The 53,853-nt window shown below is 61.3% G+C and carries 55 protein-coding genes and 4 pseudogenes; 29 read left to right on the forward strand and 30 right to left on the reverse strand.

The window, feature by feature from the left end:
• On the forward strand, nt 1–397 hold a 397-nt coding region (locus tag ACVWYO_RS24400; RefSeq protein WP_457355651.1), incomplete at its 5' end, for a recombinase family protein.
• A gap of 49 nt (nt 398–446) precedes the next feature.
• Here the strand turns inward: ACVWYO_RS24400 and ACVWYO_RS24405 are convergent.
• On the reverse strand, nt 447–617 hold the full coding sequence (locus ACVWYO_RS24405; RefSeq protein WP_457355653.1) for a hypothetical protein: 171 nt from the start codon (nt 615–617) through the stop codon (nt 447–449).
• Nucleotides 618–894: 277 nt separating this feature from the next.
• Here ACVWYO_RS24405 and ACVWYO_RS24410 point away from each other — a divergent pair, with 277 nt between their 5' ends.
• From ACVWYO_RS24410 to ACVWYO_RS24420, 3 genes are all read left to right on the forward strand, one after another.
• The gene (locus tag ACVWYO_RS24410) at nt 895–2,334 is read left to right on the forward strand and encodes an IS1182 family transposase (protein WP_457355655.1); all 1,440 of its coding nucleotides are present in this window, start codon (nt 895–897) and stop codon (nt 2,332–2,334) included.
• Between the two features lie 247 nt (nt 2,335–2,581).
• The gene (locus ACVWYO_RS24415) at nt 2,582–2,989 is read left to right on the forward strand and encodes a BLUF domain-containing protein (protein WP_457355657.1); all 408 of its coding nucleotides are present in this window, start codon (nt 2,582–2,584) and stop codon (nt 2,987–2,989) included.
• A gap of 210 nt (nt 2,990–3,199) precedes the next feature.
• Complete coding sequence (locus ACVWYO_RS24420) at nt 3,200–3,346, forward strand: lmo0937 family membrane protein (protein ID WP_133190578.1); 147 nt, start codon at nt 3,200–3,202, stop codon at nt 3,344–3,346.
• A 189-nt stretch (nt 3,347–3,535) separates the two neighbouring features.
• Here ACVWYO_RS24420 and ACVWYO_RS24425 read toward each other — a convergent pair whose 3' ends face one another.
• A complete protein-coding gene (locus ACVWYO_RS24425; RefSeq protein ID WP_457355660.1) occupies nt 3,536–3,715 on the reverse strand; it encodes a hypothetical protein in 180 nt (59 codons plus the stop codon).
• Between the two features lie 141 nt (nt 3,716–3,856).
• On the opposite strand from ACVWYO_RS24425, the gene ACVWYO_RS24430 reads away from it, so the two are divergent.
• From ACVWYO_RS24430 to ACVWYO_RS24445, 4 genes are all read left to right on the forward strand, one after another.
• Nucleotides 3,857–4,645, forward strand: a complete 789-nt coding sequence (locus ACVWYO_RS24430; RefSeq protein WP_457355662.1) for a DeoR/GlpR family DNA-binding transcription regulator — start codon at nt 3,857–3,859, stop codon at nt 4,643–4,645.
• 16 nt (nt 4,646–4,661) lie between these two features.
• Nucleotides 4,662–5,804, forward strand: coding sequence for an MFS transporter (locus tag ACVWYO_RS24435; protein ID WP_457355664.1), 1,143 nt, complete (start codon nt 4,662–4,664; stop codon nt 5,802–5,804).
• Nucleotides 5,801–6,577, forward strand: a complete 777-nt coding sequence (gene hisN / locus ACVWYO_RS24440) for a histidinol-phosphatase (RefSeq protein ID WP_457355666.1) — start codon at nt 5,801–5,803, stop codon at nt 6,575–6,577. Before ACVWYO_RS24435 ends, hisN begins: the two co-directional genes overlap by 4 nt.
• Before the next feature lie 575 nt (nt 6,578–7,152).
• Nucleotides 7,153–8,049 carry an alpha/beta hydrolase family protein gene (locus tag ACVWYO_RS24445; protein WP_457355668.1) on the forward strand — a complete coding sequence of 299 codons (897 nt, stop codon included), beginning with the start codon at nt 7,153–7,155 and terminating at the stop codon, nt 8,047–8,049.
• A 520-nt stretch (nt 8,050–8,569) separates the two neighbouring features.
• On the opposite strand, the gene ACVWYO_RS24450 is transcribed toward ACVWYO_RS24445, so the two are convergent.
• Nucleotides 8,570–9,262, reverse strand: coding sequence for a pentapeptide repeat-containing protein (locus ACVWYO_RS24450; protein ID WP_457355670.1), 693 nt, complete (start codon nt 9,260–9,262; stop codon nt 8,570–8,572).
• 1,167 nt (nt 9,263–10,429) lie between these two features.
• Between ACVWYO_RS24450 and ACVWYO_RS24455 the strand changes: the two genes are divergently transcribed.
• Nucleotides 10,430–11,548, forward strand: coding sequence for a diguanylate cyclase domain-containing protein (locus ACVWYO_RS24455; RefSeq protein ID WP_457355672.1), 1,119 nt, complete (start codon nt 10,430–10,432; stop codon nt 11,546–11,548).
• 355 nt (nt 11,549–11,903) lie between these two features.
• Here ACVWYO_RS24455 and ACVWYO_RS24460 read toward each other — a convergent pair whose 3' ends face one another.
• The gene (locus ACVWYO_RS24460) at nt 11,904–12,101 is read right to left on the reverse strand and encodes a hypothetical protein (protein WP_457355674.1); all 198 of its coding nucleotides are present in this window, start codon (nt 12,099–12,101) and stop codon (nt 11,904–11,906) included.
• A 249-nt stretch (nt 12,102–12,350) separates the two neighbouring features.
• Nucleotides 12,351–12,575, reverse strand: a complete 225-nt coding sequence (locus ACVWYO_RS24465) for a hypothetical protein (protein ID WP_457355676.1) — start codon at nt 12,573–12,575, stop codon at nt 12,351–12,353.
• Nucleotides 12,576–12,931: 356 nt separating this feature from the next.
• On the opposite strand from ACVWYO_RS24465, the gene ACVWYO_RS24470 reads away from it, so the two are divergent.
• From ACVWYO_RS24470 to ACVWYO_RS24490, 5 genes are all read left to right on the forward strand, one after another.
• Nucleotides 12,932–14,061 (forward strand): IS3 family transposase gene (locus tag ACVWYO_RS24470; RefSeq protein ID WP_457349017.1). Its coding sequence is split into 2 segments (ribosomal slippage): nt 12,932–13,193 and nt 13,193–14,061, totalling 1,131 coding nucleotides; the frame shifts between segments, so codons are not numbered across the junction.
• Between the two features lie 65 nt (nt 14,062–14,126).
• A protein-coding gene (locus ACVWYO_RS24475) for an IS3 family transposase (RefSeq protein WP_457355678.1) occupies nt 14,127–15,262 on the forward strand; the annotation gives its coding sequence in 2 pieces (ribosomal slippage) (nt 14,127–14,393 and nt 14,396–15,262; 1,134 coding nt in all).
• Nucleotides 15,263–15,376: 114 nt separating this feature from the next.
• Complete coding sequence (locus tag ACVWYO_RS24480) at nt 15,377–15,937, forward strand: recombinase family protein (protein WP_457355680.1); 561 nt, start codon at nt 15,377–15,379, stop codon at nt 15,935–15,937.
• A 578-nt stretch (nt 15,938–16,515) separates the two neighbouring features.
• Nucleotides 16,516–16,803 carry a BrnT family toxin gene (locus ACVWYO_RS24485; RefSeq protein ID WP_457355682.1) on the forward strand — a complete coding sequence of 96 codons (288 nt, stop codon included), beginning with the start codon at nt 16,516–16,518 and terminating at the stop codon, nt 16,801–16,803.
• Entirely contained in the window at nt 16,784–17,062 is a 279-nt protein-coding gene (locus ACVWYO_RS24490) for a BrnA antitoxin family protein (RefSeq protein WP_457355684.1), read from the forward strand. Before ACVWYO_RS24485 ends, ACVWYO_RS24490 begins: the two co-directional genes overlap by 20 nt.
• Nucleotides 17,063–17,166: 104 nt before the next feature.
• Here ACVWYO_RS24490 and ACVWYO_RS24495 read toward each other — a convergent pair whose 3' ends face one another.
• Nucleotides 17,167–17,796, reverse strand: a complete 630-nt coding sequence (locus tag ACVWYO_RS24495) for a plasmid pRiA4b ORF-3 family protein (protein ID WP_457355686.1) — start codon at nt 17,794–17,796, stop codon at nt 17,167–17,169.
• Between the two features lie 201 nt (nt 17,797–17,997).
• On the opposite strand from ACVWYO_RS24495, the gene ACVWYO_RS24500 reads away from it, so the two are divergent.
• On the forward strand, nt 17,998–18,597 hold the full coding sequence (locus tag ACVWYO_RS24500; protein ID WP_457355688.1) for a hypothetical protein: 600 nt from the start codon (nt 17,998–18,000) through the stop codon (nt 18,595–18,597).
• A gap of 329 nt (nt 18,598–18,926) precedes the next feature.
• The gene (locus ACVWYO_RS24505) at nt 18,927–19,424 is read left to right on the forward strand and encodes a MucR family transcriptional regulator (protein ID WP_457355690.1); all 498 of its coding nucleotides are present in this window, start codon (nt 18,927–18,929) and stop codon (nt 19,422–19,424) included.
• A 93-nt stretch (nt 19,425–19,517) separates the two neighbouring features.
• Here the strand turns inward: ACVWYO_RS24505 and ACVWYO_RS24510 are convergent, their stop codons facing one another.
• From ACVWYO_RS24510 to ACVWYO_RS24520, 3 genes are all read right to left on the reverse strand, one after another.
• Nucleotides 19,518–20,480: a tyrosine-type recombinase/integrase gene (locus tag ACVWYO_RS24510; protein WP_457355692.1), complete on the reverse strand. Its 963-nt coding sequence runs from the start codon at nt 20,478–20,480 to the stop codon at nt 19,518–19,520.
• Nucleotides 20,477–20,686 (reverse strand): hypothetical protein, encoded by a 210-nt coding sequence (locus ACVWYO_RS24515; protein ID WP_457355694.1) that lies wholly within the window; start codon nt 20,684–20,686, stop codon nt 20,477–20,479. The genes ACVWYO_RS24510 and ACVWYO_RS24515 overlap by 4 nt, the downstream gene beginning before the upstream one ends.
• Nucleotides 20,687–20,841: 155 nt before the next feature.
• A complete protein-coding gene (locus ACVWYO_RS24520) occupies nt 20,842–21,045 on the reverse strand; it encodes a hypothetical protein (protein WP_457355696.1) in 204 nt (67 codons plus the stop codon).
• 356 nt (nt 21,046–21,401) lie between these two features.
• Between ACVWYO_RS24520 and ACVWYO_RS24525 the strand changes: the two genes are divergently transcribed.
• Nucleotides 21,402–23,180: an AsmA family protein gene (locus tag ACVWYO_RS24525; RefSeq protein ID WP_457355698.1), complete on the forward strand. Its 1,779-nt coding sequence runs from the start codon at nt 21,402–21,404 to the stop codon at nt 23,178–23,180.
• A gap of 363 nt (nt 23,181–23,543) precedes the next feature.
• Here the strand turns inward: ACVWYO_RS24525 and ACVWYO_RS24530 are convergent, their stop codons facing one another.
• The 3 genes from ACVWYO_RS24530 to ACVWYO_RS24540 all read right to left on the reverse strand — a co-directional run bounded on the left by ACVWYO_RS24530 (nt 23,544) and on the right by ACVWYO_RS24540 (nt 29,052).
• Entirely contained in the window at nt 23,544–23,786 is a 243-nt protein-coding gene (locus ACVWYO_RS24530; protein WP_457355700.1) for a hypothetical protein, read from the reverse strand.
• Nucleotides 23,787–23,862: 76 nt separating this feature from the next.
• Nucleotides 23,863–24,576, reverse strand: coding sequence for a sigma-70 family RNA polymerase sigma factor (locus ACVWYO_RS24535; RefSeq protein WP_457355702.1), 714 nt, complete (start codon nt 24,574–24,576; stop codon nt 23,863–23,865).
• A gap of 111 nt (nt 24,577–24,687) precedes the next feature.
• Nucleotides 24,688–29,052: a CheR family methyltransferase gene (locus ACVWYO_RS24540; protein WP_457355704.1), complete on the reverse strand. Its 4,365-nt coding sequence runs from the start codon at nt 29,050–29,052 to the stop codon at nt 24,688–24,690.
• Between the two features lie 129 nt (nt 29,053–29,181).
• Here ACVWYO_RS24540 and ACVWYO_RS24545 point away from each other — a divergent pair, with 129 nt between their 5' ends.
• Nucleotides 29,182–29,541 (forward strand): response regulator, encoded by a 360-nt coding sequence (locus tag ACVWYO_RS24545; protein ID WP_457355706.1) that lies wholly within the window; start codon nt 29,182–29,184, stop codon nt 29,539–29,541.
• Here ACVWYO_RS24545 and ACVWYO_RS24550 read toward each other — a convergent pair.
• The 8 genes and pseudogenes from ACVWYO_RS24550 to ACVWYO_RS24585 form a co-directional block, all read right to left on the reverse strand.
• Nucleotides 29,534–29,785 carry a DUF6118 family protein gene (locus ACVWYO_RS24550; RefSeq protein WP_457355708.1) on the reverse strand — a complete coding sequence of 84 codons (252 nt, stop codon included), beginning with the start codon at nt 29,783–29,785 and terminating at the stop codon, nt 29,534–29,536. The genes ACVWYO_RS24545 and ACVWYO_RS24550 overlap by 8 nt on opposite strands.
• A gap of 129 nt (nt 29,786–29,914) precedes the next feature.
• Nucleotides 29,915–30,127 (reverse strand): annotated as a pseudogene (locus ACVWYO_RS24555) (transposase); the annotation flags it as partial.
• Between the two features lie 215 nt (nt 30,128–30,342).
• Complete coding sequence (locus ACVWYO_RS24560; RefSeq protein ID WP_457355710.1) at nt 30,343–30,915, reverse strand: c-type cytochrome; 573 nt, start codon at nt 30,913–30,915, stop codon at nt 30,343–30,345.
• 27 nt (nt 30,916–30,942) lie between these two features.
• On the reverse strand, nt 30,943–32,115 hold the full coding sequence (locus ACVWYO_RS24565; RefSeq protein ID WP_457355712.1) for a copper resistance protein B: 1,173 nt from the start codon (nt 32,113–32,115) through the stop codon (nt 30,943–30,945).
• Nucleotides 32,112–34,058, reverse strand: coding sequence for a copper resistance system multicopper oxidase (locus tag ACVWYO_RS24570; RefSeq protein ID WP_457355714.1), 1,947 nt, complete (start codon nt 34,056–34,058; stop codon nt 32,112–32,114). Before ACVWYO_RS24570 ends, ACVWYO_RS24565 begins: the two co-directional genes overlap by 4 nt.
• Nucleotides 34,059–34,125: 67 nt before the next feature.
• The gene (locus tag ACVWYO_RS24575; protein ID WP_457355716.1) at nt 34,126–34,695 is read right to left on the reverse strand and encodes an RNA polymerase sigma factor; all 570 of its coding nucleotides are present in this window, start codon (nt 34,693–34,695) and stop codon (nt 34,126–34,128) included.
• Nucleotides 34,692–35,132, reverse strand: coding sequence for a periplasmic heavy metal sensor (locus tag ACVWYO_RS24580; protein ID WP_457355718.1), 441 nt, complete (start codon nt 35,130–35,132; stop codon nt 34,692–34,694). Before ACVWYO_RS24580 ends, ACVWYO_RS24575 begins: the two co-directional genes overlap by 4 nt.
• Entirely contained in the window at nt 35,129–35,404 is a 276-nt protein-coding gene (locus ACVWYO_RS24585) for a hypothetical protein (protein ID WP_457355720.1), read from the reverse strand. The genes ACVWYO_RS24580 and ACVWYO_RS24585 overlap by 4 nt, the downstream gene beginning before the upstream one ends.
• Nucleotides 35,405–35,743: 339 nt before the next feature.
• Here ACVWYO_RS24585 and ACVWYO_RS24590 point away from each other — a divergent pair, with 339 nt between their 5' ends.
• Nucleotides 35,744–38,095, forward strand: coding sequence for a heavy metal translocating P-type ATPase (locus tag ACVWYO_RS24590; RefSeq protein WP_457355722.1), 2,352 nt, complete (start codon nt 35,744–35,746; stop codon nt 38,093–38,095).
• Nucleotides 38,092–38,475 carry a Cu(I)-responsive transcriptional regulator gene (gene cueR / locus ACVWYO_RS24595; RefSeq protein ID WP_457355724.1) on the forward strand — a complete coding sequence of 128 codons (384 nt, stop codon included), beginning with the start codon at nt 38,092–38,094 and terminating at the stop codon, nt 38,473–38,475. The genes ACVWYO_RS24590 and cueR overlap by 4 nt, the downstream gene beginning before the upstream one ends.
• Nucleotides 38,476–38,525: 50 nt before the next feature.
• On the opposite strand, the gene ACVWYO_RS24600 is transcribed toward cueR, so the two are convergent.
• Entirely contained in the window at nt 38,526–39,257 is a 732-nt protein-coding gene (locus ACVWYO_RS24600; RefSeq protein WP_457355726.1) for a DUF6118 family protein, read from the reverse strand.
• Nucleotides 39,258–39,266: 9 nt separating this feature from the next.
• Nucleotides 39,267–42,186 (reverse strand): annotated as a pseudogene (gene traA / locus ACVWYO_RS24605) (Ti-type conjugative transfer relaxase TraA).
• Between the two features lie 205 nt (nt 42,187–42,391).
• Here traA and ACVWYO_RS24610 point away from each other — a divergent pair.
• Genes ACVWYO_RS24610 through ACVWYO_RS24620 form a run of 3 tightly spaced genes read left to right on the forward strand, consistent with a single transcriptional unit; the run spans nt 42,392 to nt 43,623 of the window.
• Nucleotides 42,392–43,024, forward strand: coding sequence for a transferase (locus ACVWYO_RS24610; protein WP_457355728.1), 633 nt, complete (start codon nt 42,392–42,394; stop codon nt 43,022–43,024).
• A 31-nt stretch (nt 43,025–43,055) separates the two neighbouring features.
• Nucleotides 43,056–43,379 (forward strand): conjugal transfer protein TraD, encoded by a 324-nt coding sequence (locus ACVWYO_RS24615; RefSeq protein ID WP_457355730.1) that lies wholly within the window; start codon nt 43,056–43,058, stop codon nt 43,377–43,379.
• Nucleotides 43,380–43,398: 19 nt separating this feature from the next.
• The gene (locus ACVWYO_RS24620; protein ID WP_457355732.1) at nt 43,399–43,623 is read left to right on the forward strand and encodes a conjugal transfer protein TraD; all 225 of its coding nucleotides are present in this window, start codon (nt 43,399–43,401) and stop codon (nt 43,621–43,623) included.
• 410 nt (nt 43,624–44,033) lie between these two features.
• Here the strand turns inward: ACVWYO_RS24620 and ACVWYO_RS24625 are convergent, their stop codons facing one another.
• The 3 genes from ACVWYO_RS24625 to ACVWYO_RS24635 form a co-directional block, all read right to left on the reverse strand.
• Nucleotides 44,034–44,267, reverse strand: coding sequence for a hypothetical protein (locus tag ACVWYO_RS24625; protein WP_457355734.1), 234 nt, complete (start codon nt 44,265–44,267; stop codon nt 44,034–44,036).
• A gap of 1 nt (nt 44,268) precedes the next feature.
• Nucleotides 44,269–44,538, reverse strand: coding sequence for an HU family DNA-binding protein (locus ACVWYO_RS24630; protein ID WP_457355754.1), 270 nt, complete (start codon nt 44,536–44,538; stop codon nt 44,269–44,271).
• Nucleotides 44,539–44,625: 87 nt separating this feature from the next.
• A complete protein-coding gene (locus ACVWYO_RS24635) occupies nt 44,626–45,243 on the reverse strand; it encodes an RNA polymerase sigma factor (RefSeq protein ID WP_457355736.1) in 618 nt (205 codons plus the stop codon).
• Nucleotides 45,244–45,591: 348 nt separating this feature from the next.
• On the opposite strand from ACVWYO_RS24635, the gene ACVWYO_RS24640 reads away from it, so the two are divergent.
• The 5 genes and pseudogenes from ACVWYO_RS24640 to ACVWYO_RS24660 all read left to right on the forward strand — a co-directional run.
• Nucleotides 45,592–45,813: a conjugal transfer protein TraD gene (locus ACVWYO_RS24640; protein WP_457355738.1), complete on the forward strand. Its 222-nt coding sequence runs from the start codon at nt 45,592–45,594 to the stop codon at nt 45,811–45,813.
• Nucleotides 45,810–46,223 carry a GNAT family N-acetyltransferase gene (locus ACVWYO_RS24645; RefSeq protein WP_457355740.1) on the forward strand — a complete coding sequence of 138 codons (414 nt, stop codon included), beginning with the start codon at nt 45,810–45,812 and terminating at the stop codon, nt 46,221–46,223. Before ACVWYO_RS24640 ends, ACVWYO_RS24645 begins: the two co-directional genes overlap by 4 nt.
• Before the next feature lie 2 nt (nt 46,224–46,225).
• Nucleotides 46,226–46,483 carry an antitoxin VbhA family protein gene (locus ACVWYO_RS24650; RefSeq protein WP_457355742.1) on the forward strand — a complete coding sequence of 86 codons (258 nt, stop codon included), beginning with the start codon at nt 46,226–46,228 and terminating at the stop codon, nt 46,481–46,483.
• Nucleotides 46,484–46,540: 57 nt separating this feature from the next.
• Nucleotides 46,541–47,290: pseudogene (locus ACVWYO_RS24655) on the forward strand (type IV secretory system conjugative DNA transfer family protein); the annotation flags it as partial.
• A 75-nt stretch (nt 47,291–47,365) separates the two neighbouring features.
• A pseudogene (locus tag ACVWYO_RS24660) lies at nt 47,366–48,024 on the forward strand (IS5 family transposase); the annotation flags it as partial.
• A gap of 75 nt (nt 48,025–48,099) precedes the next feature.
• On the opposite strand, the gene ACVWYO_RS24665 reads toward ACVWYO_RS24660, so the two are convergent.
• From ACVWYO_RS24665 to ACVWYO_RS24685, 5 genes are all read right to left on the reverse strand, one after another.
• Nucleotides 48,100–48,573 (reverse strand): RES family NAD+ phosphorylase, encoded by a 474-nt coding sequence (locus ACVWYO_RS24665; RefSeq protein WP_457355744.1) that lies wholly within the window; start codon nt 48,571–48,573, stop codon nt 48,100–48,102.
• A gap of 85 nt (nt 48,574–48,658) precedes the next feature.
• The gene (locus ACVWYO_RS24670) at nt 48,659–49,009 is read right to left on the reverse strand and encodes a hypothetical protein (protein ID WP_457355746.1); all 351 of its coding nucleotides are present in this window, start codon (nt 49,007–49,009) and stop codon (nt 48,659–48,661) included.
• Between the two features lie 456 nt (nt 49,010–49,465).
• Complete coding sequence (locus ACVWYO_RS24675; protein WP_457355748.1) at nt 49,466–50,674, reverse strand: replication initiator protein A; 1,209 nt, start codon at nt 50,672–50,674, stop codon at nt 49,466–49,468.
• A 103-nt stretch (nt 50,675–50,777) separates the two neighbouring features.
• Nucleotides 50,778–51,815, reverse strand: a complete 1,038-nt coding sequence (locus ACVWYO_RS24680; RefSeq protein WP_457355750.1) for a ParB/RepB/Spo0J family partition protein — start codon at nt 51,813–51,815, stop codon at nt 50,778–50,780.
• 53 nt (nt 51,816–51,868) lie between these two features.
• Nucleotides 51,869–53,065, reverse strand: a complete 1,197-nt coding sequence (locus ACVWYO_RS24685) for an AAA family ATPase (protein ID WP_457355752.1) — start codon at nt 53,063–53,065, stop codon at nt 51,869–51,871.
• A 637-nt stretch (nt 53,066–53,702) separates the two neighbouring features.
• Between ACVWYO_RS24685 and ACVWYO_RS24690 the strand changes: the two genes are divergently transcribed.
• Nucleotides 53,703–53,853 (forward strand): recombinase family protein (locus ACVWYO_RS24690; RefSeq protein ID WP_457355756.1); only part of this gene is annotated, 151 nt, incomplete at its 3' end.

Below are 53,853 nucleotides of genomic sequence, written 5' to 3' on the forward strand. Positions count from 1 at the left end.
TGCTGGCGACGTGCTGATGGTGACAGCAACAGACCGTCTCGCCCGCAACACCCGTGACCTGTTGAACATCCTTCATGCGGTGAAGGAGGCCGGCGCTGGCTTCCGCTCGATCGCAGAGCCGATGGTGGACACCACCTCGCAATTTGCCGAGGTTATCATCGCCGTGCTGGGCGTTGCGGCGAGCTACGAGCGCCACCGGATTACCGAACGCACCGCTGCCGGTAGGGTCCAAGCCAAAGCCCGTGGCGTGAAGTTCGGCCGGCGTGCTGCCCTTACCCCTCACCAGCAGGCAGAAGCGCTACAGCGGCTCGCCGCTGGCGATACGCAGCGCACGGTTGCCGCCCTATTCGATGTCGATCAGTCAACGATATCGCGACTGTACCGAAGTGGGGCCTAATGCCAGTTATAGTGGAGTGCTGATTGGCGGCACAGTTTCGCAAAACCGGTTATTCCAGAGACCGTTCCTTGCGCGCGCGACCAAACATCAACCGGTGTTGGTATTCGGCCATCATGTTGAGATGAACGAGCGCCACGGTCGGGTCTGCGGCAAGCTCGGCGCGCTTCTGTTCTTCTGAAATCCGCTTTTCAAAATAAGCTGAATCGTCACGTTGCCCCACGTTCGTCCTCCAAATCGAAGAGTCCGTAATTCCACGAGCACGAGGAGTAGATTCCTGCGCGTGTTTGGAGTCAAGATGTCCAGCGGCGGCACAGACCGACAATAGAGATACGGCGCTAACGCATCGCAAAAAACGAAGGTGATGACCGTCCTTGGGCGTTTCCTACCGTTGTAAAAGGGAACCATTTCGCAACAACCGGGACGGCAGAAAGCGACCGAGGCTGTGTAAAAACGCGAGAATATGCTATGGTTTTCCCGAAATTGCGGGAGGCTTTGAGATGGGCCGTTTCGTTGAAGGGGAAGACCGCCGGCAGGATTTTCTGCTGCCTGCATCGCTTGATGATTACGTGTCTGAGGACAATCCGGTGCGGGTGGTCGAGGCCTTTATCGACGAACTCGATTTCCACGTGTTGGGTTTTGCCGGAGCGACGCCCGCTGAGACCGGGCGCCCGGCCTACCATCCTTCGACGATGCTCAAGATCTACCTCTACGGCTATCTGAACCGGATTCAGTCGAGCCGTCGGCTCGAGCGTGAAGCGCAGCGCAATATTGAGCTGATGTGGCTGACCGGACGTCTCGCACCCGACTTCAAGACCATCGCGAACTTTCGCTCCGACAATGGCCTGGCGCTTCGGGCGGTGTGCCGGCAATTCGTTATGCTGTGCCGATCCTTGGGGCTGTTCAGTCAGGCGGTGGTCGCCATCGACGGCAGCAAGTTCAAGGCGGTCAACAATCGGGACCGCAACTTCACGGCGAACAAGGTCGCCAGGCGCATCGAACAGGTGGACGCCAGCATCGAGCGCTACCTGGCGGCACTCGACCGGGCTGACCGTGAGCCCGGCGATGTCGCCGAAGCCAGGACAGATCGGATCAAGGAGAAGCTTGCGGGTCTGCGCCGCCACATGCAGTTTCTGGAGGAGATGGAGCGCCGGATCGAAGCGGCCCCCGACCATCAGGTCTCGCTCACCGACCCGGATGCGCGCTCGATGAACAGTAGCGGCCGTGGGACGGGTATCGTTGGCTATAACCTGCAGGCTGCCGTCGACACCAAGCACCATCTGATCGTCGCTCACGAGGTCGTTACCGAGGGCAACGATCGCGTTCAGCTCGTGCCGATGGGCCTTGATGCCAAGCACGCCATGGGGGTCGACGAGATCACCGTCATTGCCGATCGCGGCTATTACAACGGCGATCAGGTGCTGGCCTGCGAGGGGACCGGCGTGCTGCCGTGCATTCCCAAGTCGCATACCGCGATCGGCATCAAGACCGGCATGTTTAGCCGCCACGACTTCGTCTACGACGCCGAGCAAGATCATTACACATGCCCTGCGGGCGCGACGTTGACCAAGGCGACAGCCCGCTCCGATCGGCGCGACGACATGGATCAATATCGCAATCTTGCCGCATGCCACACGTGCGCGCTCAGGCCACGCTGCACGCCTGAAAAGGTAAAGCGCGTCATGCGCTGGAAGCATGAAGGCGTGCTCGATGTCATGCAGGCGCGGCTCGACCATATGCCCGATGCGATGATCCAGCGCCGAAAAACCGTCGAGCACGTGTTTGGTACGCTCAAATCATGGTCGAGTAGCGCGCATCTTTTGACAAAAACGCTCGAAAAGGTTCGAACCGAAATGAGCCTCTCGGTTCTCGCCTACAACATCAAGCGAATGATCCGCCTGTTCGGCGTTTGGTTCCTCATCTTGGCGATCCGCACCTGATCAATCGACTTCCAGCGGCCCCGACGCGGCTCGGACGATGCTCTGATCATGCCGTGCCGAAGCGTTTTTACACAGCCTCGACCAACTGCGGACCTCTGGGATGCACTGGGCCTTAGCCACGCCTAATTTGCGATTTACCATTGGTTCTGGCGGAACAGCGGAGCGGGCGGAACCCAATCGACTTGTGGAATAGACGTTTCTCTTATTGCGCTGCTGCCGTACGTAGCGAGCTGGCGTCGCGGGGGCGGTGCCAGAGAACTGGAGCCGTCAGTTGCGCCTGTGGAAGCTATCTTACGTGAGCGTGGCCACGGCTCCGAATGGAATGCTGGATGCAGACGTGCGAACAATCTGCGCACTGTCCCAACCTCATAACTTGCATGCCGAAATCACTGGAATTTTAACGTATCAGAATGGGCGCTTCGCACAATTGCTGGAGGGGCCAAAAACCGAGTTGCACGCGCTTATGAGCCGGATCGCCGTCGATACAAGGCACCATAGCCTAAAAATAATGGCGGATGGTCCAACCCACATTCGACGTTATGCAGACTGGTCGATGGCCTATCTTTATCCCCAGGATTTTGCGCGAAACCAGCTGGATGACTTTTTAGCTCAGACAGCAGATGTTACGGGTGCGTTTCGAAATTGGAGGGTGTAGACTCCGCAGTCTTTGGCCGGGGATCCGCGCGTGGATTTCCTTCCGGAAGAACCGGCATGCTTATTATGACCGCAACGCGCTTGAGAGCGGGAGTATACGATCCTCCGCACAGGATGGGAGGACTTGAGTGCCAAGGAACACTTTCTGTTACGGTAGCGTTTTGGCTTCAGAAGGATGCTATTGTGGCATCCGCCGATCGGAGGCTTTCCCATGCTTTGGACCATTGCCGTAATTCTCCTAATTCTCTGGGTCCTTGGGTTCGCTGTCCATATCGGGGGCGGCTTGATCCATCTTCTGCTGGTCGCCGCGGTGGTCGTGGTAATCTTCAACCTGGTGAGCGGCCGTCGCGCGGTATAGGTGGTCGCTTGATCTTACGTGTTTAGCAGCGCGGCGTCGGAGGGACGACCAATCCCTCTCTCGCCGTGCCGCTATCGCCTGTCAGCAATAGGCGTCAGCCGAACGAACGCTTTGCGCTGTTACGTTGATGCAGAACTTTTGATTTTTGCATCGCGGACGGCCAAAAGTGGGTGGGAAGCAGACGGACGGCTATTTAGCGACAGCAGCCTCGACGCGAAGCCGCTCGTTCGCCTTGGCGGGCGTTGCCCCGGTCTCTTTCCGGAACATACGGCCGAACTGGCGCGGACTTAGCCGCGCGGCCTCCCCCATCCGTTCGATCGGCAGCGGCTTCGACAGGTGCGCGCGCGTGAAGGCGAGCGCGATCCACATCTGGTCTGACTTGGGCCAGGACAAAAGAGCCGCTGGTTCATGCGTGAGGCTAATCCCGTCCTCTCGGAACCTATTGGATGCACGTTCTTACACGTTATTTTCGTTATAAATCTTGATTGTGCACGTTTTCTGGACTAAGTGATGCGCATGCCAAATGATATTCCGTCAAGCCGGCGCGATACGATTCTTGCCCGCCTCTCCTCTGGCCAACCGGTTCGTTCCGGCGCGCTTGCTGAAGAGTTCGGACTTTCTGAAGATGCCATTCGGCGAGACCTGCGCAGCCTAGCCGCAGAGGGCCTATGTCGCCGCGTCTATGGCGGTGCGTTGCCTGTCGTCGGGGGGGCTACGCCAATGGCAGAGCGTGTCGGCGCGGACGTGCACCGCAAGCAGGCGCTGGCCGACGCTGCCCTTGAGTTCGTAGAACCGGGCAGCTTCGTTTTCGTAGACAACGGAAGTTGTAACTTTGCCCTCGTCGACAAACTTCCGCCGTACCTCAATCTTACCATTGCAACGAGTTCGATCACGATCGCTGCTGCGCTCCAACATCGCGACGATATCGATCTCCTTGTGGTGGGCGGCATCATCGATCGCATGGTTGGCGGCGCTGTGGATGGAACGGCGCTCGACGCGATCTCGCGCCTCAACATCGACCTGTGCTTCCTCGGCGCGTGCGCTGCGTCCGTTGAAGGGGGCGTCAGTGCGTATGACCTCGCCGACGCCACCTTCAAACGCGAGCTGATAGCCCGTAGTCGCAGGACGATCGTCCTTGCAACGAACGACAAGCTCGGCCGACAAGCGCCGCACCGCGTCTGTAGCGTCGATGCCCTTACGTATATTGTGGTCGAGCACGACGCTGATGCCGACGTTGTACGCGACCTGACGGAGAGCCGCGCGACGATTGCGCATGCCGCCCCGCAAGCCCAGCCCTGATCCGAGGATATTATCCGTGACAAATCCCAGTTCCGGTGCGCGCCTCGCGACGCGTCTGGCCTTTCTCGTGTCGGGCTTCGGGCTTGCCTGCTGGGCTCCCCTTGTTCCACTTGCCAAGGACCGGCTGGCGATCGGAGACGCATCGCTCGGGCTGCTGCTCCTGTGTCTCGGTCTTGGCTCCGTCGGCGCGATGCAGTTCGCCGGGCCGCTGACATCGAAGCTCGGCGCACGACCGGCGATCCTTGTCGGCGGAATCGGGCAGGCGATCATGCTGCCCTTCCTCGCCTTCGCGCCAACGGTGCCCACCATGGCGGCCGCGCTCCTGTTGTTCGGCGCGTTCCTCGGCGTAATTGAAGTCGGCATGAACGTGCATGCGGTCGAAGTGGAGAAGCAAGCAAGCAAGCCGCTGATGTCCGGGTTCCACGGATTGTTCAGCGTCGGGGGCTTCGTCGGATCGGCGCTGCTGACCGCTGTCTTGTCGATGAAGATCAGTCCGATCGCCGGGGTCGTCACGGCATCGCTCCTGATGGTCGCGACGCTGGTAGTGGCCGCGCCCGGGCTTATTCCAACGCCTAAAAGCGAGGAGGCCCCGCTGATCGTGATCCCGCGCGGGATAGTGGTCTTGCTCGCGGCGCTCGCTGCCATCACCTTCCTAACCGAAGGCGCGATGCTCGACTGGGGTGGGTTGCTGCTGAGTAGCAAGGGCCTGCTGCCGGTCACCCAGGCAGGGCTGGGCTATAGCGTCTTCGCGGTGGCGATGACCGCAGGTCGCCTGACCGGCGACGCGATCGTCGCCAAGCTTGGAGATCGGCGTACTATGCTATGGGGCGGACTGCTCTCGCTTGTCGGCTATGGCGTCATGCTGCTGGCACCGGTCGCTTCGGTCGCACTCCTTGGGTTCCTGCTGATCGGTCTAGGCGCTTCGAACGTCGTGCCCATCCTATTCCGCCAAGCGGGCGCGCAAAACGTCATGCCGGCGGGCCTTGCGATCGCCTCGATCACGACCATCGGTTACGCCGGCATCCTCGCAGGTCCTGCCGGGATCGGCTTTATCGCGCAAATCATCGGCCTCCCCGCCACTTTCTGGCTGCTCACCGCGCTTCTGTGTCTCGTGCCGCTCTGCGCAAAGGCTGCGACCTCTGGCGGGCGCACGTCATGATCCTTCCCGACGCCGGTTTCCTTCATCGCCTCGCCGATCTTGCGGATGCCGAGACGATGCCTCGCTACAGCACCGACATCGCAGTCGATACCAAGGTGAAGGAGGGTTACACCTTCGACCCCGTGACCGATGCGGACCGTGCGGCGGAGGTCGCGATCCGCGCCGAAATTGGTGCGTGCTTTCCCGATCATGGCATTCTCGGCGAGGAACTCGGACTGACGGGAAGCGGGCGCTTTCAATGGGTGCTCGATCCGGTCGACGGCACACGCCCGTTCATTTGCGGTCTACCCGTCTGGGGGACGTTGATCGGGCTGACGGTCGACGGACGTGCCGAGCTGGGGATGATGAGCCAGCCCTTTTCGCGCGAACGCTTCTGGGCGGATCGCGACGGTGCCTGGACCGAGCGTGACGGTGTGCGCCGCCCGCTGGCAACGCGCGACGTCGGTAGCCTGAATTGCGCGATCCTGCACACCACCTCGCCCGAGCATTTCGGCGATGACCTCGCGCCCGGTTTCGCACGGTTGAAAGCGGCGGTGCGGATGATCCGCTATGGCGGCGAATGCTACGCGATGGCGATGATCGCCGCAGGCCGTATCGACCTGGCGATCGAACCCTCGCTCCAGCCATATGACATCGTTGCGCTGATCCCGATCATCGAGCGCGCGGGTGGTGTCGTCACACGCCTCGACGGAGGCCGGGCCGAGAAGGGCGGCGCAGTGTTAGTTGCCGCTACTTCGGCACTTCATGCCGAAGCACTGCGCATTTTATCATAGCGAATGTGCCGCAGATGAACCCTGTGAGAAGGCATCGGCGTTCTCGAAATCGAACAGATTTTGGGAAAGCTAAACCCGCAGGCGTCCGTCAGCGCGATCGAGGCGGCGAGGTTCCCGCCAGACGCTCCTTTGCGGGAAGGGTCGGCGTCTATCTGTCGTCCTTCGCAGCTGACCCATACGACCAGCTTCAAGGCCGGCGCGTAAATGCTTGCCTTGCCTCGCGCGTCCGGTCATGGTCGGAGCCGGGGTCAATAAAGCAACGGCTTGGTCGTAAGTCTCGAACCACGCTTCCAGCGATTGCCCGTGTGGCGTAGGAAACCGGGGCCGTACCACCTCGATTCCTGAGCGCTTAAGCTCGGCATCGAGCCACGGAAACCAATTCGTGTCAGGCCCTCCATACGCGCCGTGCAGCACGATAACGCGCGATACTACTTGCCCATGGTTCATTATCGTTCCTCGAAAACGGTGGGTATCGCCCATATCCTAAAGGCCGATATTGTTGCGCGCACCGCATGTAGCGCGGGACCTCGAAAGCGAATAGGCTGGTTTGCTCAGGCGCAAGCGGGGGCAATGCGATGCGGACGATTTCGATTCTGGCGCTGGGCGCGTCGCTAATGTTAGCAACGCCGCTCGCAGCACAACAGATCGCACCCGCCGTGGTCTCCGATCCCACGCCCGACCCCGCCCATCCTGCGGCGATCGCCGCGTTCGTCATCCCGTCGCACGGCGCGGGAATGAACGCGGTGCTGTACACCGCCACCGGGGCCGGCGCGCACCCGACGCTGGTGTTGCTCCATGGCTTCCCGGGCAACGAGCAGAATCTTGATCTCGCCCAGGCTGCACGTCGCTCTGGCTGGAACGTTCTGACCTTCCACTATCGCGGATCCTGGGGTTCAGGCGGAGCGTTTTCGTTCCTGCATTGTGAGGAGGACGCCGCGGCAGCCGTCGACTTTCTGCGCGCTCCCGCCACGGTAGCGAAATACGGCATCGACTCCGGCCATATCGCCGTCGCCGGCCATAGCCTCGGCGGGATGGTCGCGGCGCGCACAGTCGCTGACGATCCGACGCTCCTCGGTGCCTTCCTGATCGACCCTGTCGATTTCGCAGCGATCGGCCGCTCGTTCGTCGACCCGCGCGCAAAAGCGGCCTTCCTCGAAGGCGAAATCCGTGCCGACTTGCCGCCGCTTTCGGGCACGAGCGAACAGGCGCTGATGGCCGAGACAGAAAATGCCGGCCCTGCGCTCGATTTGGTGGCAACAGCCCCCGCGCTAGCTGGTCGGCCGCTAGAAATCGTAGGCGCGTCGCGCGGAATAGCGATGTTTGGCGGTGCGCTGGCAGAGGCCACCCGCAAGGCGGGCGCGCAGCATTTGCACGCCGAAACCTGGGAGACCGACCACAGCTTCTCCGACAAGCGCATCGCGCTCGCCGATCGGGTGGTGCGTTGGCTCGTTTCGCTCCCGGCCAAACATTGACTCACCAGTCGGTAAGATGCGGTGCCACCCGATCGAGCCGAACCAGACGCAAAAGCGTGGTCGCATCAACCCGGCCAATGAGAAAGCGCCGGCATTCCCAAAAGGGAAGGTTAAAGGCCAGCTTGAGCGCGACCTGGCAGGGCTTGGCTTCGCCTCGTTGACGATCGCCCGGCCGGGCTTGGTCGACGGCGAGCGGCAGGTCGTTAGGTCGGGCGAACGGCGCGCGGTCGAGCTGCTGACCACGTTGCGGCCCATCTGGCGCCGCTGGTCCGTATCAATCCGGCCACGGTCATCGCCCGTGCGACTCTGCATGCGGTATTGGTCGGCAATCCCGGCCAGGAGATCATCGGCCCCGACCGCCTTACCGGCTGAACGCGTGAGCCCCAAGTGAGCTGACTCTGATGCCGCGTTCTCGCAAACCAGCGTTGCACGGGAAAGAAGCGGCCTTGATCGCGGACGCCACAAGATGGTGGTTTGACGATCGGCCGCCTCTGGAGGCAGAGACTTATGGCGGTCATTCCTATCGGACGTTGATGCCAAGTTCGCTCAACAGCTGCCCTGCCTGCTCGCGAGATATGGTTGCGCCACGAAACAGGCTTGCGTCCACCAGTCGCAATCCGCCTAGGTCAGCCCCACGCAGATCGGCACCGTCGAAGCGCGAACCTGTCATGTTCGCATCGCGAAGGCTACACTCCTCGAAAATAGCTGCGCGAAAGTCGCACTTGTGCAGATCGGCTTGTCCAAAGTCGATCTTCTTCAAGGTTTGCTTGCGGAACGAGTATCCCGGCAGTTTGGCGTTTATCAAGAGCGTTTCATCGAAGCGAATATCGAGGGCTTTTGCCTCGGATAGGTCTGCACCCGTCAGTTTACATCGCTGGAATGTCGCGGCGGTGAGGGTTGACCGCCGCAAAACGCAATTGTTGAAGTCACTCGCCACGAAGGTTGCGTCGGTCAAATCAGCGCCGGTGAATTGGGCGAAAGGCCCACGGCAGGACCGCCAAGTCGCGCCCTCCAATCTCGATCCGGTGAAATCGGTACGGCGCACATTGCACCGCTCGAACGTCCAATGCGCTAGGTCTAACCCAGCGAGTTCGACCCCCTCAAGATCGCAATCGATCAGATGGGACGGTGACGATAATGCGCACAAACGCTCGATCTCGGGTCGCGACAATGCCTGCTCACGAACGGAGCGGCCGGAAAATAGATCGTTCATCTGCCTCTCTTAGCCGCTTATCGGTTGAGCAAGCAGTCGCTTAGCCGAGGCGATAACGGTCCACGCTTCCGCGGCGAGAGTTCGCAATATGCTAGCTCGCCACCAGCCGAACAGACCTACAGGCACGCATGGCGCAAGCCAGGTTAGCAAGACCCAAACTCCACCTTGCATGAGTGCCTACTCTCTTGGGATTATCGCAACACGCGTGAACCATATAGTGAGGTAGCTGAAACGAACGACGGCTCTCTGGCAAGCGCTCAGCGCCAAGAATGGCGACATGGGGCGGTTTCTGCCATTCCCGAAAGGGAACGTGGAGCGGGAAGGCGTAATGCGGGAGTGGTTCCATCGTCTCCAAACGAGCCGCTCTGATGATGGCTTGAACGGCAGGTTTCAGGATCGCGCACGTACAGACTGAACGACCGGGTTTGCGGCGCTAGCCGACCGGCCGCTTTCCTCGCTGATAGCTGCTGTCGCAAAAGGGAACCCTTTTGCAACAACCGGCACGGCAGAAAGCGCCCAGCGGACATTACCGCATCAATCTCGACCAAGCTTGCTGGTGATCTTGTGCTTACGCTGATCGCAGCGAACAGTCATCGAGAATTGAGCAACGCTTCCGCAGCGGCCTCGCGCGAAGCGGCTGAAATCTTGGGATCGGCCATATTCTGAGCGTGTGCATGCCAGACTCCGTCGAGCGCCAAACGATTCCCAAAACTCGCCGATCCACTACAATGTCGAAAACGTCGGTGCTGCCAGCGAGCGGCGTGAACGTGATAAGCATGCAGTCGCCCTGGTGAAAATTACAGAGGTTGAGAGGACGTTACGGAATAGCCCGCGTTTCAGATGCGATTATAGATCCGCTTTTCAAAAAGCCCTGAAATCCGCGATCGGCCGCGCGTCAAATTTTTGCATCATCGCATGCCAAGATTCCACCGTTTCGAGCGTGATGCAAAACTTGTGATTTTTGCATCAAACATGGCTGGATTCAATATGTTCGATCACGCGGCTAACGGAGACGGGCAGAGACGGATTACGCGTTTCGTTAACTTAGCAATTCTATAGCGGTGCATGACCAGACGCCAAGAATTTAGACCAGGCGGTTCGAACCTTTTTAATCCGCTCCGTGGCACAGCGCCCTTACCCGACGCTGTGTATCGCGAGCTTATCGATATGCTGTTCAGCATGGCGGTCCCAGTAGTATTCATGGGGATGGTCTTTATAGGCGTGACCGCCCTGGTTGCATGGCAGTGGCGCGATCCCGTCGTCGCGAGCCTTTCGGCACTCGGAACGATCGTGACCATGTTCCGGCTGCTCGTCATCCGCGACTATCGGGCCCGTAATGTTGCCGCCGGTGAGATAACCGCCACCAGGCGCTGGGAGCGGGGATATGCGATAGGCAATTATGCTTTTGCGCTCCTTCTCGGCTTTTTCAACGTACGAATGCTGGTTTCCCATTTGCCGCTGGTCCACATGATCGCGGTCAGCCTTGTGTTCGGTTTTGGCGCTGGTCTTGTCGCCCGGATTTCAATCCGACCGTTGATCTGCGTGATAAGCTTGTTGCTGGCAGTCGTGCCGACGGTGATTGGCCTTTCACTGCATGCGCTTATGGACGACGCGAGTCCGCTGCACAGTGAGCTGTTCACGATCGAGGCGCTACTGATGGCGACCACCGCCATCCTCAGTCTACACAGCGTAAATCATCTCTATTGCACGATGGTGGCGCATCTTACTGCCAAGCATGATCTAAGTTTCCTTGCCCGACGCGACGCGCTTACCAAGCTCCCCAATCGGCTATGGTTGCGCGAAGCGTTCAAAGAAAACTTTGCCGCAATGGCAAATACGAAGTGCCATATGGCACTTCATTTCCTCGATCTTGACGGCTTCAAGGCGATCAATGATTTACACGGACATCCCGCGGGCGACGCCGTGCTGCGCGAGGTGGCGGACCGATTGCTGGCGACCGTCCGCACCGGGGATACGGTGTCCCGCCTCGGCGGAGACGAGTTCATCGTGCTTCAAACTATGATAGCACAGAAGAGCGAAGCCGAGATGCTCGCCCGGCGCATCGTCAAAAAATTGAGCGCCCCCTATTTGTTTGAAGGAAAGGAATTGCGGATTTCGGTCAGTGTGGGAATTGCAATCGCCCCGCGCGACGGGATCGACCTCGAACGCTTGATCACCTGCGCCGACACTGCGCTGTATCTCGCCAAGGCCCGCGGCAAGGGACAATTATCCTTCTTCGATGCCCACTTGTCCGAAGCCGAGGTGCAAGCGGTCGCTTCGGCTTGATTCTGCGCCGGGTGAGAAAATCAGATCAGAGGTAGCTATTCCCCGGCGCTGCTTAGCAAGGCTCAGCGTGCCCATTCCCTCGGATGATGATGCAAAGCTTTGGTTTTTGCATCAGGAAAACATTGATTTTGTGGATTCATGTCGAGGTAGGGCTTGCGTCATTCCTTTCGCAAGTGCAGCATGGCGACGCCTTTCAGGCATCCTCTCCTAACACTTTAGGGCCCGCTCACGCGGGCCCATTTTTTTGTTGATGTACGCAACGCTTCGTGCCGTTCGAAAGGGACCCTTTTGCAACACATCGGCTTTCAGGTGCGGCAGCGGTAGGCCGGAGCAGCGTAGTTTGGGGTCAGCCGACCTACGCTGTCAGATTCCGGCGCGCCATTTCGTGTGCGGCAAGCTTCCCCAATGCGCTGGTGGCCGCCTCTGCGAATATGTCATAGAGATCCAAGAGGTCTTCGTCATGCAGCGCCACGATTGAGGCTTCGATCTCGCTAACTTTTTTCAGAGCGCGCGCGCCGCGATCGGCCCGCCATTTAGGTCTGGTTGTCAGCATCGGTCACTCATAGCATCGATGTTGCCAGGACTGAACCCAGCGGCGATCCCGGCCTTCTCGAAAGGAAAACCGTAGCCAGCATGGGAGCCGGGGCAGGGGCGTTGCGGCCCATGCAGAATTATTTTCCAAAATGTATTAGCGCTTGGCTTTTCTCAAATGACCGGATGGCGGCAGAGAAACGAGAACGCGGCTTTGCCCTACAAGGTTGTCGGCCGAGGACGTACCAAGCCCCCGGCTGTATTTTCTCGATCAGCAGGGATCAGCGCGCCAATGATCAGGCTTGTCGCGATCCTGAAGGTGGCGAACCCGTGCGACATGTACCGGGCGGTACCCATCCGCGCACGCCTTATCCTTGGCGGCTTTTTGCGTGGAGTATGAACCGTTGTCCTTGCCATTCGCGACGATAGTGAAATGGGTGGTCGCTGCGTTCTGGTCCGTGCTCTTAGGTCTATGCTCGATGTAAGCTGCGGTCATCTTTCTCTCCTATCCGCACTTTGGTGTATGTTATGGATGCGGAACAAATAAAATGGGCCAGCCGCTCGTTTTGTTCGATGCCTACGGTGTCACCAGACCACGTGAACAACTTGTAAAAAAGTTGTCGCGAAACTCCTAAGTTTTTGCGACAGCGGCCCGATCTATGCGTTTGCTGGCTTGCTGTCAGAGGTGGCCCGGCAAATCTGGACAGGGTGCTAAGTGGAGTTTCTGCCTGAAGGCGGCCAGCATGGCTGCCGAACAGGAGATGAGAAGAGGTGGTTCTAGGAATCTGAACAGCGGGGATAAGTGGATTGCCGATCTGAGAGCGGCCATGCTGGCCGCGAAGAGGAGGCAAGATGAGCAAGCGACCCCGCCGGAACCACAGCCCGGCATTCAAGGCCAAGGTGGCGCTGGCTGCCGTGGGAGGCGAGAAGACGCTGGCCGAACTGGCGCAGGAGTATGAGGTGCACCCGAACCTCATTAATCAGTGGCGGTCCAAGCTGCTGGAGGGGGCGTCAGACGTGTTCGGAGCGGTGCCGGCAGCGAGCGAACCAGCGGTCGATATAACGGTGCTGCACGCAAAGATTGGCGAGCTGACGCTGGCGAACGATTTTTTGGCCGGTGCGCTCGGGAAGGCCGGTCTGTTGCCGAGCGCAAAGCGATGATCGACCGTGACCATGAGCTGCCGCTGGCCCGTCAAGCGCAGCAGCTCAAGATCAGCCGCGGCAGCATCTACTATCTCCCGCGGCCTGTCTCGCCGGCCGACCTGTTGATCATGCGGCGGATCGATGAGCTTCATCTGCTCTATCCGTTCGCCGGCAGCCGGATGCTGCGCGATCTGCTCCGGCAGGAAGGCGTGGTCATCGGGCGACGGCATGTCGCGACGCTGATGAAGCGAATGGGGCTCGAGGCGATCTACCGCCGTCCGAACACGTCGAAACCGGCGACGGGGCACAAGATCTATCCGTACCTGCTGCGCAAGCTGGCAGTGATCCGGCCGAACCAGGTCTGGGCGACGGATATCACGTACATCCCAATGGCTCGCGGTTTCGTCTATCTGGTGGCTATCGTCGATTGGTTCACCCGACGGGTGCTGGCCTGGCGAGTGTCGATTTCGATGGATGTCGCGTTCTGCGTCGCTGCGTTGGAGGAAGCGCTCGCACGGTACGGCAAGCCTTCCATTTTCAATAGCGACCAAGGCTCGCAATTCACCAGTGTGGCCTTCACCGCCGTCCTGCACCGCGAAGAGATAGCAATAAGCATGGATGGCAAAGGGTGCTGGCGGGACAACGTGTTTGTTGAGCGCCTGTGGCGCTCGGTGAAATACGAAGAGGTGTACCTCAATGCCTACGCCTCGGTTCCCGAAGCCCGCGCCGGCATCGGTCGATATCTCGCATTTTATAACGGCGTCCGGCCACATTCAGCCCTTGGCGCCAGAACACCGGACCAGGTATACTTCGACCAGCCGCTTCTCGCAGCGGCATGATCAACCCGCGGTAGTCCACTTATCCAGACCGCGAGCCTGTTCAGACAAGCGGAGCCACCTCTGAGATGACGAAGCGAACACGCCGGAACCACAGCCCGGCCTTCAAGGCGAAGGTGGCCTTGGCTGCCGTGAGGGGCGAGAAGACGCTGGCCGAGCTGGCGCAGCAGTTCGACGTTCACCCGAACCAGATCACGATCTGGCGCGGCCAGTTGCTGGAAGGGGCAGCAGGAGTTTTCGGGTCGGACGGCCATAGTGAACCGGCCGAGCCTGCGATCGACGTAAAGACGTTGCACGCCAAGATCGGCGAACTAACGCTGGTGAATGATTTTTTGTCCGGGGCGCTCGGCAAGGCGGGACTGTTGCCGAGCGCAAAACGATGATTGACCGTTCGCACGCATTGCCGGTGACGCGGCAAGCGCAGGAGTTGGGGATCAGCCGCGGCAGCGTCTATTACCTGCCGCGACCGACCTCGGCTGCCGACCTCGCGATCATGCGGCGGATCGACGCGTTGCACATGGATTTCCCGTTCGCTGGCAGCCGGATGTTGCGCGACCTGCTTGCCGCCGAAGGCATCAAGGTCGGCCGGCTGCACGTCTCGACGCTGATGAAGAAGATGGCGATCGAGGCGATCTACCGACGGCCGAACACCTCGAAGCCGGCTCCAGGGCACAAGATCTACCCCTATCTGCTGCGCAAGCTGGCGGTGACGCGGCCCAACCAGGTGTGGGCGACTGACATAACCTACATCCCGATGGCGCGCGGCTTCGTCTATCTGATCGCCATCGTCGACTGGTTCAGCCGGCGGGTGCTCAGCTGGCGCTTATCGATCACGCTGGAGACCGACTTCTGCATCGAAGCTTTGGAGGAAGCGCTGACGCGCTTCGGGGCGCCGGAGATCTTCAATACCGATCAGGGCAGCCAGTTTACCAGCATGGCGTTCACCGCCGTCCTGCACCGCGAGAAGATCGCGATCAGCATGGACGGACGCGGCGCCTGGCGCGACAACGTGTTCGTCGAGCGCCTATGGCGCTCCGTGAAATACGAGGAAGTTTACCTGCGGGCCTATGGCTCGGTCGGCGAAGCCCGCGCCTCGATCGGCCGTTACCTGACCTTCTACAACGGACGACGCCCGCACTCATCGCTTGACCGCAGGACGCCCGATCACGTCTACTTCAGCCGGCCGCTTCTCGCAGCGGCATGAAACCGGCGGACGCTCCACTTAGCAATCGCGCCGAGCTGTTCAGATGAACCGAGCCACCTCTGTCGTCGCAAAAGTCGGTTGCTAAAGTCTATATTTCTGATACAGTTTTGCGACATGTTGATTGGCTATGCCCGTGTATCGACCGACGACCAGGACCTCCGCCTGCAGCGCGCCACGTTAAAGGACGTCGGGTGCAAGCGGACCTTCGAGGAAAAGGTGTCCGGGGGGAGCCGTGATCGGCCGGAGCTGACACGCTTGCTCGACCAAGTCCGCGGCGACGACATTCTGGTGGTGACACGCCTCGACAGGCTTGCACGCTCAACCCGCGATTTGCTCGACATAGCAGAGAAGCTGAAGGAGGCAGGGGTAGGACTGCGATCTCTGGCTGAGCCTTGGGCGGACACGACATCGCCCGCTGGACGCATGGTGCTGACCGTGTTCGCCGGCATCGCTGAATTCGAACGCGAGCTTATCCATGACCGCACCAGCAGCGGGCGAACGGCTGCCAAAGCCCGCGGAGTGCGCTTTGGCCGTCCACCTAAGCTCACGGTCGACCAGATCTCACTCGGCGAACGATTGGTGGGGGAGGGCACCTCCGTTCGCGAAGCCGCTAAGCTTCTTAAGTGCCATCATGCGACCCTCTATCGCGCGCTTGCTCCCTTGGTAAAAACCTGATGCCGATCCGTCCCGAACAACGCTGGTTTTACCCAATCGATTGGCCTCAACTCTCGGCGACAATCCGTTTCCAACGCGCGAAAGGGCGTTGTGAGCAATGTGGGCGCCCTCACGGCCGCGACGTATTGCACCTTGGGGATGGCCGCTGGTTCGATGACGAGCGTAAACATTGGCGCAACGATAGCGGGCGGCGTGCGCGAGGTCTGCCCGCACCCCACGCCTTGCTACCTCACCAGCTCTGCTTTGAGGATCTGGCGACGCCGGCAGTTTCGCCGCCAACAACGCGCGTCGTGCTCGCGAGCGCTCATCTGGATCACAATCCCAGCAACAACGATCCAGCAAATCTCGCCGCACTGTGCCAGCGATGCCACCTGGCACATGATCGCCCGGAACATCGTCGCCAGCGCTGGTGGACGCTCTTTCGTCGCCGTTCGATGGGCGATTTGTTCCTTGGCCTATACCGCTAAGGCGCGCAAAAATCGAGGATATGATAAGATGTAGCGGAGCTTAATTCCTTTCAGCCCCTTGCAACGACCAAAAACGTGTGTACGTACGCTATTGTCAATACAGGAGTCCGCGTGGCGTTCGAGTGGGATCCCGAAAAAGCTGCTTCGAACCTCGTCAAGCATGGTGTGTCGTTCGAGTTGGCAAGAGAGGTCTGGAACGATCCATTCCACGTTATCATTCCTGATCGCATCGCGGGCGGAGAACAGCGGTGGCACGCCCTTGGTTTGGTCGGGCCGGTTGTCGTGCTCGTCGTCGTCCACAGCCACCCTGATCCGCACAACGAGGATCAGACACGTATCATCAGCGCCCGAAAGGCGACGAGGCAGGAAAGGCAACGCTATGAGCAAGAAGGCGCTTAGCCCCGAATTGCAGGACCAGCTCGACACGCTCGCGGCGCTGCCGGAGAACGAGATCGATACTGTCGACATTCCCGAAGCTCCCCCGGAAGCCTGGCTGCACGCGCGCCGGCCCGGCCTTTATCGCCCGGTGAAGAAGCCCGTCACGCTTCGGCTCGATGCCGATGTCGTGGCTTGGTTCAAGGAACATGCCCAGGATCATGGATATCAGACCGAAATCAATCGGGTGCTCCGCCGCTACGTGTCGGACGCACAGGCCTAACACAAGCTTTGACGCCTGGGAAACCCGCACAAAGGCATCAGCCGCCAACCGGCATCACAACAGTCTCGGGGGTTGCGACGCTCGCTGAAGCGTCGCAGCGCTGCCTACGAGCGTAGATGCCTGAAGCGGTAACTTCCCTTGGCGGCTCGCATCGCCTTTGTGATGGCCCTGTTGGTCCCTTCGAGATCGAAACGCTCCGGATCGAACTTACGACCAGCCCACCGCCGTACCGCCTTATGTTCCTCGTGCTCGGGATCGAGCCAGGCTTCGAGGAAGTCAGCGTAGCCGGAGTACCCTCCCACATCCTCGGGCGGCCCGGATCTTACACCCTCAATGCATCGGGGATAGCTGACATCCGGATCACGCATACGGCGACGGAGCATGATCCGGTGATGCCAATCGTCGCCATAGTCGTACACGTACAAGGCTTGGAGGCTCGCGTCCTCGCCGTAGGGGAAGCTGAGGTCCTGCATGCGCATCTCGCCCGCCTCGATAGTACGGGGACCATATGTGTCGCCATCATCGAACTCGGGCGCGCCGATCGTCAGTCCGCCGACATTGAAGCGATGCAGGTGGCTATCGGTCCAGCCGAACGCCGCCTGCAAAACCTCATGGAACTGCGCAAAGTTAAGATTGACGGGCAACTCCAACGTGCGCTCGATCCTAGGCTCGATGCCAAGAATGTAGACATTCGCGGTGATGATGAAGCTGTCTGGGTCGAAGGGATCTTGCATGGCCCAAATATGCCCCAGCCCTTCCTGATCGGCAATGTTGGCTCGCTAGGCCAGCGTGCCGCACGCCGTTATGCCCAACCTGCGAGTCTGGCAGAAAGGTAGACCTTTTCCCGACTCAATCACTGGGCACATGTTCGCAACAGATCATTGACACGGCTTTCTGCCCTACCGTGCTGATCGCCCATACCGTATCATGCTTCCATGCTTACCGACTTCACCATCTGGTACGCCGCGCAGGCGGAGCCAGTAAAAATCGCGTTGATCGGCGCCGTCATCACGCTTTGGTGCGCCCTTTTTGCCGGTGCCCTGTCGGTCATGGTCGCTTGGGTGCAGGGTCGCATCGCCCATCGGGCGGTCACGGCGCAGGAACGGACAATATATCTTTCCCTGATCGAGCGAAGAGCGGTGTGGCTGGATTATGCGATCACGACCTGGAGCGCATGGATCGATCAACAGGAACACCGGATCGAGGCGATAGTGACCAACCAGTCGCTACCCACCGATGAACCACTCCGGGCGATCGGCAACTGCCGGCGCGAGGCACGGTGGTTATTCGGGCCCGAGGTCGACGCCTTCCTTCAACAGCTTGAAGTCGCGGTGCGCGATTATTCGGCCAATAGGATGGCGGTGAGGGAACTGGGCCTGCTCGAACCCGCTGAACGCCAGAAATTTGATGGCTCAGAGAGGGAGCAGGCGTTTCAACGGTCCCTGATGCGAATGACGACGCTGCGCGCAGATCTCTCCGACAAGACCCGCCCATATCTCTTTGTAGGCGACATCCGAGCCACCAGCCTGCCCTGACTTTGAATTCAAGCAGCTATACGCCGACGATCGAGACGATATCGCGTGCTCGCCGAGCACGCCAAATGATCTGTTGCTCGGTAAAATCGGCTCCGCCACATCACTCGTCTCGATCTGACGAACTAACTTACCAACGGCATGATTTCCGCGAGCATGTCAGACGGTATAGTCACTCGGGCGCTGTGAGAACGCGTTAGCGACTCCCGATTCGACATCGGCTTTACAGCGTAGGTTAGTCGCATCTCAATAACGGATGTGCTAGTCCGCGTGCCTGTGATGTTCAGGGTGAGTTTCGAAATCTCTGCACCCCGTCTGGAAGGAAAACCACATTGACTGACGAGACTACAAATACCGTTGAACTTGCTACCGAATTAACGATGGCATGGCTGTCTAACCCGAATACGCGCACGTCGGCGGAGGATGTCCCGGCATTCTTGAAGTCCATGCATGACGCTGTTATCGGCCTCTCGACTGCACCAGCTCAAGCTCCCGCCGAGGAAGCTGCTCCTGAATTTACCGCCGCGGTCACTGCGCGGAAGTCGTTGGCCAATCCGGATGTCATTATTTCGATGATCGACGGTAAACCCTACAAGACGCTGACGCGGCATCTCTCCACCAACGGTTTGACGCCTGCCGAATATCGCGCGCGCTATGGTTTAAAGGCGGATTATCCCATGACGGCGCCGTCCTACTCGGCAATGCGTCGTGATATGGCGAAGAAGATCGGTCTTGGCCGAAAGCCCGGACAAAAATCTGCTGTGAAGGCCGAGGCTGCCAAATCGGAACCGAGGCGCGGTCGGCCCGCGAAAGTGGTCGATCCTGCCTAAAGCGACAGGCGGCGAGCGTGATGGTCATGGTCGCCGCCGATTACCCATGCCGCGGTAGGGACCGAAGTCGGCCATCGGACGGAGAGCGAACTGCTAAATCAAAACCCGTTCCACCTCGTCCAATGTCACGTCGTCGGGGCGTCGATCATAGAGCTGGGTGGTGCGGGTTGATGCGTGGTTCGCCATCGTCGCGGCCCGCTCCAATGTCCCGCCGTTTTTCAAATAGGCAGTAATCCCGGTTGCCCGAAATGAGTGGTTGCCGATCGCTGTCTCAATGTCGGCCGCGACGGCGCGACGGCGCACCATCTGGAAGGCATTCGCCTGCGGCAGAGGCGTATCGCTTAATCGCTTAGTGCCCCGTGCGATCGTGCGGAACAAAGGCGCTTTTCGATCCTCTCGCAATTCACAGCGGTCGAGATAGGCGGTGAGATACTCCTCGAGATTATGGTGACACGGCATCTCGTGACGCTTGCCGCCCTTCTCATGCAACCGCACCCAGAGTCGCCGGTTCTGCACGAACACATCCTCGACGCGCATCGCCAGCGCTGCACCGATCCGCGCGAACGAATAGACCATCAACCCGATCAGCGCCCGATCGCGAAGCCCAGCCGGCGTCGTCACATCGATCGCATCGAGCAATCGCCGCGCTTCATCGGGTGCAAGGACAGGCGTCTTGCCGCGCCGGACGCTGTGCGCTGGACCACGCACCGACGCAGCCGGGTTCACCGGCACGACTTGGCCCGTCACTAGCCAGTCGAACAGGTGACGCACGCCAGCGAGCCGCTGCTTGACGGTCGGCGCCGAAACCTCATTCCCGAGCTGCTCGACCCAGGCAGCGACATGCAGCGGCTGCACGCCTGCGATCGATGTGACGCCGCGTGCGTCACACCAGCCTAGAAACTCACCGGCTGCCCGCGCATAGGCGCGGCGCGTATGCGGATTGCGGATCGTGACTGCAAAAAACTCCAGGAAGCGGCGTTGGCTGCGTTCGTCTGCCGATGCCACCAGCGCAGGCAGCACCAGGGCCGGCGTCGCCAATGCAATGGTCTGCATCATGACGTGACAGCCGGGGCAGGGCGCTCATAAAGCGTGACGACGCCGGGTTTGTCGGCCAACGCGGCCCCCCAGTGCTCGAACGGCGCGACTGCCGGCAGCCCGACCGGCAATATCGCCGTCAGCTCTGGCCAGATCCTTTCGGTCTCGGCTACAGTGAATAGCCTGCTGGTATCGCCGTCGTCGACCTCGAGCGCGAGCACGAACATTTCGCCGTCCCCGGTCGCTGCCACACCCGCGACCACGCAGCTGATCGCCGCCCAGGATATCGAGCGATCCCAACCCGAGATTGCAAGTACCACGCCGGCTTGGGATACAGCTTTGACAACGTTGCGTGCTGCAAGGCTAGGCGACATGCGTTGTTCTAGCACAGCGGGACGCCGCGGATCGTGGCGTCGCCCACCAGGACTTTGGCGGTGCCAGGTCCAACAATTGTGTTCACGCGGCCAAGTGCGGTTTCAAGCGCATCGCCTGGGAAGGTAATCTCGACGACATGCGAATTGGGCACGGGGAGGCCATCGGCGTCGATGACGATCGGTCGTGGGACGAGCTGAACGCGATAAGGCATCCAGCGAATCTAGCGCGCTTTCTACATCTGATAAAGGACATTATCATATGTAGAAGGGCCTGTGAATCCTGTAAGCAACGCTACCAACACCGCTCGATCATCGCCATTCCGCTCGACTGTATCAGCCCCGCGCAGTTCGAACGAACCGCGTCACGCCGAGCACATGCCTCTCCACTTTAGCGGGGCAAGTCCAACATCACTGGATAGAATGGCTTGCCACTTGCCTCGACCGTCATTCATGAGGTGGTAGTAGCCACGCTGGGCGAAACAATCCGTAAGGGCGAATCATATCAGGATTGACGGCCTTGAATAGAACGGCTGTCCCCCGCTGGTCGATAGCGGCTGCAATTAGCTTTGTGGCGGCACTGCTAATCTTACTCGTGCTCTTGTTTGGCTGGCCTATAATTCGGCCAATCATTGCCGGGAGGCTTTCCGCAGCACTTGGCCGAACAACAACAATCGGCTCCCTCGAACGGCGCGGCGGAACCCTGCTTCGTCCCGCTCTCGTGTTGGAAGATGTGCATGTCCTACAACCGACTTGGGCCGGATCGGGCGATATCGCCTCAGTCCAAAAAGTCGTCATCGAATTGCCGCTGCTGCCGCTGCTAGCCGGCCGTGTTCGCCCTGACTCGATCGCTGTGACGCACCTCCACCTGAGGCTTTCTCGCGCCTCCGATGGACGCTTGAACTGGACTGATCGCAGGCATCCTATCGGACCGCCCGTGCTGGGCAACCTCAGCATCGCTGACGGGCAGCTCGATGTCATAGATGCCAAATCCGCTCGCAAGCTTTCGGCACGCTTCGCCCTCGACGGCTCGGGTTTTCGGCTCTTCGGCAGGGGCCAGCTTGGTCAACGGCCGCTGACGCTCATGGCCAGCGGCGCGCCGATTAATCCTGCTCGCCCGGCCGCTCCCTGGCGATTCCATGTCATGCTGTCCTCGCCGAGGGTAGCAATCGATCTCAACGGCGTCGCTGATCATCCTCTCGACTTCGATCATTTCAGGGCTCGCCTCGCTTCGCGCGGACACGATTTGCACGACCTCGATAAAGTGATCGAGGCAGGATTGCCGGGAACGCAACCGTTTGTGGTGCATAGCGAGATTCGCCACGACGCGCCGAATTGGTTGTTGAATGGGGTCGCCGGCACACTTGGGCGGTCCGACATCGCCGGGAGGATCGATGTAAGCAAGCCAGATGAACGTAGCCTCGTCAGTGCAACACTCACCGCACAGCAACTCGATTTCCGAGACCTGTCTTCCGAAGAAGGACAGGCCATTGCCGCTGTGCATTCCCGGCTCTACGGACCTCGGCTGCTCCCGGAAACCGCCATTCACCTGGAGCATCTTAGGAACACCGATGCCACGGTGCATTTTGTTGCCCGTCGGCTGCTGTTCGCGAAGCCATCGCCGTTCGTCAGCCTAGCGGGAACAGCGATTCTCGATCATGGCGTGCTCACCGTCCAGCCGCTTGTCGCCGGTCTCGTCCACGGACAACTAACGGGCATGGCGCGTGTCGTTCATCGCAGGGGGCAACCGCTTCTCTCGCTCAACCTCAGGCTAATCAGGAGTCGGATTGAAAACGTCCTGATCAAGCCAACCGAAGCAGTCGGTCCGCTGCGGGGTACGATCCGGCTGACCGGCGAAGGTCGTACCGTACGCGCCGCCATCGGCCGCGCCAATGGCACCGTCGCCCTGGTTGTGGAGCGAGGAGCCCTTCCAACCGGCACGGCCATGTTAGTCGGGCAGGACGCTGGTGGTCTTCTGGCCGGAAAAGGGCGCGTCGAGCTTCGGTGCGCTATCGCCCACTTCTCCGTTCGGCAGGGAATCGCCATGCCTACACCGCTGCTGATCGACACTGCCGTCAGTCGAGCCGACGCATCCGGATCAATCGACCTATCGAACGAACGGATCTCATTGAGCTTGGCAGGACGCCGCAAGGGAGGCAGCTTAGTACGGCTCGCGGGACCGTTGAAGGTGACCGGCATCTTGTCAAAGCCAGCCATTGGGGTGTCGCCTCGTGCCAAGTCGCCAAAAAGTATCTTTAAGGCAATAGGCCGCGCTCTTTTCGGTAGCGGAGATGATCCTCCAGCCCGAGACGCCGATTGCGCACGTCTCGCGGAACATGCCCTGCGATGATGTCCGTCGAACTATTTTGAAACTACCAACGTTGGGTCTTTAAACCGCCGCACCGATCGTTGCGCAGTAAAGAATTGGCATCAACGCAAGATGCGTGGGGTGCGGGTAACGTCGGGTGCAGAGCAGGGTTTGAAACTGGACGCTATTTTGCCAATTTTCCTGAATGTTCGAGATCACATTGTCGCAACGTTCGGATCGGCATATTGTTCGGCGACATTCGGTCGGGATAACTGGACCGCCTCGTGGGGAGGGTGCGCAAATCGGCGCCTCATGACGAGGCGCCGTTCGTCTGCGTAGTGATCAACGCAAGGATGCCTCAACGCTCGTAAAACATCCGTCGCTTTGGCATGCAGCTCGACTAAATCACATTTTACCCGAGCCCATCATGTCAGGGTGCATTTTCTGCATGGCCATGCACTTCCGATTCTTCATCATCATTTTTTGCGACATGGCCTGACACTTTTTCATCGACATCATTTGAGATTTAGAGATTTTCGCGTCATGATCGCCAGCCATCATAGGCTCGTTTTTCATTTGGGCGAGCGCTGGCATGCTGCCGGCGAACGCGAGTGCAATTGCGCCGAGAATCAGTGTTTTCCGGGTCATTTTACTCTCCTTGTATCCGGCCTAATTCGCCGAAATTATTGTCGCGGTAGCGATGAAGCTTTCTTGAGCGCAATGGTCACAAGCCACACGGCGAGAGCGCGAATTCATAGCGTGGCTCCCTCTTTGGAGAAGGAGATATCGTGGCAACGATAATCTCCGCATCCTCATCGCCACGCTCCAGCTGTATACGCATCTGCGCAAGGCCGCGCCGCACGATGCTCTTCATGGTGCTCAGAGGAACACCTTTCTGCGCAGCGAGCTCAGCGTACGTCAGACCACCGAAGAACGCGGAGCGGATGGCCGATTCCTGCTCTGGCTTCAACGCGTTCAGCGAGCGTTGGATTTGTGCGGAGTTTTCCGACGCAAGCAATTGCGTTTCGCCATTTGGAGCGCTGTCTGGAACGTCGTACGTGTCGTTCGTGATCTCGGTGCCGCGAACCGCTTGCGCGCGACGCCAGTCGATAGCGCGATTTCGCGCGATCGCGGCAAGCCAGGTAATCGGGCTTCCTCGCGCTGGGTCCCACGCCCCAGCGCGCTTCCAAATTGCAAGGTAGACATCGGCGAGCACGTCCTCGGCAGCTGATCGCTCGCCACAAATTCTAAAACAGATCCCGAATAGCTTGTTGCTCGTTAGCGAGTAGACGATTCGGAATGCGTCGCGGTCTTCATGGCCGGTACGGAGCAATGCATCGGCCAAGCGCGCGCGAGCATCATCCCGATCGCTGTCGATCGACGGACTTTCCGAACACGCGACCGAGGCTGGCGCGTCAAGAAATTTGCTCAAAATCATACCGCGGTATGACTGCAGCACCCTGGCAAAAAACAGAAGGTTCGGAATCTACTCACTCGCGATAGCATTGCGGCTCCATCAGCCGGCGCTCGCGACTCCCTACCGCGAAAACTATTTGGGGACGTCTGGACGTCTGCGCTCGGCGGCAAGCGCCTGTCGAGCAAGCTCGGGCAGCGACTTTGCGTCCATCGTGAGCATGATGGAGGCTCGGTGGTTTTCAACCGTTCGCTGGCTGATAGCGAGATCGGCCGCTATATTTTTGCTGGGATGACCGGCGAGGACAAGGTCCATAATCTCGCGCTGACGCGGCGTTAGTTCCGCCACATGGCGCGCCGCGGTTTCCTCAAAGGCACGTACAAGGTTTGCGTCACGCGATCGTGCGAGTGCCCGCGCGATGCTCGCCATCAACGCTTCTGTGCCGATGGGCTTCTCGATAAAATCGCACGCCCCGGCCTTCATTGCCGCGATTGCCAGCGTGAGGTCATTGGTGCCGGTCAGCATGATTGTCGGCATGGGATTGCCCATCTTCTGCAGACGTTCAAGCAATTCAACCCCGCTGATGCCGGGAAGTCCGGCATCGAGCAGCACACATCCCGCGCGGTCCGATTGGTACGCGGCAAGATAGGATTCGGCATCGGGGAAATCTTCCACGACATGGCCGTCATCCTCGAGCACGTCACGGATCGACGTTCGCACATCCGCATCGTCATCCACGACGACGATTACGGCGTCCGACGTGGCTACACGGTCCGACCGGGGTAAAGTGGAAGCCGGCTCGCCCTTGCCCAGCAGTGCCTCAATGGCTGCGTTAAGCTCATTGGCTTTTACGGGCTTGCTCAACAGCACGCAGTCACTGGCGGCGATCCTCGTTCGGGTCGCCCTGGAAATGTCACCCGTCAGTATGATGCCGGGCACAGGGTGATCCAGCGTTTTCCGAATTTCTCCTAATATTTCGAAGCCATCCAGGGCGCCCGGTAGATTGTAATCCGCCAGGACAAGATCCGGGCGGAGCGCCCCTTTCGCGACCAGGGCGAGCGCGGCCGTGCCGTTCGCCGCCCCGCGCACTCGGTGGCCCCTTGCCGTCAATAATTGTTCGAGCAGGTCACGTACGTCCGGATCGTCCTCGACGATGACGATCGTGCCGGTCTTTGCCGCTGGTTTTGGCTCATCTATTGCGGCGACTGCGCGAGCAGCGGTGTGGGTCGCGATGGGAACCTCGATCGAAAACACCGAACCTTTGCCCAGCTTGGACCTCACACCGATGTCGTGATCAAGCAGCGCGCCCAATCGCTGGACGATCGAAAGCCCGAGACCAAGGCCCTTGCTACGCTCGCGTGCCGCGTTGTCGATCTGGTGGAACTCGTCGAAAATGGCGTGCCGTTGATCCTCGGCGATACCGATACCGGTATCCCAGATTTCGATCCGCATCTTCGTCCCGGTCTGGCGACACCCAAGCAAGATGCGTCCCCCGGTTCGCGTATATTTCATCGAATTAGCGAGCAGGTTGCGGACCATCTGCTCAAGCAGGCGCGGATCGCTATGGATGTGGAGCGCGCACGTTCGGACGCGGAGTTCGAGGTGCTGCGCCTCGGCCTGGTACGTAAATTCGTCCCGCATGCGGTCGAACAGGTCGTCGAGCACGAAGTCTATCGGCTCGGGCTGCACGACCCCCGCCTCGATCTGGTTGATGTCGAGCAGGGCGTTGAGCATCCCCGTCATCGCATCCAACGTCTGCCCGAGCCGGGTAACGAGCTTCGCAGGCTTTTCGCCCTCGACCGAACGCGCCAGTAGCGCCTGCACCAGCGACAGTGATTGCAGCGGTTGACGCAGATCGTGACTCGCCGCGGCCAGGAAGCGCGATTTGGCGATATTCGCCAATTCTGCTTCGCGCTTCGACGCGTCCAATGCCTTCGCCGAACTTTTCCGCTCGGTAATGTTGGTGAAGGTGATGACTACGCCTTCGACCTTTTTGTCGTGCGTGTAGTAGGGCAGAATACGTCGCACGAACCAGCTTCCGCCCGGCACTTCGATTTCTTGTTCGATCGCCGCAGCGCCCTTGAGCACTTTCCTCGCGTCATCTTCGAGTTGGTCGTCGACTGCGAGCGCGCGGAGATCGGCCAGCGGACGGCCGATGTCGCCGGGAATTACGTTGAATACGGCGCGGGTGGCCGGGGTAAAGAACCGGATATGGAGATCGGGGTCGAGAAACAGGGTCGCGACGTCGGTGCTATACAGCACGTTCTGCAGATCGTCCGAGGCCGAGCGCTGACGTTCGAGTGTTTCCTGCAGCTGACCGTTCAGCGCCGTCAGCTCTTCGTTCAGCGATTGCAGTTCCTCCTTCGAGGTCAGTAGCTCTTCATTGGTCGACTGGTATTCCTCGTTGACCGAAAGCGCTTCCTCATTGATCGCCTTTTGCTCCTGGTTCGATGTTTCCAAGCCATCCAGCGCGATGCGCAGTTCATCACGCGTGAGCGCAAGTTCATGTTCGAGATCTCCGACGCGGGCATTGGTTGCCGGTGTTTTTGTCTTACTGTCGCTCTGCGCACCGGCCTGATCGTCGATGAAAGCAACGAGCAGTAGTTCTTCGCCTTCGCTGGTGACACCCTGGACGTCGATGCCGAAGGCGGTAGTGCCGATACGGCTGTGCCCGATGAAAACGCGTGGATTGTCTTTGCTGACCCGGCGGATCGCGGCGCGCAGTTTCGCGCGCAGCGCCGGTGTCGCCATCTCCAGCAGATCATGCGATGGATAACCCGACGCGACCTGCAGGTAGCGATCGGTCGGCCCTAGAGAATACAGACATTTACCGGTGCGATCGATCAGCACTGCGGCAGGCGCGTGCGTCTCCAGCACCAGGCGGCGCGTCAGGTCGGCAAAGCCCGACGCGCGCGTGGGCGCGAGGTTAGATGCATCACGCACCGGCGCGGCTTTGTCCGCCGCTGCCTCTATATCGAAATCGGAAAGTCCAAGCCTGCCATGGCCGATCTGGCGGTAGATCCGTTCGGTCTTGGCGACCACCTCGAAGCGCCCCGCTGTGTTGCTGATCGTCTCCGCGCTGCCCAGCAGAAGCATCCCGCGGTTGCGTAGCGCGAAGTGGAACAGGGAAATGACCTTCGCCTGCGCCCGCGGCGTGAGGTAGATGAGCAGGTTGCGACACGAGATCAGGTCGAGCCGTGAAAAGGGCGGATCGGACAATACGTCTTGCACGGTGAATACGATCGCACCGCGCAATTCGGAATTGACGCGGTAGCCGCCCGCTTCTTCCTCCACGAAAAATCGCTTCAATCGCGCCGGCGTGATATCGACCGTGATGGTGGCGGGATAGACGCCCTCGCGCGCTTTGGTGACGGCGTCGGCATCGACGTCGGAGGCGAACATCTGCAGCTTGAGCGGGCGCTTGGACGCCGCGATTGCCTCCAGAAACAAAATCGCGAGCGAATAGGCTTCCTCGCCGGTACTGCATCCAGCAACCCACACACGCAACGGCTGGTCCTTGTCGTGGTGCTCCACCAGATCGGGAATTACTGTGCTCGCAAGCATATCGAAGGTCTTGGGGTCGCGGAAAAAGGTCGTGACGTTGATCAGTAAATCCGCCGCGAGCAGATCGCGCTCGCTCGCATCCTTGCGCAACAGCGCAAGATATTTTGGCACCGCATCCAGCCGGATGTTGGCGAGCCCCAAGCGCCGCTCGATCCGCCGTTGTATCGTGCCGGGCTTGTAGAGGCGAAAATCGTGCGGTGTTTCCCTGCGAAGTTCGTCGATGATGTCGGCGACGCCCGGCAAGCTGGCAGTGTTGTTCGCCGTATTGTCCTTGGCAAAGGTGGCGAGGGCTTCCGGCATCTGTTCAATCTGCAGGGTCGCATCGACCAGGCCGGTATCGATCGCACTGGTCGGCATGGAATTATGTTCGGCTTCTGCCGGATCCTGCGCGATGACGAGACCTCCGCGGTCCCGGATGCTTTGCAAGCCGTCGCTGCCGTCGCCATCGAAACCTGACAGGATGATCGCGGCGATCGGGTGCTCCGTCCCTCGCGCCATTGATTTCAACAAAAAGTCGAACGGCTTGCGCGATCCTCGTGGCGCTTCCGGGGCCGAGACTCGGAGCACTTCTCCGGACACCGAGAGGTAGGTGCCCGAGGGAATCGTATAGACGTGGTCGATCTCGATCGCGGCACCATCGGTTGCCTCAACGACCGGCATCGGCGTGTGTTTGGCCAGCAGTTCGGCCATCAGGCTCTTGTGCGTCGGGTCGAGGTGCTGGATTAGAATGAACGCCATACCGGGGGATTGCGGCAGGGCATCGATCAGCTTGGTGACAGCTTCAAGGCCTCCCGCCGATGCGCCCACTGCCACGATCGGAAAGTTCGCTTTGGATGCAGACACGACAGCACCTTCCACCAAGCCGGTTTCGGTGCCGCCGGTTTGCCGATCTAGGAGCCGGGTTGGTGCGTTCGGCTCGCTGCTGTTATCTACCATGGCAAAGGGTTATCACGTCCACGAACGAACCGCGCATGCTAAGTTAAGGTACCTGCCAATTGAAGTCGTAGGTATTTTCCGACCCTGTGCTTTCGGTCGGAGCGCCCCCACTACATCTGGATGACAGCGTTGCGTATCCTCATCGCTGAAGACAACGCGATGATCGCAATGTTTTTGTCAGATCTGCTGGAAGCCTTGGGTCATAGCGTCTGCGCCATTACCGAAACCGAAGCCGCGACCGTGGCCGCGGCGCTTCTCCACCGTCCCGACTTGATGATCGTCGATGAGGGTTTGCGCGACGGCAGTGGGATTACAGCGGTTCAGGATGTAGAGACGAAGCTGCCGATGCCGCATATTTTCGCTACTGGCGATTATTACAGCGTGTTGAGAGCCAGACCCGAAGCGATCGTATTGCAAAAGCCCTTTAATGCCCCAGCGCTGGTCCGCGCAATCGAACGCGCGACGAAACGTGCAATTACCGTCAGCTAATCTGCGGCTCCCAGGATACGTGGATCTCACAACGCACCGTCTTCTTCGCCCTGCCCGCCTGTTTGCGGCAGGCATCCAGCGCATCGCGGTTCGTGATCATCGGCCGGTTGCCCGACACGATGCCAGCAAACGAGCCTGGCGACCCGGCACGCATCAGGTGTTGACCGCCTTCCCACAACGGCATGCGCAACGTGCGCGCCGCCATCCATTCCGGCCATAGCCAGCTTGCCGGCATGGCACGCATGATCGGACCAGCGAGGACTGCCCATAGCAACATGCCTGCCGCGAGACAGGCCAGACCACAGGCCAGACCGACGGGTTGTACCCCGCGGAGTGGTGTAGAAACACCGATCCTCGGTCAGGCCAAGGATGATCAGGCTGCCAGTGCTGGCAGGCTGATGCGTGGGTTATCGCTCAACGCGCCGATCGTTTCCAGCGTCATGTAACGGCGCGATACCGACCACTCATCGTTCTGCTCAAGCATGAGCGCGCCGACGAGGCGGATGACCGCGGCGGTGTTGGGGAAGATGCCGATGACATCGGCCCTGCGCTTGATCTCCTTGTTGACGCGTTCGAGCGCGATCGTGATCGCACACACTGCGCCTACCGCTAGCGAGATGATCGCGAGCGTGTGAAGCCAAGCTGGAAACGTCGCGAACATCATTGCATGGACTGGCTTATCGGAACGGCTGCCGGGTGTAGCTTTCCGTCTGCGAATACGTTCCCGGGGGTCGCGATCATTGCGGCGAACCGGCCGTGGCCCATTCCGCCGCCCTCCTGTTTATCCAGTTCCCCGTCCCCCTATTTGTGGACCATATCTTTCATCATGGCATCGTGATCTTCGGGCGCGCTGGCGACGGCCGCCTTGTATTGCGCCGGCATCATGCCCGGCAGTTTGCGGACGAATGCCACCATGTCCCAAATCAGCGGGTCGGGATGGGTGCGACCCCATGCCGGCATCGCGCTCAGCTTGACGCCGTGCTTGATGATCCAGAATTGCTGGGCGGCCGTGAGATCTTGCGCCATCGCCAGCTCGGGGGCTTGCGGGTAAAGTCCTTGGCTCATTTCGGACTTCTCAACGCCTGGGCCCAAATGGCATCCCGAACACATTTCTGCGTAGAGGCCGGCACCGGTCGATATCCGCTGCGCGGAAGCAAGATCGGCCGGAGGCACGATCCCGCGTGCATGGGCCTGGATTGACCGATCGCGAAGGTTTTCCAACAGCGCGTAAACAGCCGGGGTGTGGGGCTCGTCCGCCGCAATATTATAAACGCCAAGGTAGATAAACGCAGCTGCGCCAAGCGCCACGATCCCGGCCAGCGCGCCGACAAAGGGTAGGCTGGGCAGGTGCCGCCTCAAGTCACTTCGATTCATGCTGCACCTCCTTGATCCTCCGGCTTATCAAAACCAAAACCTCACGCCGGCAACGAAGCTCGTCGTCTGCGGCTTCTTGCCTTCGGCACGAGTGAAGTCGGCGGTGCGCCCGGTCTGCGCGAGGTAAGACACGCCGACATAGGGGGCGAACTGCCGGCGCAGCTCGTATCGAAGCCGCAGTCCTAACTCGGCGTCGGTCAGCCCTGCGCCAAGCCGGTTCTCGGGCACGTCCTGCGCTGCCAGGTTCAGCTCGACCCGAGGCTGCAGGATCAGCCGCTGGGTGATGCGCTGATCGTAATAGCCTTCAAGACGGCCGAGCAAATCGCCCTTGTTCGACAGGAACAGCGCGCCGTTGACCTCGAACATATAGGGCGCGAGGCCCTCGAACCCGACCGTCGCATAGGTGCGGGTCGGCGAGGGCTGGAAGTCATGGCGAACGCCCGCCTGAAGATTGAAATACGGCCCGATCGCGCGACTGTAGAGCGCCTGCACCTCGGCGTTTTCGACGCCCTGCCGGAACGCGCCGTCACCCTCGGTTTTGAGCCACAAGCGATTGATGTCGCCGCCAAACCACGCCTCGCCATCCCAGCGATAGCCGTCGTGGCCCTGCCGCGCCTGAAACTCCGCGAGATTGAACATCACCTGGTAGAAATTCTGGCCGCCCTCCTGTCGCATCAGCGCCGCGCGCCCGTGCTCCATATTGTCGTTGGGAAAGAACCGATCGGCATAATGATCCGTGGGCGGCGCGGGTGCGGGCGCGTTTCCGGCGGGAAGCGCTGTGCCGGTCTGCTCCACGCCGGGCATCGCCATCCCGGCCATACCCGCCATGTCCTGCATGTCGTGGCCGCCATGCTGATCAACCGGCATCTTCATGCCGGGCATCGGCTGCATCCCTGCCATCGGCTGTTGCGCGCCCGGTGCCTGTGGGGGCGTGCTGGCGGGCATGTCCATCCCGGGCATCGCCGAATGGTCCATCCCGTTCATCCCGGCCATCGGTGCGGCCGAGCGCGGCGCTTTACGCTTCGCGGATACGGGGCTCGCCTTGGCGGGTCGCTTGCTTTTTGGTGTTGCGACGGCGGGCTTCTGCTTGGCCGGCATCGTCATCCCGGGCATATTCATGCCCTGCATCGACTGTGCTGCTACAGGAGCCGCGATCATAAGCATGGCGGTCCCCGCCAGTGTGGAAGCAAGGCGCTTCATGCCGCTTCCCCACGGGGGCGGACACTGACGGTCCGCATCATTCCTGCGTGCATGTGGTAAAGCAGATGGCAGTGGAACGCCCAATCGCCGATGGCATTGGCGGTCAGATCCCACGTCACTTTGCTGCCCGGCTGCACGATGACGGTGTGCTTTCGCGGCGCGTGGTCACCGTGCCCCGTTACGAGTTCGAAAAAGTGCCCGTGAAGGTGGATCGGGTGTCCCATCATCGTGTCGTTGATGAGCGTCACGCGCACGCGCTCGCCCTCAACAAACGCGAAAGGCTCCATCGTGTCGGACATCTTCACGCCATCGAACGACCACATGAACCGTTCCATGTTGCCGGTCAGGTGAATGTCGAGACTGCGTGCAGGCGCGCGCACGTCGGGGTTACGATCGAGCGCCATCAAATCGCGGTACACGAGCACCTTGTGCCCGACATGCTCCAATCCCTGACCCGGGTCGCCCGTCCGGTCCATCGGCATCGGCGACATCGTCTGTACGCCCGGTCCCTTCTTCACCTGGGGCGCTTTCGAGAAGTCGCGCATCTTCATCGAGCCCATGTCCATCGCACCTTTGCCACCTTGCGGAGACATATCCATGCCGGCCATGCCTCCGGCACTACCGCCAGCCGCCATCGCGCCCTGGTCCATGACCGCGTGGTCCATGCCGGGCATCGCGCTACCACCCGGCGTCATGCTGCTCATACCCATCGCGCCCGCAGCCGTGCCGGCGCCAGAGGTGGTAAGTTTGGCCGAAGGATTCTTCTCCGCCGTAGGGTCGGGGCCGCGCATCTGGCCGCCCGACATATCCATGCCGCCCATCGACGACATATCCATGCCCATGTCCTCCATCGTCGCAAGCGGGCGCGGCCGAAGTGCTGGAACCTCGGCCGCCATGCCCGCGCGCGGGGCAAGCGTTGCGCGCGCCAGTCCTGATCGGTCGATCGCTTCGCCCACAAGCGTATAGGCGCGATCGTCGGTCGGAGTGACGATCGCGTCGTAGGTCTCGGCGACGCCGATCTGGAACTCGTCGACCTCGACGGGCATGACATTTTGCCCGTCCGCCTGAACGATGGTGAGTTTGAGGCCGGGGATGCGGACGTTGAAGGTCGTCATCGACGACGCATTGATGACGCGCAGCCGCACGCGCTGCCCCGGTGTGAACAGCGCCGTCCAGTTATCGCGTGGGCCATGCCCATTGACGAGGTAGGTATAGGCGGGGCCGGTCGCGTCCGAGATGTCGGTCGGGGACATCCGCATCTTGCCCCACTGGATTCGATCTTTAAGCCGCTGATCCGCTCCGGAAAGAAGGCCCGCCAACGTCTGCTGCTGATAGCTGAAGTGGCCGGGGTCGACCTTCATGTCGCGGAAGATGGCTTCGGGGCTGAGCTGGCTGTGGTCGGATAGCACGATAACGTGCTCGCGATCGGACTGCACCGGATCAACGCCGGCCGGATCGATCACGATCGGGCCGTAATGCCCAAGCTGCTCCTGAAGCCCCGAATGGCTGTGATACCAGTAAGTGCCGTTCTGCCTGATCGGAAACTCATAGACGAACGTCGAGCGGGGCTTGATGCCCGGGAACGACACACCCGGCACGCCGTCGAACTGCGTCGGAACGAGCAACCCGTGCCAATGGATTGAACTGTCCTCGTCGAGATCGTTGATAACGCTGAGGCGCACGTTCTGCCCCTCGCGCAACCGGATCAGCGGAGCTGGCACAGTGCCGTTGATGCCGATCGCCTTTGACGGGCGACCATCGATCATCATCGTCTGGCGCGCGATCCGCAGCGTGATGTCGTTGCCGGTGACGGTCGGGCGCGGCGTAATCATCCCTGCCGAATTGGTCTGCGCCCAGGCAGGCATGTAGGCCGATAGCGCGAGTCCGCCTCCCGCGAGGGCGGCCCCGCGTAGCATCTGGCGGCGGTCGATAATGCGGCTCATATGGTCCTCAAGGCTCTCGAACGGGAGTGTCCCTCAAGCATTCATACGCGGCCGGCCGCGCTACCCCTCAGGCTCGGCTGAATTGTTCCAACAGCTTCGCGCGGGCGCGATACAGACGGGTTTCAACCGCCTTCTCGCTGATCGATAACACGGCCGCGGTCTCGGCCTGGCTCAGCCCTTCGATCGTTCTAAGAACCAACGGTTCCTTCAGATTGTGCGGCAGGCGGGAAATGGCGCGTGTGACGCGGTCCAGTTCCTGCCGATCGCCGGCTATATCGTCGATCGCTCCCCTGTCGTCCGCGATCGCCTCGGCCTCCATGCCGATCGGGAGTGCGAAAGACAGAAAGCGGCGCACCGTCCGCTTCCTGCCCCAGTCACGGCATTTGTTGATCGCGATGGTTGATAGCCATGCGCGCATCGAACGGTCGCCGTCAAAGCGAGGTAGCGCCTGATGAGCGGCGACGAATGTCTCCTGCACTAGGTCGAGCGCCTCGTCGGCGTCGCCACAACAAGCGCGGACGGTGCGGAAGATCGATTGGCGATGCCGACGCATGATCTCGGCAAAGGCGGCTTGTCTGCCGGCGATGCTGAGCGTCGCAAGCTCTCCCTCGGATAGCGTCGTCCAGTCGAGACTCACCGCGCGTCGTCGGTAAGCGCCTTGACCACCGCCTGATCGAACTGCCTGGTCTGGTTAGGCCGGAGAAGCTCCCGCATCGCGAATATGTGGACGAGCGTCGCCTTCTGTAGCTCGCCCATGACGGCGTGGCTTTGGTCGACCGCTGCGGCGACACGCGGGCCATTGCCGTGCTCGGCCTCGATCGCATCCGCGAGCTTGGCATTGTCAGCTTTCAACTCAAGTTCGAACGCACGCCGTTTCACCGCGAAACGTTGTTCCAACACTTGCAGACGCGCTTCCTGTTCCGCGTCCAGCGCCAGCTTGTGATGCAGCACGTCGTGCAGCTCCGCGCCGGGCTGCACGGGGACGGGAAGAAGCGCGCGGCCGACGAACACGCCGCCGGTCGCGGCGATGAAGCACGCGATTACGCACAACGTGATCCGTGCATACCCGCTCATGGCGCGCCGATGAGCAATGTCGATGGTGCAAGTGGTGACACTGGCCCCAATGGAGACAGCGCCGATACCGTATGGGCCTCATGGGCGGGAAAGCCCGCCCCGAATATGCCCATGACGAGCGCCGCCGCGATCGTCATTGCGCCGACGCCCATGCCGGCGCGCACAGCGGGTCGAGCGGCGATGCGCGCCAGCACCCTGGCTTCGAGTCCATCGAGGCTCGCGGGCACGGGTGCGTGCGCCAGCCTCGCCAATACTTCGTCGAGGTCGTCCATGTCTTTCACTCCGCCTCTCTAGCATAGGGTACGCGAGGGCGGCTCCTACCCCTCAGCATGGATTGCAATGAAGGGTAGGCAAAAGCAGTGAGCGATCGTGCTGAGCCGGCCTCGTGAGGGTTAACCGCCTGCGCCGCGTAGATTCCGATAGTTGACCATCGCAGCGGATAGGCCTTGACCCTGACATGATGTCAGACCCTACATGCTTTCGGGTCGAAGGAGTTTCATGTCATGAACGACCCACAATCCCGATCCCAGGCAACGGGCTGCGGCTGTTCGGCAAAGGCAGCGTCTGAGGCGGCTATTGCGCCATCGTCCTGCTGCTCGAACGCACCAGTGATGGCCGAACAAACGAGCAAGGCGGGCGGTTGCTGCTCTGGCGGCAAGGCCGCCGAGAGCGCGGCGACGGTTACGGACCCGGTGTGCGGGATGACGGTCGATCCGGCGAAAACCGCGCATCATGCCGAGCACGCCGGCCAAACCTATCATTTTTGCAGCGCCGGTTGCCGAACCAAGTTCGTCGCCAACCCTGACGCCTATCTCGGCGACAAGCCGAAGCCTGAACCAACGGCGACGCCGGGAGCGATATGGACGTGTCCCATGCACCCGCAAATTCGTCAGGAAGGGCCGGGAACGTGCCCGATTTGCGGCATGGCGCTCGAACCGGAAGAACCGTCGCTCGATGACGGGCCTAATCCTGAGCTGGTCGATTTCACGCGCCGGCTTTGGGTGGCGGGCGTGCTCGCCGTGCCGCTGCTGGCGATCTCGATGGTCGCCGAAATGCTCGGCATACATGTCGTCAGTCCTGCGGCATCACCTTGGATACAGCTCGCGCTCACCGCGCCGATCGTGCTGTGGGCAGGCTTGCCTTTTTTCCAGCGGGGATGGACCTCGCTTCGCACCCGCCATCTCAATATGTTCACGCTGATCTCGATCGGGGTCGGTGCCGCCTTCGTTTACAGCTTGGTCGCGACGGTCGCGCCCGGCATCTTTCCCCCGACCTTCCGTATGCATGGGGGCGTGGTCCCAGTTTATTACGAGGCGGCCGGGGTGGTGGTGGCGCTGGTGCTGCTGGGCCAAGTCCTTGAATTGCGTGCCAGGGCGGCGACCGGGCGCGCGATCCGCGCCCTGATGGATCTTGCCCCCAAGACGGCGCGTCGGGTGCGTTCGGACGGGTCAGAGGAGGAAGTCAGCCTTGCCGACGTGGCGGCCGGCGATCGACTGCGCGTTCGCCCTGGCGATGCGATCCCCGTTGATGGCGTGGTGGTTGAGGGACGCTCCTCGGTCGATGAATCCATGCTCACCGGCGAGCCAGCACCTGTCCTCAAGGAGGTCGAGGCGGCCGTCACCGGGGGGACTGTCAACAGCACGGGCAGCCTGGTCATGGAAGCGCGCGCCGTCGGCTCGGATACGATGCTGGCGCGGATCGTCCGCATGGTTGCGGACGCGCAGCGCAGCCGTGCCCCAATCCAGGCGGTCGCCGATCGGGTGTCTGGCTGGTTCGTACCGCTGGTCGTGCTGATTTCGATCGCGACATTCGTGGTGTGGTCACTGGTCGGCCCGGAACCGCGCATGGGCCATGCGCTCCTCAATGCCATTGCCGTCCTCGTCATTGCCTGCCCCTGCGCACTCGGGCTCGCCACGCCCATGTCAATCATGGTCGGCACAGGACGTGGCGCGACAGCCGGCGTGCTGGTGAAGAACGCGGAAGCGCTACAAGGGCTCGAAAAGGTCGATACGCTGGTCATCGACAAAACTGGCACGCTCACGGAAGGGAAGCCGAAGCTCATCGCCGTCCAGACGATCGGCGCGGTCGTAGAGAACGACATGCTAGCGCTTGCCGCGGCCGTCGAAGGGCAATCCGAACACCCGCTCGCGCACGCAATCGTCGTTGCCGCCAAGGATCGAGGATTGCAGCTCGGCACGGTCGCCGATTTCGCATCGCAAACCGGTCTCGGTGTCAGCGCCACGGTCAATGGCCGCTCGGTCGTGATCGGGAACGCCGCACAAATGAGCAGGGTTGGTGCTGATCCCAAGCCGCTCGATGCCGATGCCGATCGTCATCGTAGCGAGGGCGCAGGCATCATCCTGGTGGCGATAGATGGCGCTCTTGCCGGCATGCTCGCGGTCGCCGATCCGGTGCGCGCTAACGCCGGGGAGGCAATCGCTGCACTTCGCCAGCAGGGGCTCCGCGTCATCATGCTGACTGGCGACAATCAAACGACCGCCGATGCGGTCGCGCGCGCCGTCGGCGGACTGGACGACGTTCGCGCCGGCCTGCGGCCGGAAGACAAGGCGCGTATCATTGGCGAGCTTAAGGCGAGCGGTGCCAAGGTTGCGATGGCGGGCGACGGGATTAACGACGCTCCCGCTCTTGCCGCCGCCGATGTTGGTCTGGCGATGGGCACGGGAACGGACGTGGCGATCGAAAGCGCCGGCATAACGCTCACACGCGGCGATCTCTCAGCGATCGTGCGCGCCCGCAAGCTCGCACACGCGACGATGCGGAATATCCGCCAGAACCTGTTCTTCTCGTTCCTGTTCAACGGGATCGGCGTGCCGGTCGCGGCCGGGGTGCTCTACCCCGTGGCGGGCATTCTGCTCTCGCCGATGCTGGCCGGCGCGGCGATGGCACTTTCGTCCCTCACCGTGGTCCTCAACGCGCTGCGGCTGAACACGGTGAAGCTATGAACATCGGCACGGCATCCGACGCCAGCGGCGTCTCGCAACGCATGGTCCGTCACTATGAGAAAATCGGTTTGGTACCCGCGCCACCCCGGCGCGGGAGCTACCGGGACTATTCAGAAAGCGATGTTCATCGGCTGCGCTTTATCGCCAACGCGCGCGACCTAGGGTTCCCCATCGAGGAAATCCGCACGCTGCTGGGACTCTGGTCGGATCGCGCGCGGTCGAGCGCCGAGGTAAAGGCCTTGGCGCAATCGCGCGCTGCCGAACTTGGCCGCAAAGTCCGCGCCTTGGAAGCCATGCGCCGATCACTCACTGAACTTGCGCAGTCCTGTCACGGGGATGATCGCCCCGATTGCCCTATCATCGAGCATTTGGCCGAATAGCTCCTGCTGCTACGAATTACTCGACAACTGCGAGGATCGAAACCGAACAGTTATGGCGCGGGCGCAACCCGGATCATACATCGCACCGTCTCGCGCTTTCGAGCTGCGGCCTTGCTGCACGCCTCGATCGCTTCGCGGTTCGCCGTCACGATCCTGTCGGCCCCGACGATCCCCCGATAGGTAGCCGGATCTGCGGTCGCGAGGAGCTGTCCGCCCGCCTGCCACATCGGTAAATCCACCGCGCGTGCCGCCATGCGCTCGGGCCATTGCCAGCTCGCCGGCGCAACCTCGCGCGCGACAAGGCCGGGCAAAATCGCCCATACAAAAATGCCAATCGCCGCCCCGCCCAGCCCGAACCATAGCTGCCGGTTCCTCTGGTCGGCCCGTGTCCATGCGGACCCGGCGATGGCGCGAAGGTCGGCCATGACGCGCGCCTTGTCCTCGCCGGCCTTGGCGAGTGCTGCCTGATCCTCGCGCCGGGCGGCGCTGCCTGCCGCAGCGATACGCTGCGCCATCTGCTCGGGCGTCATCGCCAACGCCGGAGCCTGGGCGAGTATCTGGCCGATCGCATTAATCCGGCCGGTCGCGGTGTTCACGTCCTGCTGGAGCATCCCAAGCGTCTCGGTATAGTCGGGCACGTCGATCGTGCCGCGCTCGGCCGCCAGACCTTCCACCGCGCGGCGCAGCAACGCCAACTCGCGGTCCTGGCCTTCAATTGCGGCGCGCAACCGGTCGAACGCTTCCGCCGGATCGCCGCCTTCCTGAATATCGTCGTCCTGCATCGCCTTCCTTTACCGGCTCATGCCGCGATCTCGATCACGATCGCGACTGATGGTGACCGACTGCGCCAATTCCTGCCCGATCGATCGGCCCCGCTCCAGGCTCAACGCCAGCTCGGGGGCACGGGCACGCAACACGGATTCGAGCTGCGGGTCGCGATGCAGCCCGCCCGCAATGCCTTCCATGCGCTTGCCGAGCTTTTCCGCGCCCGCATGGTCGCCGGCACGCTCCATGCTGGCCCGCGCCTCCTTCATACCCTGCCACTGCTCCACGAACCGCCCGGCGCGTTTCTCCGGGTCGAGGCGGACCTGGCGCTCTGTCTCCATCGCCTTGATCGCGCGCGCCGTATTGCCCTCGGCCGCGTTACGCACGAGCTGCGGGTTACGAGATAGCGCGGAGGCAAGGTCGCGCGCGCCATGCGGCCGCACCTGGTCGAGGGCGTCACCGGCCTTTGTCAGCGCCTGTTCCTGGTGCGCCAGCACCGGCAACCCCTTCTCCAACATCCGGCCTATGTCGGCACTGGCGCGCGCGTAGCGTTCGATCGCACGGGCTTGCGACGGTGCGAGCGGCCGATCGGCCGCGACGCGCTCGGGCGACGCCGCCTTCTCAGTCGCTGGCTTTGGCCGGAAGCCGTCGAACATGCCCCGCGCCTTGTCTCGGACCTTCACCGCCATTTCACGCGCGCGTTCCGGGAACCGGATCTCGCGCCGATCGGCGAACGCGCGCGCCTGGTCCTGTTCGGGGCGCTCATAGTCGCCGGCCATGTCCTTGCCGCGCTCACGCGACAGGGCGCGGACGAGCTGGCGCTGGTCGGCGAAGTCGTCGCGGCCATAATGGAGCTGCATAGCGTCGCGATGCCGCGACATGCCGACATAGGCGCTGTGCCGGTCCATGCCCGGGGTGGCGAGAATGTGCGCCCGATCGACCGTCACACCCTGCGATTTGTGGAACGTCGCCGCATAGCCGTGATCGAGGTGGGCGTAATCCTTGGTATCGAACGCGACCCCGCGCCCGTCATCGAGGCGCACCGCCATACCCTCGGGCGATACCCGCTCGATTGTTGCCAACGTGCCGTTCTTCACGCCCATGCCGCGCTCGTTGCGAAGGAACATGATGCGGTCACCGGTCGCGAACTGGCGCTCGCCGCGCTCGGCCTTCACCGTCACGTCGTCACCAAGGTCGCCGCTTGCGCGCAACCGGTCGCGCGCCTCGCCATTGAGGCTCTGCACTTCGGCGTTGGTGTGGGTGAGAATGATCCGGGATTTATCAGGGTCAGCCTGGCGCGCGCGATCCCAGCCATCGACCAGCTCGCCCCGCGCCTGCTCGCGGGTGTCGGCTGCGTGGACCATGCCGCCTTGGTCATAGGCATGGACCGCCTCGCCAGTGCGCCCGGTAGCGAGCTGGCGGGTCGCGTCGCGCTGCCAGTCCTCGCGCTGCCGGCGTATTTCGGTAATCTCGGCCGCGCCGTGACGCTCGGTGACACTGCGGAACGCCGCGCCCGCCTCGATCGCTTGCAACTGCTCGGGGTCGCCCACCATAACGACCTTGGCCCCGGCATCGCGTGCCTGGGACAGCACCCGCTCCAGTGTACGCGAACCAATCATGCCGGCCTCGTCCACCACCAACACGTCCCTAGGACCAAGCTGCTCGCGCCCCTGCCCCCACGCATGTTCAAGGCTGGCGATGGTGCGGCTCCGGATGCCGGCCCCGCCTTCAAGGTTCTCGGCCGCGATGCCCGACAACGCCGCGCCGCGCACGGTGTAGCCGGCATCCTCCCATGCTTCGCGGGCGACACCCAGCATCGCCGACTTGCCGCTGCCGGCAGCCGACGACCGACGCCAGCCCGTCGCTGCCGGTGATCCTGCCGAGCGCGTCTCGCTGCTCACGAGACAGGGTAAGCCCTCTACCCTCGGCCGCCTCCAACGCACGATAAACATGCGTGCCGGCGACAAAGTGCTGATCCACCCCGGCAAGCTCGTCGCTGGCGCGCTCAAGCCGGGCCTCCACCGCGATCATGTCACGCGACGTGAACCGCTCCTGGTCGCGGCCGTCTTTGCCTAATGCGACCAGCTCGGGTGATGCACGAACCGCGCCCATCACCTGGTCGAACTGCTCCTTGCCGTCGCTATGCCGGAACGCGAACGTTGCAAGGTCACGGGTGGTGAACGTCGCTTGGCTGCGCGTGATGGCGTCCAGTGCGATATCGGGATTGGCGATGATCTTCTCGCCGTTCTCCCGCGCGATGCGGACGTGATCCTCAATCCGCTCGGCCTCAAGCCCTTGCTCCGGACGGCGCGACGCAGCCGGACCGATTTTGTGCTGCGGCTCCAGCTCGATCCCCTGCGCCTCATAGGAGCGATGATCGATCCGTCCTTCTAGCCCCAACTCGGCCATGCGTTCGTTGACGTGCGCGCTCCACGCCTCGCGCCAGTCCTTCAACAACTCGGTGCTGTTCCAGTCGCGGTTCTTCTGCCCGAACCCCTCAGGCCCCACATCGCGCATCGCCAGCATGACATGCGCGTGGGGCTTTGGGCTGCCGTCTTTCGCCTTGTCCCAATGCACATTCAGGTCCGCGATCATTCCGCGTGTCACAAACTGCGTCTGCACGAAATCCCGTGCGAGCTGAACACCCTGCTTCTCGTTCAGCTCGCGCGGGATCGAGAACTCCACCTCCCGGGCAAGCTGGGCATCCTTACGCTTCTCGCCGGCCTCCACCTCGTTCCACAGGGTCGCCCGGTCGTTTAAACGCACTGGCGCGCCCTCCGGCAACATCACCTCGGAGTGGATCACGCCCGCCTTGTTTGAGAAATCATGATCGCGCTCTAGCCGCTCATCGAACAGCTCGGACGCGGAGCGATAGGCCGCGGACGCGACAGCACTTGAGCCGTTCGCACGGCTGATAACCTTGGCGGAGAAATGGTAGATCGCCATGACGCTCTGCTTATTGCACTTCTGAGCGCACGTCGGCAACGACGTATAAGCGCGCACTCACAATCCGCTTCGCTCCTCTTGATTGACTTGCTGCTGATTTTTGGTCGTTACGCCTTTACCCGTTTGCTGGGCGCGCTAAGATGCTAAGTGTCGGAACGCGGAGAAGCTAACCTGTGCGTCAGATCGTGGCAAAGGGATTGGCAAGGTGAGCGACCAAACTCTGATCCGCGATTATATCGCAGGCGTCGGCACCTCGCGGCTTGCAGCGTTCGCCGATCTTGCGCCGTGGGAGATCACCACCCGGTCACACGATGTCGTCGCTGTACTCCTGGACGATCTTGATACTGGCTATCGGATTTCTGACAATGTCGCCGTCCATAAAAGCGCCAGCATAGAACCGGGCGTCGTGCTGAAAGGCCCTGCAGTCATCGGACCGTCGTGTTTCATTGCAAGCGGCGCTTATGTCCGCGACGGCTGTTGGCTGGGGGAACGCTGCATATTGGGACCCGGCGCCGAACTCAAATCGTCATTCCTGTTTCCAGATACCAAGCTCGCGCACTTTAACTTTGTCGGTGACAGCGTACTGGGCGCGGGCGTCAATCTGGAATCCGGGTCCGTCATCGCCAACTTCCGGAACGAACGTGATAATCCCGCGATCGTTATCCTGCTCAACGGCACGCGGATTCGAACAGGAGTTGACAAGTTCGGAGCACTGGTCGGCGATAGCGTGCGCATTGGTGCCAACGCTGTCGTTGCGCCCGGCGCGCTGCTTAAACCTGGTACGACGGTTCCGCGTCTGGGCCTGGTGGATATGGGGTCACATATCACGGCGATCTGATATTGCCGCGCGCATTCAAGATGGAGAAAACATGCGTAAAGTTCGCGATTACGATGCCGAGCTAAAGGCACTGAACGACAAGGCACGCTCGCTCAAAGCAAAGCGGGTCGAGCAGCTCGGTCAGCTCGTCGCCGCAACCGGCGCCGATGCGCTCGATGCGGAAACCCTTGCTGGCGTTCTACTCCATGCCATTGCCTCCAAAGATCTCGCGGCAAAGGAGGAATGGCGGTCGAAAGGCGCTGCCTTCTTTCAGCGCCGCGGGCGCAAAAGTGGCAGCGATGCTACGGGCGACGGACCGGGCGTTCCGGTTGAACCAGGCAGCGACGCTGCGAGCCGAAGCGGCGGGACGGCGTAGCGATAACCGGAACTGGGTCGTGCAACGTCGCGAACGAACGCGCCACCTGATCGAGCTGGGCGGGCTCATTCAGAAAGCTGGGTTGGTCGAGCTGATCGACGACGATCGCGCTACCCTCTACGGCGCGCTGCTCTATCTCGCTGGACGTGCACGCGGCGATGATGCCGGTGACGTGCTGGCATTATGGAAGCGGCGCGGCCGACGGGCCTTCGATGCGGAAGCCGAACAGGGCGAAGCGTCATAAGCGGATTTGCGATCTGCTGTGTCAGCAACGGGTCCGGCGCCTTCATTCCACCATCACAGCGTCACGGTCGGCTCTTATCAGGTAAGCCGGAGACCGAAAATGCATTCGATAAACCCCCTCTTTGATAACGCGGTGATCGATTGTGTCGGCAGTAACCGCGCGCCCACGGTTCAGGAGCTCTTTCACGTCGCAGAGCGTATCTGGACAGACGGTGCATCGGATCGGTCTGCGATCCGATGGGGTCGCCTTGCGCCGACCGACCCGGCCAAGCTGATGTCGCTGCGCGCGGCTCAAGCAGCGTTGCTGGGGTCCTGACGGGCATCGTTGATCTCAGAGGGGACCAACGCGGCCAGCGAAGCGAACGGTGAGTTTTGGGGTGGCGCTCTGCCGCCTCGGTGGATCTACCGCAGTCAATCGATCGTGATCACAATGCGGTCGATTAGGTTACGCCCATGTGAGCTGACCGGATGGACGAGAAGCACATCATAGCCCTCACCCTCATTGTCCTCGATCTGCCCCACAATGTCCTGAAAGGCGTCCAGATCATCGTCTTTATCGCTTATCGGCTGGAAGACCGCCCCGCCTTCAGTTCCCTTGACCCGGTACGTGCTGCCGCCCTCCAGCAGCTCTTCCAAAAATGCCATTTTAGAGTTTGTCCTTCAGCCCCTTGGCTGGGGTGAACGACACCTTTTTCGAAGCCGCAAACGTCATCGCCTCGCCGGTTGAGGGATTGCGACCCGCGCGTTCGGGACGATCTTTGACCGAGAACTTGCCAAAGCCGGGAATCGCGATCTCTTCGCCCTTGGCAACCGCGCTGGCGACCTGATCGAACACCACTGTGATCGCGGCTTTTGCCTGCGCTTCGCTCGTGCTCGTTGCCGCGGCAACGCCCTTAACAAGTTCCCTGATATTCATGCAAACCGCTCCCACGCAAAAAAAGAGAATTGCCGATGACCGCCCCCGGTGCAAGCGCCAGGCTTCATCGGCGCGCACGCTTCGCGCCTATCCGATGATGACGCCCGTCCAGTCCCGGCGCTTGCGTTCTACCGGGGCGGTTGTTTCATTCTCAAGTCCAAACACTTTTGCCATGGGTAGCGGCACGAGGCGATCCTCCGTCAATCGCCTCAGACGTGCGCGCGCACGCCACAGCCGGCTTCTAAATGTCCCTTCCGGTATGGACAGCTGAGCCGCTCCTTCTTCGATTGAAACCCCTTGGCTTGCGAGCTGAACCACGTCGCGGTGATTGGGTGTCAGCTCGCCCATCGCCCAATCCACATCCCGCAGATCGACCGCCTCCCCTTGAGTCGCATCGACGCTCAACATTCGGTCCAATACCTCGTCGGGCAGGTCGGCCTGAAATCGCATGCGGCGGCGTCCTGACAGGAACACATTCCGCATGACGGTTCGGGACCAGGCGCCAAAGTTGCTCCCAGTTTGAAAACTGCCCCGTGCTGCCCAGCAGCGAAGCATGGTGTCTTGCAGCAAATCATCGGCATCTGCCCCGACACCAGCTAACCGATTAGCATAGCGACGAAGCTTCGCGGCTTCTCGCGCCAGTAGCGCGCCGATTTCTGCATTCTCATCGAGCGGCTGTACCGCCATTGCGAGCGCTTGTTGCATGGGGCGCTCCTCGCGGCGTTCGGCCTACGAACGCTCTGGTGTCCGATCAAGCAACGTTTGCCGCGGCAGCTTAGCTGCTCCTCGTATCCCGCCCTCATCTCGCTCGGTCGCACCTGCGTCACGCCACTGGTCATCGGCATCGTACGACCTGTCATAAAGCAACTATCGGATCGAAAGATACTGCGGCAAAGTAGACGTGGCGGCCCGATGGGCGCTGCGTTCTTTCAACGGTGCGGAAAAAAGGTGGCGGCGCTGCTCCCAAACGATGGATTGGACGCTCAAGCTGGTTCGGTCAGCGACGTCGCAGGCGGAAGCAGCGGAGAGCGTAACGATAAGCGGAACCGAGTCGTGCAACGCCGCGACCGAACACGCGATCTGATCGAGCTGGGTGGCCTCGTCCAAAAGGCCGGGCTGGTCGCGCTGACCGACGACGATCGTGCTACGCTCTACGGCGCGCTGCTCGATCTCGCCGGACGTGCGCGCGGCGATGATGCGGACGACACGCTGGCGCTGTGGAAAAGACGCGGCAGACGCGCGGTCGATGTGGAAGCGGAAGGAAAAGCAGAATGATCCGACGCTCCCTGCTGGCCGATCTCTCCGCGATCAACGCGTTTGATATCTTCGCTGGCAACCGCTTGCTTGAGATCGCCGACGATCACATGCTGGTTGCCGAGATCGACGGTCGCGTGGTCGGCTACGTGTCGTGGGTTCCTCGCGGGTTCGTCGGGCACGATTACATAACCCACCTAGGCGTCGATCCGGCGTACCAACGCCGGGGTATCGGACGCACCCTGCTGCGCGCGGCTGAGGTTGCTATCGGCGCAGGTCGGCTGTTCACGTCCACCGACGAGAATAATATTACCATGCTGGCGCTTCTGCCCCTTGAGGACTGGGAAGCCGCAGGCTCGGTCGCCGGTGTCAACAAAGGCGATCGGGCGGAGCTGTTCTTCTACAAAGACGCGGAAACGGGAGGGCCCTGACGATGCGTGAAGTATCCGACAAAGAGCGTTCTAGTCGCCAGCGGGCGGTCGATTTCGGTCGTGGGAGCGTCGAACTGTCCGGCGGTCAAATCACGCCCGAAGCCGAAGCATTGAATCGGCGCTATGTGGCCGGCGAGCTATCCAGTGCCGAACATGTCGAGGCGCTACTGACGCACGCCCGCTCCTTGCCTGCCAGCGAACCGGTGCAGGAATATTTCACCAGTTTTGATGAAGCCTTGAGGGCGGCTCGCGGCCGATGATCGAGTGGTTCCGCCAGCTCGCACGGGCGTCACGCAACCTGACCCGGATCGGCGCAAGGTGGCCTGGTCGCGCGCGCTGCCAACCGCCAGCTCGGCAAATCCGATCGTGAAGCGGCCGGCGTGCTGTCGGCCGCGCAGCGTCATACCCATTTTCTCGACTCCCCGCGCATGACGACGGTGCTGGGAAATTCGGATTTCACGTTTGCCGGGCTGAAGGATGCGCCCGCGACGGTGTTCCTAGTACTGCCGCCTGATCGGCTCCCCAGCTATGCCCGCTGGCTACGCCTGATGGTGGCGCAAGCCCTCACCGAGCTGGCGCGCGTGCCGGGTCGCCCGCCCTGGCCTGTGTTGTTCCTGCTCGACGAGTTTGCCGCCCTCGGTCGCCTCGAGCCGGTCGAACGCGCGATGGGGCTGATGGCGGGTTACGGCGTCCAGCTCTGGCCGATCCTGCAGGACGTCCACCAGCTTCGCGCGCTCTATGGGCAGCGCGCCGGCACGTTCCTGTCAAACGCCGGCGTCCTCCAGGTGTTCGGGGTCAACGATCAGGACAGCGCCAAGCTGGTCTCCGATCTGGCCGGGCAGGAAACCGTCGTGTTCGAGACGATGAGGCGCGCGCTCGACGTGGAGGAAAGCGGCCTCTCCTACGGGCAGCAGCATGTCGGCCGCGCCCTGCTCACCCCCGATGAAGTCCGCACGCTGCGCCCCGATCGCCAGCTCCTGTTCCTCGCTGGGCAGCGGCCAATTATCGCCGCCAAGCTGCGCTACTATGACGATTGTGAGTTCGCCGGCCGGTTCGATCTGGTGTGAACGGTCGCGGCTGCTGGGGTTAGTACCCATTGATGTGAGAGGCGCGATCTGATTCAGGCTCCTTGAGGACCTAGGATGAGCGACCTTTACTGGCTTACGGGTGAGCAGATGGCGCGCCTGCGGCCGTACTTCCCAATAGCATGGCAAGCCGCGAGTTGACGACCGGCGGGTGTTGAGCGACATCGTATTTGTGAACCGCAATGGCTGCGCTGGCGTGACGCGCCTAGCGACTACGGACCGCACAAGACGCGCTACAATCGCTAGAAACGGTGGAGCGAGATGGGTGTGTTCCTCCGCATGATGGAGGGGCTGGCTGCTGCTGATGCCGATCCAAAGACCGTCATGATCGACGCGACGTATCTGAAGGCGCACCGCACGGGATCGAGCCTGCGGGTAAAAAGGGGAATCTCTGGCGCCTGATCGGTCGCACCAAAGGCAGTATGAACAAGAAACTTTATGCTGTGACCGACGCAAACGGCCGCCCGCTCAGCTTCTTCATGACTGCTGGACAGGTCAGCGACTACCCCGGTGCAGTTCCGATGCTCGACGATCTGCTCAAGGCACAGTCGCCGCTCGGAGACCGCGGCTACGACGCTGACTGGTTCAGGGATGCCTTGCAGGCCAAGGGCATCGAGCCGTGCATCCCAGGTCGGAGGTCCCGGCTCGAGCCCATCAAATACGACAAGCGCCGCTACAAGCGTCGTAGCCGTATCGAAATCATGTTCGGACGGCTGACGTACCGTCCCATACTGCTTCCTTCCACTCTAACGAAAGGATCGCACCATCAAACCGTGGGATCAAACACCTAGCTAGGTAGTGGACAGCGTTCGATCTGGATCGAGCAGCGTGAGCATGGCGCCGTCATCCATCTGGCCCGCGCCGTTCCAGCGCCACAACACCAGATTTGTGCCGCCGCGGTTCTGGGCCGATGGTACCACTGCGCCCTGAGCCCCATGGGCAATCAGCGCCTGTGCGATCCCCCAGCTCGGCGGAACTTGCCCGTCAAGCAGCGCGATCGTCTTCCACTCGTCCGTCATTGCCGCTGCGACCTGGGCGTCAATCGCACCGCCCTTTCCGTTGGTGAGATCGGCGACCGCCGTGGCCGTGAGCCGATAGGGTGCCAGCATTCCCGGTTTGGGCAAGCCCTGATAATATTCGGCAACCGCAGTAGCGGGATCGGTCGCCAAATAGAGGGCAGGCCATCCCTTCATGTTCCATCGCCCACCATAGAGCCGTGCGCCCTCGCCCGAGAACGGGGAGCGCTGATGCGCCGGATGGATCATGCGCCATAGCGGGAGGGTAAGCGGGGCGAGGACGTAAGGCATTCCCTTGCTTACCGGGCAAGCCGATCTGTATTGACGGCGGCCATCAGGAATAGACGCCCGCGGCCATGCGCTCGAGATCGTCGAGCACCTCCCGCGCCTGTCCCGCTTCGACCAGCTCTTCGGCGGTCTTGCCGAAACCGGCAATCGGCTGATGCTTGAACCACAGGATCGCGCGGCCCTCATCCCCGGCCAGATCGGTAGCGCGGGCGATGATCCGCGCGATTTCGCCAAGCTTCGCCTGGATCGCCGGGTTCCCGGGCTTGGCAGCCATCGTGTTGCGATTGACGTGTGCCAGCTTGGCAAGCTGTGACATGGGTACGCGTAGCCGCTCTGCCATGCGCCGTGGGGCGATGATGTCATGGTCGCGAATGTCATCAAGAAAAGCGGCGAGCATGGGTGCACTCCTTGCTCGCTACATGCACTCGAACTTGCGTCGGTTCAATACTAATCTCTCTTCCCCATAATTGAAAAATTCCCGGGTTAGATAGTTATATCTAATGTTATAGAGTTAAGCCGCTGAAACATGGGCTGTTGGGCACAGAAATGCGCGAGTCGGCCGACACGTCCCGTTCCCGAAGTGTCGGTACGGTGTTCCCCTTGTGTCGATGCAAGCGTTCCCGAAAGATCGACGCAGCGTTCCCGATGAGGCGAATGCCGTTCCTGGAGTGTCGACGGCGCATAATCCGATTTGAAATTGGGACCTTGATTGAATCACTTTCGCGGGCTCGGCCGAGCGATAGGTTCAAATGTCGCGCTTCGCAGCGCGAGACCGATAACGTCGGTTGAGGAAGCCGACACATCGGGAACGCCGGGCCGCGCTAGCGGAGACCGAATGGCCTGAGCGAGCAGATTACCGCCCCAGAGTGTGGCGATTTGCCTTGTCAAAGCGCCGCACGAAACCAATGAACGCGCTTTGATAGCTGACCGGCGTGCGTGCCGAATCGGCCTCTATCCAAGCGCGGAACTCGGCGTGGAGCGTCTGATAATCCCACCCGGGGCATTCGGCCCGAAGCGTTGCGAGCGTCGCATCGGTGACCTCGCCCGCAGTTGCGCGCGTCGCAAGACTGGTGCGCGAGCGTCGCAACATTGCGGTTATATCGACCAACGCCTCGGGTGCGGGTTCTGCGACTGTAGCGGCTGGGGAAGGCGGTGCCGCTTGCTGGGCCGGTTGTTCGGGCGGGCTGGCGCGATGCTCTGACACTGTCTTCACCGGCCGTTCCGCATCGCTACGCCGCTGCATCCGCAACGCCGGCTCGCGTTTGCCCGTCGGGGTCTCGAGCGTCAGCGCATAGCCCGGCAGCTCATTGCGTTCGGCGATCTTCGCGATCTCGAACTTGAAGCGGCGATATTGCCCCTCCGTGCCCGACTTCTCGAACAAAGTCGGCATTGCGATGGCGAAGCCGGCCTCCCCTGCCCCGCCAGCATGTTTGCGCGCGACGCGGTACAGCCAGCGCTCGCGACCGCCCGTCAAATCGAAATAGGCGCGGTCGATCGACAGCACCCCGCCCTGCATCATCACTCCTTCCCAAAACCAATTCGACAGCTCAATCGTCATGCCGCGCGACCGCTCGGTCTTCTCGTCGACCAGCTGCGTCCAGCCGTCGAGCCAGCTAAAGGTCGCCTCGCGACGGTTTTCGGCGCGGATATTGGTCTTGATTGTGGTCGCGACGAGCCGGTCAAGCGCCTGCCCGAGCAATTCGTATGCCCGGCCCGTTGTCGGTCGCCCAATCGCGCGCAGCAGATCATACGGCATCAGGTGCAACTTGTGCGGCACGTCGTTGACTCCCCGACGTGCCATGTCGGCGAGCACGCTGGCGCAATAGATCAAGATGTCGGCATCCCAGATTGTTGCCATCCCGTAATCGGGGTTGCCCGAGACATGCACCCATAATTTGCCGTCGGGGCTCTTGTAGTCGATCGGCTTGACCCGCTTGGACTTGGCCAGACTGAAGAACGGGCGCTCCATCATCTCGCGCTGATCGCGCAGCGGCAAGTCGGCGAGATAGGGCAGGAACAGATCGAACTGCTCGGAAATGCGCTGGCGCTCGGCGCGGCTCATCGGCGTACCTTCCGCATGTTTCCCCGGGGAAACACCGCGCAACGGGTTCCTAAACCGTTGCGCGTCGGTGCGCGGCGCAAGGTGTTTCCCCGGGGAAACGCGATCACTTCTTCAATCCACGGCCCTCGGCCTCGAGATGCGCTAGTGCTTGCCGCAACGCGTTCGACAGCTCGTCTGGTCCAGCACCGGACCCCGCGTGCAGTCGGATCGTCACGCCTTGTCGGTTGCTCGACTGGATGCTGAGACCGGGTCGACCGTGCGGCGTGGTCCAGACAAAGGGTGGGACTCCATCGGCAGCATCCTCGGGGGAGTCTAGCAAGCGGCGCAGCACTTCGGCGGCAGGGTAGGGGGGGGCCCCCTTCTCGCCCAGCGCCGCCTGTTCACGCGCGATGTCGCGCGCGGCGCTCTTGATCGCCTTCGCCGCGCTTTTGTCGTCGAGTGCCTGCGCCAACGCGTAGGCCGGCTTGAGCTGTACATCGGCAGGGGAGTCAAAGGCCGCGATCACGCCTTCGGGAATCCCCGCGACCTTGATCATCTTCGACAGCCAGCCCTTCGATACCTTCAGCCGCTCGGCCATCCGCGTTAGATGATTTCCGTAATGCGCCTTGAGCGCCTCGGCATAATTGCGCGCGCGCTCGAGGTCCGACACGTCGGCGCGCGCGCGGTTCTCGAGATCGGCCAGCCGGAACGCCGCCTCGTCATCGAGCTGCGCAACCTGGGCGACAAATTGCATCTCAGGATAGGAATGCGCGCGCAGCCAACTGATCGACCAATGCCGCCGCGTGCCGGCGATCACCTCGAAATCATGCGCCGGGTCGCAGTCGATGCGGCGCACGACCGCTGGCACCTTTTGTCCGCCCTCGGCGATAATCGAATCGATCAGTTCGCGACAGCTCTGCTCCGAGAGATGCTCGTAGCTCCGTGCATTGCCCGGCCAGATTCGCACCCGCGCTGGGTCGAGCAGAAGCTGGGTCACTTGCCGCACTTCGCCACTCGTGACGCGCGCCAGCGCGGTTTCGCGATTAAGTAGCGTCGTGCCACGGGACCGCTCAGGCTGCGACGAGCTAGGGGATTTAGTGGCATCATCGGCGGGTTCGTCCGCCAGCAAGGCCGCCAGATAATCGGATCGTTTACGCGCCACCATGCACCTCCTGCCCAGCACATAGCAAGAACGAGGGAATGTAGGACAGGGTCTCAAGCAGCATGGAGCACATCCTCCGCGCGCGCCGGTTCTACCCTGCCCCAGCCCTGCCGGACGAGCTGTTCGATCTGTCCCATCGCTTCGTCAAGATTGGCGCGGCAGCGCTTGTGCGTCTTGGGCGTCCCGATTGGACGCTCGAGCTCGTAGATCGTCATCATGCGCATTGCGGCATGGCTGATTTCGGCGGATTCGAGAATCGGGACGGGCAGCAGGGCGGGGCCGAAGCTCTGCTCCATGATTGTCCGCACCATCGCATGGCTCGGATCGTTGCCGTCGAACTTCGAACAGATCAGTCTCAGGAAACTGTATTCGACTTCGATCCCGGCGAGCGCAAGCTGTTGCAGCACCTGATCCATCATCGAAAGGAATTGCACGGTCGAACAGAAATCGGGCGTCGTAGCGGCAAGCGGCACCAGCAGCGCATTGGCCGCCTGCATCACGGCGAGGCTGATCGTGCCGAGCGCGGGTGGGGGATCGAGCAGCACCACGTCGTAATTGCGTGCAAGATCGGCGAGGCCCTGTTTCAATTTGCGGAAGCGCGCGGCCAGCACCGATTGCCCGTCCGACCCGGCCGCGGCGAGCTCATATTCCACATCGAACAGCTCGAGGTTCGAAGGGATCAGATCGACATTAGGCCAGGGCGTCGACTTCACGGCGTAGAGCAGATCGGCTTGGGTCGGGTCGATCGAGAGATAAGGGTAGAGCGTCTCTTCGCGCGTGATGTTGAAATGCGGGTTGAAGCCAAACAGCGTGGTGGTTGTCGCTTGACTGTCGCAATCGACCACCAGCACTCGATAGCCCTGCACAGCGAAATAGTGCGCGAGGTGGCAGGTGACCGTCGATTTTCCAACGCCGCCCTTAAAATTCTGGACCGCTATTATTGCGGGGATATCGAGCGGCGCGCGGGCAGGGGAGGCGCCGAGCACCTCGCGCATCTCGAGCAATTCCTCAACGGAATAGCCAAGTCGCCGGCCATTCTCGCCGGCGGGAGCAGGGGGCAGGCGGCCGTCATCCTCCGCCATGCGAATGCGATTGGTGGAGCAGCCTAGCAGTTGCGCGGCTTCTGCGATGCCGAAGCGAACGTTGAGGCCCTTGCGACTTTCCGGGAGAAAGGCCTTGCGCCGCAGGCGCTCGATCATGCGTTCACCGGCATCGGCAAGTTCGCCAATGTGATTGACGATTGCATTCATGAAGCGATCCAATAACTCGGTTGAAGCAAGAACAATGTCATATACCCATAAAAGCTTCAATTGCGCAACTGACAGGTATATTCGGGACTGCCTCGCGGCTTTCGGGCATCGTGACCGCGAGATTGCAACGATCGCGGCACTGGCGGCTATGGGAAACGCCGCCCCGCAACTGAAAGTCCATATTTAAGCCGGGTTTAACGTCGAACTGACGACGGTGGAGATCACCGAGATCATGATGCAGATGGGGGTCTATGCGGGAATTTCCTGCCGCCCTAAACGGCCTTTTCGCAGCCAAGGAGGTTTTGCCCCGACAGCATAGGTCGATTTTTAGGCCAGCACGGGCAATGCCTCGCCCGTGCTGGATTGCCCCGTGGATAGGCCGAATTCCCGCAAGGGTCCCATCGGGAATGCCGGCGCTTTCCCATTGACCGAACCAGACCGTGTGAAAAGTCGGGTCTGCGAGTTCCCCGGTCTGCAAACCGGCTGTGCTATGGGTATGGCGTATATCGAATAAATGGCACTGCAAGCCGTGCTCCCAGAACGAGCTTGATGCAAAAATCAAAAATCTTGCATCAGATGTAAAATGGCGGCAATTCGGGCACTTCCGTGATGCATAATTCCAATGCACAATCAGCGCATGATTTACGGCTACGCACGCGTCTCATCAACCGGCCAGGACCTAGCACAGCAGCTCGCCCAGCTCGGCGCGGCCGGCTGCACGAAGATCTACCAGGAGAAGGTCAGCGGCGGGACGGCCGAGCGCCCACAACTCAAGCGGGCGATCGGCG

It is taken from the genome of Sphingomonas sp. UYP23 (assembly GCF_054059235.1).

Coding starts and splice junctions, on each gene's coding strand:
- ACVWYO_RS24410 (WP_457355655.1), top strand. CDS start 895: ATGGGCCGTTTCGTTGAAGGGGAAGACCGCCGGCAGGATTTTCTGCTG.
- ACVWYO_RS24420 (WP_133190578.1), top strand. CDS start 3,200: ATGCTTTGGACCATTGCCGTAATTCTCCTAATTCTCTGGGTCCTTGGG.
- ACVWYO_RS24425 (WP_457355660.1), bottom strand. CDS start 3,715: ATGTGGATCGCGCTCGCCTTCACGCGCGCGCACCTGTCGAAGCCGCTG.
- ACVWYO_RS24430 (WP_457355662.1), top strand. CDS start 3,857: ATGCGCATGCCAAATGATATTCCGTCAAGCCGGCGCGATACGATTCTT.
- hisN (WP_457355666.1), top strand. CDS start 5,801: ATGATCCTTCCCGACGCCGGTTTCCTTCATCGCCTCGCCGATCTTGCG.
- ACVWYO_RS24445 (WP_457355668.1), top strand. CDS start 7,153: ATGCGGACGATTTCGATTCTGGCGCTGGGCGCGTCGCTAATGTTAGCA.
- ACVWYO_RS24450 (WP_457355670.1), bottom strand. CDS start 9,262: ATGAACGATCTATTTTCCGGCCGCTCCGTTCGTGAGCAGGCATTGTCG.
- ACVWYO_RS24455 (WP_457355672.1), top strand. CDS start 10,430: ATGCTGTTCAGCATGGCGGTCCCAGTAGTATTCATGGGGATGGTCTTT.
- ACVWYO_RS24460 (WP_457355674.1), bottom strand. CDS start 12,101: ATGCTGACAACCAGACCTAAATGGCGGGCCGATCGCGGCGCGCGCGCT.
- ACVWYO_RS24465 (WP_457355676.1), bottom strand. CDS start 12,575: ATGACCGCAGCTTACATCGAGCATAGACCTAAGAGCACGGACCAGAAC.
- ACVWYO_RS24480 (WP_457355680.1), top strand. CDS start 15,377: ATGTTGATTGGCTATGCCCGTGTATCGACCGACGACCAGGACCTCCGC.
- ACVWYO_RS24490 (WP_457355684.1), top strand. CDS start 16,784: ATGAGCAAGAAGGCGCTTAGCCCCGAATTGCAGGACCAGCTCGACACG.
- ACVWYO_RS24495 (WP_457355686.1), bottom strand. CDS start 17,796: ATGCAAGATCCCTTCGACCCAGACAGCTTCATCATCACCGCGAATGTC.
- ACVWYO_RS24500 (WP_457355688.1), top strand. CDS start 17,998: ATGCTTACCGACTTCACCATCTGGTACGCCGCGCAGGCGGAGCCAGTA.
- ACVWYO_RS24510 (WP_457355692.1), bottom strand. CDS start 20,480: ATGATGCAGACCATTGCATTGGCGACGCCGGCCCTGGTGCTGCCTGCG.
- ACVWYO_RS24515 (WP_457355694.1), bottom strand. CDS start 20,686: ATGTTCGTGCTCGCGCTCGAGGTCGACGACGGCGATACCAGCAGGCTA.
- ACVWYO_RS24520 (WP_457355696.1), bottom strand. CDS start 21,045: ATGCCTTATCGCGTTCAGCTCGTCCCACGACCGATCGTCATCGACGCC.
- ACVWYO_RS24530 (WP_457355700.1), bottom strand. CDS start 23,786: ATGACCCGGAAAACACTGATTCTCGGCGCAATTGCACTCGCGTTCGCC.
- ACVWYO_RS24535 (WP_457355702.1), bottom strand. CDS start 24,576: ATGATTTTGAGCAAATTTCTTGACGCGCCAGCCTCGGTCGCGTGTTCG.
- ACVWYO_RS24540 (WP_457355704.1), bottom strand. CDS start 29,052: ATGGTAGATAACAGCAGCGAGCCGAACGCACCAACCCGGCTCCTAGAT.
- ACVWYO_RS24550 (WP_457355708.1), bottom strand. CDS start 29,785: ATGCGTGCCATGCCGGCAAGCTGGCTATGGCCGGAATGGATGGCGGCG.
- ACVWYO_RS24560 (WP_457355710.1), bottom strand. CDS start 30,915: ATGAATCGAAGTGACTTGAGGCGGCACCTGCCCAGCCTACCCTTTGTC.
- ACVWYO_RS24565 (WP_457355712.1), bottom strand. CDS start 32,115: ATGAAGCGCCTTGCTTCCACACTGGCGGGGACCGCCATGCTTATGATC.
- ACVWYO_RS24570 (WP_457355714.1), bottom strand. CDS start 34,058: ATGAGCCGCATTATCGACCGCCGCCAGATGCTACGCGGGGCCGCCCTC.
- ACVWYO_RS24580 (WP_457355718.1), bottom strand. CDS start 35,132: ATGAGCGGGTATGCACGGATCACGTTGTGCGTAATCGCGTGCTTCATC.
- ACVWYO_RS24585 (WP_457355720.1), bottom strand. CDS start 35,404: ATGGACGACCTCGACGAAGTATTGGCGAGGCTGGCGCACGCACCCGTG.
- ACVWYO_RS24590 (WP_457355722.1), top strand. CDS start 35,744: ATGGCCGAACAAACGAGCAAGGCGGGCGGTTGCTGCTCTGGCGGCAAG.
- cueR (WP_457355724.1), top strand. CDS start 38,092: ATGAACATCGGCACGGCATCCGACGCCAGCGGCGTCTCGCAACGCATG.
- ACVWYO_RS24600 (WP_457355726.1), bottom strand. CDS start 39,257: ATGCAGGACGACGATATTCAGGAAGGCGGCGATCCGGCGGAAGCGTTC.
- ACVWYO_RS24615 (WP_457355730.1), top strand. CDS start 43,056: ATGCGTAAAGTTCGCGATTACGATGCCGAGCTAAAGGCACTGAACGAC.
- ACVWYO_RS24625 (WP_457355734.1), bottom strand. CDS start 44,267: ATGGCATTTTTGGAAGAGCTGCTGGAGGGCGGCAGCACGTACCGGGTC.
- ACVWYO_RS24630 (WP_457355754.1), bottom strand. CDS start 44,538: ATGAATATCAGGGAACTTGTTAAGGGCGTTGCCGCGGCAACGAGCACG.
- ACVWYO_RS24635 (WP_457355736.1), bottom strand. CDS start 45,243: ATGCAACAAGCGCTCGCAATGGCGGTACAGCCGCTCGATGAGAATGCA.
- ACVWYO_RS24645 (WP_457355740.1), top strand. CDS start 45,810: ATGATCCGACGCTCCCTGCTGGCCGATCTCTCCGCGATCAACGCGTTT.
- ACVWYO_RS24650 (WP_457355742.1), top strand. CDS start 46,226: ATGCGTGAAGTATCCGACAAAGAGCGTTCTAGTCGCCAGCGGGCGGTC.
- ACVWYO_RS24665 (WP_457355744.1), bottom strand. CDS start 48,573: ATGATCCATCCGGCGCATCAGCGCTCCCCGTTCTCGGGCGAGGGCGCA.
- ACVWYO_RS24670 (WP_457355746.1), bottom strand. CDS start 49,009: ATGCTCGCCGCTTTTCTTGATGACATTCGCGACCATGACATCATCGCC.
- ACVWYO_RS24675 (WP_457355748.1), bottom strand. CDS start 50,674: ATGAGCCGCGCCGAGCGCCAGCGCATTTCCGAGCAGTTCGATCTGTTC.
- ACVWYO_RS24685 (WP_457355752.1), bottom strand. CDS start 53,065: ATGAATGCAATCGTCAATCACATTGGCGAACTTGCCGATGCCGGTGAA.